The organism is Cohnella nanjingensis, assembly GCF_014212125.1.
Taxonomy (GTDB): Bacteria; Bacillota; Bacilli; order Paenibacillales; family Paenibacillaceae; genus Cohnella; species Cohnella nanjingensis.
On sequence record NZ_JACJVP010000050.1, the window covers coordinates 1 to 57,671 of the forward strand.

Annotated in this window: 45 protein-coding genes; 39 read left to right on the forward strand and 6 right to left on the reverse strand. The window is 54.5% G+C overall.

The window, feature by feature from the left end:
• Window positions 1-17: 17 nt before the first annotated feature.
• The 10 genes from H7C19_RS35805 (at window position 18) to H7C19_RS28470 (ending at window position 17,287) form a co-directional block, all read left to right on the forward strand.
• On the forward strand, window positions 18-155 hold the full coding sequence (locus H7C19_RS35805; protein ID WP_376775454.1) for a glycosyl hydrolase-related protein: 138 nt from the start codon (window positions 18-20) through the stop codon (window positions 153-155).
• 346 nt (window positions 156-501) lie between these two features.
• Complete coding sequence (locus H7C19_RS28430; RefSeq protein ID WP_185672479.1) at window positions 502-1,434, forward strand: AraC family transcriptional regulator; 933 nt, start codon at window positions 502-504, stop codon at window positions 1,432-1,434.
• Between the two features lie 105 nt (window positions 1,435-1,539).
• Window positions 1,540-2,820 (forward strand): DUF455 family protein, encoded by a 1,281-nt coding sequence (locus tag H7C19_RS35565; RefSeq protein WP_185672480.1) that lies wholly within the window; start codon window positions 1,540-1,542, stop codon window positions 2,818-2,820.
• A 137-nt stretch (window positions 2,821-2,957) separates the two neighbouring features.
• Window positions 2,958-4,151 (forward strand): GntR family transcriptional regulator, encoded by a 1,194-nt coding sequence (locus tag H7C19_RS28440; RefSeq protein ID WP_185672481.1) that lies wholly within the window; start codon window positions 2,958-2,960, stop codon window positions 4,149-4,151.
• A gap of 171 nt (window positions 4,152-4,322) precedes the next feature.
• Window positions 4,323-5,225: a carbohydrate ABC transporter permease gene (locus tag H7C19_RS28445; protein ID WP_185672482.1), complete on the forward strand. Its 903-nt coding sequence runs from the start codon at window positions 4,323-4,325 to the stop codon at window positions 5,223-5,225.
• A gap of 11 nt (window positions 5,226-5,236) precedes the next feature.
• Window positions 5,237-6,136 (forward strand): carbohydrate ABC transporter permease, encoded by a 900-nt coding sequence (locus H7C19_RS28450; RefSeq protein WP_185672483.1) that lies wholly within the window; start codon window positions 5,237-5,239, stop codon window positions 6,134-6,136.
• Between the two features lie 128 nt (window positions 6,137-6,264).
• Window positions 6,265-7,656 carry an extracellular solute-binding protein gene (locus H7C19_RS28455; protein ID WP_185672484.1) on the forward strand — a complete coding sequence of 464 codons (1,392 nt, stop codon included), beginning with the start codon at window positions 6,265-6,267 and terminating at the stop codon, window positions 7,654-7,656.
• A gap of 131 nt (window positions 7,657-7,787) precedes the next feature.
• The gene (locus H7C19_RS28460; RefSeq protein ID WP_185672485.1) at window positions 7,788-11,720 is read left to right on the forward strand and encodes a malectin domain-containing carbohydrate-binding protein; all 3,933 of its coding nucleotides are present in this window, start codon (window positions 7,788-7,790) and stop codon (window positions 11,718-11,720) included.
• A 45-nt stretch (window positions 11,721-11,765) separates the two neighbouring features.
• On the forward strand, window positions 11,766-14,429 hold the full coding sequence (locus tag H7C19_RS28465; protein ID WP_185672486.1) for an alpha-mannosidase: 2,664 nt from the start codon (window positions 11,766-11,768) through the stop codon (window positions 14,427-14,429).
• Between the two features lie 68 nt (window positions 14,430-14,497).
• Complete coding sequence (locus H7C19_RS28470; RefSeq protein ID WP_221469533.1) at window positions 14,498-17,287, forward strand: alpha-mannosidase; 2,790 nt, start codon at window positions 14,498-14,500, stop codon at window positions 17,285-17,287.
• Window positions 17,288-17,990: 703 nt separating this feature from the next.
• Here H7C19_RS28470 and H7C19_RS28475 read toward each other — a convergent pair.
• Entirely contained in the window at window positions 17,991-19,118 is a 1,128-nt protein-coding gene (locus H7C19_RS28475) for a cytochrome P450 (RefSeq protein WP_185672488.1), read from the reverse strand.
• Between the two features lie 200 nt (window positions 19,119-19,318).
• On the opposite strand from H7C19_RS28475, the gene H7C19_RS28480 reads away from it, so the two are divergent.
• A complete protein-coding gene (locus H7C19_RS28480) occupies window positions 19,319-19,807 on the forward strand; it encodes a hypothetical protein (RefSeq protein ID WP_185672489.1) in 489 nt (162 codons plus the stop codon).
• Window positions 19,808-20,541: 734 nt separating this feature from the next.
• Here the strand turns inward: H7C19_RS28480 and H7C19_RS28485 are convergent.
• The 3 genes from H7C19_RS28485 to H7C19_RS28495 form a co-directional block, all read right to left on the reverse strand.
• Window positions 20,542-21,576 (reverse strand): Cfr family 23S rRNA (adenine(2503)-C(8))-methyltransferase, encoded by a 1,035-nt coding sequence (locus H7C19_RS28485; protein ID WP_185672490.1) that lies wholly within the window; start codon window positions 21,574-21,576, stop codon window positions 20,542-20,544.
• Window positions 21,577-22,120: 544 nt separating this feature from the next.
• Window positions 22,121-23,347: an epoxide hydrolase family protein gene (locus H7C19_RS28490; protein ID WP_185672491.1), complete on the reverse strand. Its 1,227-nt coding sequence runs from the start codon at window positions 23,345-23,347 to the stop codon at window positions 22,121-22,123.
• 135 nt (window positions 23,348-23,482) lie between these two features.
• Window positions 23,483-23,953, reverse strand: a complete 471-nt coding sequence (locus H7C19_RS28495) for a MarR family winged helix-turn-helix transcriptional regulator (RefSeq protein WP_185672492.1) — start codon at window positions 23,951-23,953, stop codon at window positions 23,483-23,485.
• 281 nt (window positions 23,954-24,234) lie between these two features.
• Here H7C19_RS28495 and H7C19_RS28500 point away from each other — a divergent pair, with 281 nt between their 5' ends.
• The 9 genes from H7C19_RS28500 (at window position 24,235) to H7C19_RS28540 (ending at window position 33,795) form a co-directional block, all read left to right on the forward strand.
• Complete coding sequence (locus H7C19_RS28500; RefSeq protein ID WP_185672493.1) at window positions 24,235-25,068, forward strand: alpha/beta fold hydrolase; 834 nt, start codon at window positions 24,235-24,237, stop codon at window positions 25,066-25,068.
• The gene (locus H7C19_RS28505) at window positions 25,065-25,514 is read left to right on the forward strand and encodes a YdeI/OmpD-associated family protein (protein WP_185672494.1); all 450 of its coding nucleotides are present in this window, start codon (window positions 25,065-25,067) and stop codon (window positions 25,512-25,514) included. The genes H7C19_RS28500 and H7C19_RS28505 overlap by 4 nt, the downstream gene beginning before the upstream one ends.
• A gap of 201 nt (window positions 25,515-25,715) precedes the next feature.
• A complete protein-coding gene (locus tag H7C19_RS28510; protein ID WP_185672495.1) occupies window positions 25,716-27,551 on the forward strand; it encodes a cache domain-containing sensor histidine kinase in 1,836 nt (611 codons plus the stop codon).
• Window positions 27,544-28,332: a response regulator transcription factor gene (locus H7C19_RS28515; protein WP_185672496.1), complete on the forward strand. Its 789-nt coding sequence runs from the start codon at window positions 27,544-27,546 to the stop codon at window positions 28,330-28,332. The genes H7C19_RS28510 and H7C19_RS28515 overlap by 8 nt, the downstream gene beginning before the upstream one ends.
• Window positions 28,333-28,443: 111 nt before the next feature.
• A complete protein-coding gene (locus H7C19_RS28520; RefSeq protein WP_185672497.1) occupies window positions 28,444-29,754 on the forward strand; it encodes an ABC transporter substrate-binding protein in 1,311 nt (436 codons plus the stop codon).
• 219 nt (window positions 29,755-29,973) lie between these two features.
• Complete coding sequence (locus tag H7C19_RS28525) at window positions 29,974-30,666, forward strand: hypothetical protein (RefSeq protein ID WP_185672498.1); 693 nt, start codon at window positions 29,974-29,976, stop codon at window positions 30,664-30,666.
• A gap of 17 nt (window positions 30,667-30,683) precedes the next feature.
• Complete coding sequence (locus H7C19_RS28530) at window positions 30,684-31,595, forward strand: carbohydrate ABC transporter permease (protein ID WP_185672499.1); 912 nt, start codon at window positions 30,684-30,686, stop codon at window positions 31,593-31,595.
• Window positions 31,582-32,436: a carbohydrate ABC transporter permease gene (locus H7C19_RS28535; protein WP_185672500.1), complete on the forward strand. Its 855-nt coding sequence runs from the start codon at window positions 31,582-31,584 to the stop codon at window positions 32,434-32,436. Before H7C19_RS28530 ends, H7C19_RS28535 begins: the two co-directional genes overlap by 14 nt.
• Before the next feature lie 21 nt (window positions 32,437-32,457).
• Window positions 32,458-33,795, forward strand: a complete 1,338-nt coding sequence (locus H7C19_RS28540; protein ID WP_185672501.1) for an FAD-dependent oxidoreductase — start codon at window positions 32,458-32,460, stop codon at window positions 33,793-33,795.
• A 204-nt stretch (window positions 33,796-33,999) separates the two neighbouring features.
• Here the strand turns inward: H7C19_RS28540 and H7C19_RS28545 are convergent, their stop codons facing one another.
• Window positions 34,000-34,593: a GbsR/MarR family transcriptional regulator gene (locus H7C19_RS28545; RefSeq protein WP_185672502.1), complete on the reverse strand. Its 594-nt coding sequence runs from the start codon at window positions 34,591-34,593 to the stop codon at window positions 34,000-34,002.
• A gap of 251 nt (window positions 34,594-34,844) precedes the next feature.
• Between H7C19_RS28545 and H7C19_RS28550 the strand changes: the two genes are divergently transcribed.
• From H7C19_RS28550 to H7C19_RS28640, 19 genes are all read left to right on the forward strand, one after another.
• Window positions 34,845-35,726 (forward strand): carbohydrate ABC transporter permease, encoded by an 882-nt coding sequence (locus H7C19_RS28550; RefSeq protein ID WP_185672503.1) that lies wholly within the window; start codon window positions 34,845-34,847, stop codon window positions 35,724-35,726.
• A 37-nt stretch (window positions 35,727-35,763) separates the two neighbouring features.
• Entirely contained in the window at window positions 35,764-36,606 is an 843-nt protein-coding gene (locus H7C19_RS28555; protein ID WP_185672504.1) for a carbohydrate ABC transporter permease, read from the forward strand.
• 43 nt (window positions 36,607-36,649) lie between these two features.
• Entirely contained in the window at window positions 36,650-38,017 is a 1,368-nt protein-coding gene (locus H7C19_RS28560) for an extracellular solute-binding protein (RefSeq protein WP_376775452.1), read from the forward strand.
• A gap of 17 nt (window positions 38,018-38,034) precedes the next feature.
• The gene (locus tag H7C19_RS28565) at window positions 38,035-38,814 is read left to right on the forward strand and encodes an HAD family hydrolase (protein ID WP_185672506.1); all 780 of its coding nucleotides are present in this window, start codon (window positions 38,035-38,037) and stop codon (window positions 38,812-38,814) included.
• Between the two features lie 17 nt (window positions 38,815-38,831).
• On the forward strand, window positions 38,832-39,155 hold the full coding sequence (locus H7C19_RS28570; protein WP_313732038.1) for a DMT family transporter: 324 nt from the start codon (window positions 38,832-38,834) through the stop codon (window positions 39,153-39,155).
• A 22-nt stretch (window positions 39,156-39,177) separates the two neighbouring features.
• The gene (locus tag H7C19_RS28575; RefSeq protein WP_185672508.1) at window positions 39,178-40,062 is read left to right on the forward strand and encodes a metallophosphoesterase family protein; all 885 of its coding nucleotides are present in this window, start codon (window positions 39,178-39,180) and stop codon (window positions 40,060-40,062) included.
• 414 nt (window positions 40,063-40,476) lie between these two features.
• The gene (locus H7C19_RS28580) at window positions 40,477-43,473 is read left to right on the forward strand and encodes an ATP-binding protein (protein ID WP_185672509.1); all 2,997 of its coding nucleotides are present in this window, start codon (window positions 40,477-40,479) and stop codon (window positions 43,471-43,473) included.
• A complete protein-coding gene (locus tag H7C19_RS28585) occupies window positions 43,470-44,606 on the forward strand; it encodes a response regulator (RefSeq protein ID WP_185672510.1) in 1,137 nt (378 codons plus the stop codon). Before H7C19_RS28580 ends, H7C19_RS28585 begins: the two co-directional genes overlap by 4 nt.
• 185 nt (window positions 44,607-44,791) lie before the next feature.
• Window positions 44,792-45,223: a DUF1259 domain-containing protein gene (locus tag H7C19_RS28590; protein ID WP_185672511.1), complete on the forward strand. Its 432-nt coding sequence runs from the start codon at window positions 44,792-44,794 to the stop codon at window positions 45,221-45,223.
• 141 nt (window positions 45,224-45,364) lie between these two features.
• Window positions 45,365-45,925: an NADPH-dependent FMN reductase gene (locus tag H7C19_RS28595; RefSeq protein WP_185672512.1), complete on the forward strand. Its 561-nt coding sequence runs from the start codon at window positions 45,365-45,367 to the stop codon at window positions 45,923-45,925.
• A gap of 35 nt (window positions 45,926-45,960) precedes the next feature.
• Complete coding sequence (locus tag H7C19_RS28600; protein WP_185672513.1) at window positions 45,961-46,962, forward strand: type I glyceraldehyde-3-phosphate dehydrogenase; 1,002 nt, start codon at window positions 45,961-45,963, stop codon at window positions 46,960-46,962.
• A 419-nt stretch (window positions 46,963-47,381) separates the two neighbouring features.
• Window positions 47,382-49,235: a methyl-accepting chemotaxis protein gene (locus H7C19_RS28605; protein ID WP_512698980.1), complete on the forward strand. Its 1,854-nt coding sequence runs from the start codon at window positions 47,382-47,384 to the stop codon at window positions 49,233-49,235.
• A 264-nt stretch (window positions 49,236-49,499) separates the two neighbouring features.
• Window positions 49,500-50,213, forward strand: coding sequence for a GntR family transcriptional regulator (locus tag H7C19_RS28610; RefSeq protein WP_185672515.1), 714 nt, complete (start codon window positions 49,500-49,502; stop codon window positions 50,211-50,213).
• Window positions 50,214-50,255: 42 nt separating this feature from the next.
• Window positions 50,256-51,341, forward strand: coding sequence for an ABC transporter substrate-binding protein (locus tag H7C19_RS28615; protein ID WP_185672516.1), 1,086 nt, complete (start codon window positions 50,256-50,258; stop codon window positions 51,339-51,341).
• 24 nt (window positions 51,342-51,365) lie between these two features.
• A complete protein-coding gene (locus tag H7C19_RS28620; RefSeq protein WP_185672517.1) occupies window positions 51,366-52,187 on the forward strand; it encodes an ABC transporter permease in 822 nt (273 codons plus the stop codon).
• A gap of 2 nt (window positions 52,188-52,189) precedes the next feature.
• Complete coding sequence (locus tag H7C19_RS28625; RefSeq protein WP_185672518.1) at window positions 52,190-52,975, forward strand: ABC transporter permease; 786 nt, start codon at window positions 52,190-52,192, stop codon at window positions 52,973-52,975.
• 9 nt (window positions 52,976-52,984) lie between these two features.
• A complete protein-coding gene (locus H7C19_RS28630) occupies window positions 52,985-54,061 on the forward strand; it encodes an ABC transporter ATP-binding protein (protein ID WP_185672519.1) in 1,077 nt (358 codons plus the stop codon).
• A gap of 5 nt (window positions 54,062-54,066) precedes the next feature.
• The gene (locus tag H7C19_RS28635; RefSeq protein ID WP_185672520.1) at window positions 54,067-55,005 is read left to right on the forward strand and encodes a carbohydrate kinase family protein; all 939 of its coding nucleotides are present in this window, start codon (window positions 54,067-54,069) and stop codon (window positions 55,003-55,005) included.
• Window positions 55,006-55,013: 8 nt separating this feature from the next.
• A complete protein-coding gene (locus tag H7C19_RS28640) occupies window positions 55,014-56,045 on the forward strand; it encodes an ADP-ribosylglycohydrolase family protein (RefSeq protein WP_246469872.1) in 1,032 nt (343 codons plus the stop codon).
• A 115-nt stretch (window positions 56,046-56,160) separates the two neighbouring features.
• On the opposite strand, the gene H7C19_RS28645 is transcribed toward H7C19_RS28640, so the two are convergent.
• Window positions 56,161-57,375 carry an oxalate decarboxylase family bicupin gene (locus tag H7C19_RS28645; protein WP_185672521.1) on the reverse strand — a complete coding sequence of 405 codons (1,215 nt, stop codon included), beginning with the start codon at window positions 57,373-57,375 and terminating at the stop codon, window positions 56,161-56,163.
• Between the last annotated feature and the right edge of the window lie 296 nt (window positions 57,376-57,671).

A 57,671-nucleotide genomic window follows, 5' to 3' on the forward strand; every position in this document is an offset into this window, starting at 1 on the left:
TCCGATTCGATGCCCATCTGGAGCTTCAATCCGTCGAGGAAGTGAATCTGATGGAGCGGGAAGCGATGAAGATCGTACACGAACGCAATACGTTTGAGGTTCCTATCAAACCTTATGAAATCAAATCGTTTCGCATTCGGTTTGACTCCATTTAACTTTACTGCATGGCATGAATCCCTAACCAATCGGTTTGGGGATTCATGATTGTGTGTGCCTAGCCAAGTTGTTGATGACCTTAAAGTATCGGATGTCAACCCGCAACCTACGCCGTCGTTCCGGCGCCGAATCAAGCAGGAGCAGCGAGGATGACGATGAACATAACGCCGGCAACGCGTTCGTGAACGCGTGAAGCAGAAGGAACGACATCTTCGCAAAACCCCCATGAGGGGGTTTTTACGATTTTGCGTGTCGTTTCAGCTGTTCTTATACGTGTTTCCGATTGTAAAATGAAAGTGCTGAACGTGAACGACAGGGCAGATCTCCTTGGGAAGGAGCAAACTCATGAAGTCGAAATATGATAAGCACGATGTAATCAAGCTTGAAGGCCCGAGGAACAAAACAGCCTGTTACTGGCCTGAGGAGATACGTTTTGAACTCCCTTTTCCAGTTTATTATGATAGATTTTTGTATATAAGCAAATTTTGGTATGAAAAGTGGTATACCCCAACTCAATTTCACGATCATTTCGAGTTATGTTATGTCTGTGAGGGGGAAGGTTGGTTTATCCTCGAAGGTATGATGTTTCCGGTAAAAAAAGGAGACATATTTGTTACCAAGCCTGGCGAGATACATTGCGGAGGTGCTGTGGTCAATGTGCCATTTCTTGTTTATGCGGTTGGTTTTCGGTTCGAACAGATGGCGGAGTTGGAAAAAGAATATTATAAGCTGAGTATTCAACGGATTTCCAACGATTCGGATGAAGTTGTAAGACCGTATCTGGATAATATTATGAATGAAATAGAAGCGGGCTCAGCGTATGCACACCTTATGGTTCGATCCTATATGAGTGCGATGCTGACGATCATTTTTCGAATTTATGAAAGACATCATGGATTAACTAAAGAGAAGACGAAGTCGTTGACACCAGAGATGATGCACGTTCTAAATTTAGTTCATATGGACATGAATTTTATGGGGAAGATTGATCAGATCGCAAATAGGGTGAACATGAGCAGGTCGAATCTCGACAGAGAGTTTAAAAGTCAAATGGGAGTTGCACTTGGAGAGTATGTCCGGGGTGTGTGGGTGGAAAGAGCAAAACAGTTGCTAAGACAGTCCAGTGAATCCATTACATCGATCGCTGAAAAGTTGCATTTTGACTCCGTCCAAGCTTTTTCTATGTTTTTTAAACGTCAACTTGGATTGTCGCCACAAGCGTTTAAGCGGCGAATCAATGTTGATGAAATGCAAGTCTCAGACAAGTTGAAATCCTGATGAAAAACGTGAAATACTGTATGAAATTCAGTAAAGCTCCTTTACATTCTTGACCTTATACTAAAGGTGAAATTCATATCTCATGTGGTAAAGGAGTTTGATCCAGTGATTGCTTATTTTAGCTCTGAAGAAGCATTAAAAAAATTGAAGTTGTTTTTTTCTTTGGAATTCGATTTGATCCGTCATACGATTGGTTATTGTCCTCGCATCCCGCGATATCTCGACAAATGTCAATTCGTTCGGCATGTCTATGAGGATTTAAAGCGAAGCCGCATGCTCCGAGAAAGAATTCAGGATTTCGGACTCGCACAACCAGAGAAGCAATTAAACGAAGCATGGACGAACTTGGTTCGCCATCTGATGAGCGCGGCGGATGTCGACTTGTTTATCGCAGCATTTTACCGCGTTGTAAAGGTAGAGCAAGTTGCGGCTTACAGAAGTTATATTCAGAATGCGCTTCGTTTGAATGACGCTCCGTCGGTGGAAGTTTTCGAAGATCATCTCCCGGCGATGGAGAGGCAGCTTGCTTGGGGAAAACAGTTCGTGGAAGCGGGAAGCATTTCGGCTGACAAAGAACGCGAAGTTATCAAGTTCGAAATTGAAATTCGTGAACATATTGCAAGGTTGGGGAATTTATATGGAGGCAGCTCACAGGAAAACGTCAACATAGAAACGGAATACCCGGATTATGCGGTGCCTGCCGAGATGGAACTGGAGCCCAGGTTTATATGGAGAAGCGCTGAACGAATTTACGATTCTGTGAATCAAAGTGAGGAGCATCCGACGCACCACTCCTACACTCATTTTACAGAGTTGCCAATTATCGATTTAGTAGCAAACATCGTTTATGACGGTAAACATATGCCGTTTGAATATCTTGCAGATTTTATTCGCCAAGCCTGGGATGAAGCACGACACTCGCAAATGGGGTTTTCACGTCTGCGATCCATGGGAGTTGACCCGTATCAAGTTCCAATTCCTGTTGGACATTACAAAGCGTATACTTCAGTACCGCTACTTGAAAGAATTGCAGCCTTGACGCAGGTTGGAGAGGCTTGTTCGTTCGTACCTAAAAAACAATGGACGAAAATGGCTATTGAGCACAACGATCTGCTTACCGCACTCGAACATGACTATGATATCGTTGATGAGAAAAACCACGTTAAATTTGGTGTTAAATGGATTAATGAGTTGATCAAGAAAAATAATGAAACCCGTAATTTTAAGCAGATTGTTCAAGATGCTGAATGGAAGGTCAGAACGGGAGTAAACGAACTAAAGAAGGAGAAAGGAGAGAAATGGCAAGCTGATCTTGGACCACGCTTTGAGGGTTGCCATGTCAGCAATTCTCCGTTAAATCTCGCACCGAATATTATTATTGCATAAGCTTGCACAAAGGAGTCCCGAATAGCATTGGTGCAGAACCGTTGGAGAACGTACTGTTCTCCGACGGTTCTTTCAATTTGCAATCTTAAAATTTAAGTATATAATGATCTTAATATATTAGGATGGAGAGGCTTGATATGCCAGGAAAGAAACCTTTATACCAAAGTATTGTCGATCATTTTATACAGCAAATTGAGGGAGGGCAATTGGTTCCAGGCAGCAAGCTGCCATCCGAAAAAGAACTGATGGATTTTTTTGGCGTGAGCAGAATAACGGTGATCAAGGCTCTGGATGAATTGTCTCATTCCAGCCATATATACCGGGTGAAGGGAAAGGGAAGCTTCGTCTCCGAAAACAGCAAGAACGATGTTCGAATCGACGGCTCTTCGGCAAATGGCGCGCTTGAAGACGCTTCGATGAAGATTTTCTCGGTCGTGCTTCCGTATAGCGAGCAAATCGGATATGAAATATTGCGTGGCGCGGAAAAAGAATTTGAAAAAATCGGCGGCTATGTTACGACTCACAACTCCGAGTACAAGCCTGATCGTGAACGGGAAATCATTCAAAAATTAAGGGCGGACAAGGTTAGAGGCATCATTATCTATCCGTGCTCCAGTGAACATAATATTGATTTATTCGGCGATATGCTGATTGATGGATTTCCTTTTGTCATGATCGACCGCGATATCAAGGAACTCCACACCCCTCACGTTTATTCTAATAACTTTCAGGGGAGCTATGATATTGTCTCTTATTTGATCGGATTGGGGCATCGCCATATTGCTTTTGTCTGTTCCAGATTACGGGAGGTTACTTCGATTTTCATGCGATACAGAGGGTATTGCATGGCCCAAATTGATGCCGGCATTACGCTCCAACCCGAATTGCTGATCAGCGACTTGATTTCCTCTGACGATCCAGCCGAAAATAATCCATCGGAATACCCGGAACCGCACTTTTTGGCGGCATCACGGGTGATAGAGCGTTTAATGTCGCTGAAGCAACCGCCTACCGCTATTGTGGCCGATAACGATTACTCGGCTATGTTTCTCATGAAAGCAGCGATGAAAATGGGCATCAGCATTCCGTCCCAGTTGTCGATTACCGGCTTCGACAACCTTCCCTTTAGCAATCATATGGATGTACCTTTAACGACAGTGGAACAATCATTCACCAAGATGGGCGAGATGGCCGCACGGATGTTGATTGAGCGGGAGGGGGGCCTTCAGACCGAATCCAATGAAGTGATACTAAAAACGAGTATCGTCATTCGAGAATCAACCGCAGCACCAAGGTCCGAAAAAATATATTGGCCCGCCCACAGCGAATGACATAATATATTATGTTTGATCGATTTTATTTTTTTTTTTTTGATTTTTTAAGTGACAGCGCATACATTTTGCCCTATAATGAGTAAATGTAGATACATGATATGTCATGTGAGATGTGATGAGGCCTTTTACTCAAACATAATATGTTAAATAAACATCTTGGGGGGAATTATGAAATCAATCGTGCAAAAGTCCAAATATGGAGCATCTCAACGTCGAATTCGAAATATCGAGGCATGGGCCTCGGTAGGACCCGTTATGGTCTACATGTTCATATTTTCTTTATTACCGGTGATGTTTGTTATCTATCTTAGCTTTACGGAATGGAATGGAATCATTGGCTTACCGCAGTGGGTTGGACTTAAAAATTTCGTAAACTTCTTTTCATCCAGCCAATATTTAAAGGTTTTGTGGCAAACGGTTTATATCGGCGGCATCGGGCTGATTCTTGGGATGACGCTCCCCTTCCTGCTGGCGCTGCTGTTAAACCTGAAAATTCGGGGACAAAGCGCGTATCGGACGGTTTGGTATATTCCCGTAGTGACTTCGTTTGCCGTCATGTCGCAAATTGTCATCGTTTTCCTTAATCCGATGGATGGTTCACTAAACAATTTTCTGTTGAGTATCGGTTTGCAGCGGGTCGATTGGCAACTTAGCACGTTCTGGATGGTCTTTTGGATTACGATTTTCGGCCAATGGAAAGGAATAGGGGGCGGTGCGCTGCTGTTCCTGGCGGGGCTTCAATCCGTCGATCCGTCCGTGTACGAAGCAGCCAAGATAGACGGAGCGGGGAGATGGCGGCGCATGGTGTCGATCACCGTACCGCTGATGAAGCCAATGTGGGCATTCGTATTTGTAATGGGGATCAACGGAATGTTTCAGGTTTTCGAGCCCATTTATTTTATTACGCAAGGTGGACCGAAAGGTACGACGACTGTTATCGTTTACCAATTGTGGAAGGACGCCTTCGTGAACTTTCAGATGGGAATGGCGAGCGTTGGATCTGTCGTTATTTTATTGATTGTAATGGCTTGTACAATGGTCAGCTTGAAGTTATCCAAATCGATTTATTAGGTGGTGATCGTATGCACAAGAGCGCTTTGATCAGGGGAACCGCGCATGTGATCTTATTTGCAGGCGGGCTTATGATGCTGTATCCGCTGCTGTATGCTTTATTTGGCGCCATGATGGATCCCTTCGAGTATTTAAGATCCTCAAGCTTGATACCAATTCCATCTCACTTGAATTTTTACAAATTTGCAGAGATGTTAACCTATAAAGATTTCCCCTATTGGATTCGCAATACGTTGTTCAGGATTACCTGGTATCTGGTCTTCATGGTCGTGACATCGGTCGTGCTCGGCTATTTTTTCGCCAAAGGAACGTTTGTCGGCAGAAAAGTGTGTTTCTACTTCATCTTGTCCACGATGATGATTCCATCCATTACAGCCATGATCCCTTCCTACGTGATGTATGCAAGATGGCCTTGGACTGGCGGTAATGATGTTTTTTTCGGTGGACACGGCCTGTTGAATTCATGGGGGGTCTTGCTCCTGCCCGGTCTCGTTTCCGTCATGTCGTTGTTCCTGACCAAGCAAATGTATGACACGCTTCCCGGCGAATATGAAGAATCGGCTCGTATGGACGGAGCAAGCACGTACCGCATCATTTTTCAAATCTACGCGCCTATGTTGAAGCCGGTACTTGCCGTGATTCTGATTACCGATTTCAATGGCATTTGGAACGATTTCATGACGAATTTGATCTATACCGACAATCCAGGCCGCAATTTAACGACGATTTCTTACGGCATGACGAAATTGCCGAAACTGCTGAGCAATATTAAACTGCAAGAAAATTTCGTAAGCGATTACCCGGGGATATTTGCTGCTGCATTTATGATTGTATTACCGACAATCGCGGTCTATCTGTTGGTTCAGCGCCATATTGTCCAAGGGCTGGCGATGTCGGGGCTGAAAGGATAAGGATAGAGACTACCGATTGGGGAGGTGAGGCTAGGAGAGGGAAGGTTAGAAGCGGAATCATCGGACAGGATATGCACAGGGCATGAGGGGATCATTACAGCTTGTATAATAGGGAGGTTTCATTTGACATGAAGAGATTGAAAAAAACGATGATTTTTTTTATGCTCGCCGGGTTGTTGTTGACTGCGTGCAATAATTCGTCCTCATCCTCTAATGAATCAGATGCACCGAGCGCTTCATCCGGTGCGACTGACAAAACTGCCGAAAGCGGGAAAGAACAGAAGGATGTTACGCTTGTCGTATGGGTCGGCGGCATGAACTCGAGTGAAGAGATTGAGGCGGATAAAGAAAAGAAAGAAAAGGAAGGCAAAAAGATAGAAGGTCAAGTGGCGGCTACATATAATTTGATTGCCGCGTTTGAGAAAGAACATCCCGGCGTGAAGCTGAAATTCGAAAATCATGGATGGGGCGAAGAATTGACCCAGAACGTTCAGAGGGCGGTTCTGGGCGGCACAGCTCCCGATGTTGTCGCGGGAGAGTCACAGGTGTCTGAGTTTACAAAACTAGGCGCATATAAGGCCCTTAACATTGACGATATGAAGGATGACATTATTCCGGGTACGATCAAAGCGGCGACTAAGAATGGCAAAGTGTATGGCTTGCCTTTGAAGTCGGGAACATTCGCGCTTCAATACAATCGGGATGTGCTGAGAAAAGCGGGCTACGACCCGGATAAGGATATTCCGACGACTTGGGATGAATTGCTGAAGATGTCCGAGGAGATCACCAAGAAGGGCAATGGAGAATACTACGGCTTTATGATTGAACCCTCTGCAGGAACGGGAAGCATGTTCCGCTTCCATCCTTGGCTCCAGCAATTGGGCAGCGATTTCGGGACGTCTGAAGGAGATGTGTTATTTAATACGCCGGAAGCGTTGAAGGTATACGAGTTTCAACGCAACCTGTCGCTGACATCGCCGCCGGGAGCCGCAGCGATGACGGATGAAGGGCAAATCCTATCGGCATTGCATAGCGGAAAAGTAGCGTTCCAGATCGACGGTCCGTGGCAAATCGATTGGGCCAAGGGCGATAAGTGCGATTGCGGCTACGCCAGAATGCCTGTGCCGGAGGCTGGGAAAACCGGGAATTCGATTATCGGCAACCCGATCTACTCGGTGCTTCGGGATAGCAAGAATCCCGATCTAGCGGAAGCGTTCGTCAAATTTATTGCGTCTCCGGAAGGTCAAGCGATCCAAATGAGGGAAATGGCCATTTTGCCGGTTAACAAAAAAGCGGTAGACCTGGTGCCGGATTATTTTACGCGGTATCCCGAGATGAAGGCGTTCTACGACGAACTCGAGCAATCAGTCAACTTGTCGCCGCTTCCAGAGTTCAAGAAAAATTCTTCCCAGATCATCGACATCTGGACGATATTGAAGACACTTGTGTTCGACCCGAAACAGGATATCAAGAAAGCTGCGGATCAGTCTCAGAAAAATGCTGAGGATCAATTGAAATAAGGAAAGGCATTCGGCGTGAGAAAAAAGGGGGGATGTTAACGTACTAACAATATCCCCCAATTAGGGGATCAGGAGATCAAGTGCCAGTTTGAAAAGTGTTCAATGGTTATTAGAACAGGGAGGCTAATCTGATGACTAGAAAGCTTTTCCGGTTTCTTATGGCTTTGATCTTGATCTTGGCGTTGATAGCCCCCGCCATGGACTCCGCGTCGGAAGCGGAGGCGGCAAGTCTCGGATCGACGATTTATGTGTTTGATCTCGATCAATACCGCGATACGGCGGACCGTACCGATTGGTACGACATGGAGTTGTTTGTCAGTACATTGCAAGGTATCGTCAACCAACAAGGCCCGAGGCTGTATATTCGCAACCATAAGTTTGGCGCTCCTTTCGGAGATGTGGCCACCTCTGAGTACAATAGCATCAATACTTATTGGTTGGACAAGTTTACACAGCGGGGGCAATGGTTGAGCGAAGCGACGGTTACGACGCTTTCAACGATTGAAGACCTTGTCTCTACATTCAATAGCACCATCAACGGTTTAATCCTATGGGATCCGAAAGTGGATGCAACCGTTAACGTGGCCACGACGATGGCCGGTTACGAAGGCGCTCCCATTGTAATGGCCGGCGGTAGTTTGTATAACCGATTGACAAGCTCGCCGAACAATTTGGCTGTGAAAACCGGCTGCTCCTGCAACCTGACGACAGCCAACGGAGGGGGACCTTTTACAGGGGCCAATGCGAAGACGGACGCTTATATGTGGGCGAAAACCAATTATTTAGATACGGGCAAAGTAAATGCTGGCTTGCTTGGCTTTATTGAGGACGGGTTTGTCCGTCAACCGGGATCGATCAATCCGCAAAGTTTCGCCGTGGAGCGCGATTACCTCGTGAAAAATAAAGGGTTTGCCTTCGACTTGTCTCCCTGGGGGATTCAAACGGTCGATGGCAATGAGAGACCGAGCGACGCGCCTGACCAAGGAACAGGTACGACCAATACGACGATTTCAAGAGACAGGGAAGTATTGTTATCCATTCTGCAATCCTCCTATTCGATTTGGGGTCAATATTGGCCGATCGAAATGACCGGCTTCATTCCCTGGTGGGATAAATATTCTTCTGTCGGCAACAGGGGTTCGCACGATCCGGTGTCCGGTGAATGGAAGAGTGTCGAGGAATTTTCCAAATACAACGTCCACATTTCCAGCGCGATCGACACGCTTGGGTATGGGAACGCTTCTTTCCATTCCTGGGCGCCGATCGGCACCGGGTTGAAAAATCCGCCGCAATCGCCTGCTAGACCCGCGCTCGGCACGAATAAGACATATGTGCTGTTTTACATGGGCGATTATGATGGGGGGATGCTCCATCAATCATTTCCCTATATATGGGAAGATAAGGGGAGGGGCAAATATCCGTTAGCGTGGGGCGTCGTGCCGAACATGATCCGCGACTATCCGGACATCGCCCAGTACATGTACGATACGGCGACGCCTAACGATTACTTCTATGCCGGCTCTTCCGGAGCGGGATACGCGAATCCGGGCCTGCTTCCGAGTCTGGACAATTGGACACCCTGGAGCGAACTGCTCTATAAGCGGGCCGGAATGACGATGTCGGGATTCATCAATAATGGAAACGGAGGGGTACTAAGCAATGCCGCTGAGCAATCCTATTCCAGGTACAGCGCGGATGGCATTACGGTTTATTCGACGACGGGCACTCCTGCCGTTCGCAACGGCAACATGGCAGTGATTACGAATACTGTGGGAGTGGACAGATATGACTTGAACGCGGCGGCAACGACCGTTTACAACGCAACTTCAGCATTAACGAATCCGGGGGGACAGAATAACTTTCTTACGATTCGTTCATCTTTTGCAAGTCCGTCCTTCATCAATGACTTATATGAAAAAATGCGGGCAGATCACCCGTCGTGGAATTATGAAGCGGTGGATCCTTACAGCTTCTATAGCTTGATCAGGCAAGCTACCACTTCCAATGCCAATGACGGTATCGTCCTGTCTGTCGATATGCCCGATCAAATGGTCGCAGGTAATGACTATGATGTCAGTGTAACACTTCGAAATGTTGGAAGTACAACCTGGACGATGGGCTCTAACGATCGGTTCGGCGCCAGTACGAGCAATCAATTCATCTGGAAAAACTTGAACGGCGGCTATTCCATCGACGCAAAGAATCAACGAGTATTTCTATCCCCAGGAGAAAGCATCGCACCGCAAGGCACGAAGAAGTTTACGTTTACGATAACGGCTCCGGCGACAACGGGAACGTATACGTTCAGCGGGCAGATGGTACGCGACGGGGCTGCCTGGATGGGAACTCCATATACGAGATCTATTCCGGTCGTGGCGGCGTCAGGAGATCAGGCTATCGTCACTTCCGTCTCCGTGCCAATCGAATTGGCCGAGGGTACAACCGGAGCGGTAAGCGTAACTGTAAAAAATGTCGGTAGCACTACTTGGACAGCAGCAGGCAATTACCGATTGGGATCAATTCCGGCATACGATTTAGATTTTAAAAAAACGATTGTAAACAGCATCATATGGACCGGATCTTCCGGCTGGGGATTCAGCAATTCCGAAACGAATCAACGGGCTTATTTGGCCGCTGGAGATTCCATTGCTCCCGGTTCCAGCAAGACGTTCGTCTTCAGCGTGCAAGCGCCGGCCAAACGAGGAAAATATGTATTTTCCGGACGCATGGTAAAGGATGGGACGGCCTGGTTCGGTCCGACGTTCGAGAGAGAGATTACAGTCGTACCTTCCGTTCGCGCCGGATTGGATGCGGCTCTGGTAAACAGTGCTGCAGTACCCGTCTATATGCCTGCCGGCTCGACCCGACGGGTGACACTCTCTTTCAAAAATGTCGGAACGGAAACTTGGACACGTACGGGGAATTACAGGCTGGGCGCAGCGGCGACCAATGAATTTACATTCAGCAATTTCAAAGACGGCGGCAGCAGCGCCTCATCCACCAATCAGCGCGTTTATTTGAATGCAGGGGACTCCATTGTTCCTGAAGGGGTAAAGTCCTTTACTTTCGATATAACGGCTCCGGCTGCAGCGGGGCTACACACTTTCTCGGTCGATCTGATTCACGAAGGAGCAGGTTGGGCAAATCAAACCGTTTTCTTCAACGTGAACGTCACAAATGTTGTGAACGATGCGGTATTCACAAGCAATAATATTCCGATGCAAATGGCCGTGGGTTCCCAGCATGCCGTGGAAGTCGAACTTATGAATACAGGTTCGGGGGTATGGACTTCTTCGGCGAATTACCGACTCGGCACACAAACGGACAATGATTTTGACATCGTGAAATTCAATGACGGCGGATATAGCTCCGGTGTTGCAGATCAGCGCATCTACTTGAACAACAACGACTCTGTTAAGCAAGGCGTCAAAAAAATGTTCAAGTTTACCGTCCAGGCTCCGACGGTGCCGGGAACCTATAATCTGGTGCTGCGTATGGTGCAGGATGGCGTAACCTGGTTTGGCAACACGAAAACCGTTTCGATCCAAGTGGTGAGCCCGAAAGTATACAGGGTGAATGCGGGAGGCAGCGGATTCACCGATGCCGGCGGGCGAGCATGGGCGGCGGATCAGGCATATTCATCCGTGCAAGGTTACGGATATACCGGAACGACTGCGGCAGGCTCCACGGCAAATACAGTTACGGTTGTCGATAGTGACAATGACGAGTTCCCTACGACACTGTTTCAAAGCGAAAGACATGGCGGTTCGTTCGGTTACCAGTTTGACGTGCCGAACGGCACGTACCGGGTTCGGCTTGCGTTCGCAGAGCTTGCCAAGACGCAATCCTATCAACGCCAGTTTTCTTTGCAGGCCGAAGGGAACGACATCTTGTCCGGTTACGACATCTACAAGATGGTGTACGACCGCATCGCCGGCGGACAATATCGGGGTCAGCGCTTTGAATTTACGGTCGATGTGGCGGACGGGCAGTTAAATCTGGATTTTAGCGGGCAAACAGGCGACGCGCAGGTGAACGGTATTGAGGTAGAACGTCTCTATTAACAAAGAGAAAAGAGATAAGATCAAATCGATAGGAGCGAGTCGCGGTTGGAGAACAAGACGGTTCACATTATTTCTCATTCCCATTGGGATCGCGAGTGGTACATGCCATTCGAAAAGTTTCGCATGAGGCTGGTTCAGCTGATGGACCGGGTGTTGGAGCTGCTGGAAACCGAGGGCAACGGGTTCGAGTTTTTCCATATGGATGGACACGTGATCCCGATTGACGATTATTTGGAAATTCGGCCCGATCAGGAATCCAGGATCCGTAAGCTGGTGGAAGCCGGCAAATTGTTCGTCGGTCCGTGGTATGTGTTGCAAGATGCCTTTCTGACGAGCGGCGAGGCGCAAGTTCGCAACTTGCAAATCGGCTTGCGGCGGGCTGAACAGCTCGGAGGGGCTGCGAAAATCGGTTACTACCCGGATACGTTCGGCAATATCTCGCAGACCGCGCAGCTGCTGCGCGGGTTTGCGATCGATACGGCGGTATTCGGGCGGGGGATCAACGCCATCGCGGAAAACAATACGGTCGATGCCGATTCGATCGACCGTTATCCGTCCGAATTATGGTGGGAATCGCCGGACGGCTCCAAAGTTTTATCCGTGTTTCTAGCGAACTGGTATCATAACGGAATGGAATTGCCGACGGACCCCGATGCGGCAAGGGAACGGGCCAAAGTGGTGCTGGAGAACGTCGAGCGGGCGGCAACGACGCAACACCTATTATTGATGAATGGCTGTGATCACGAGCCGGTACAGGCGGATATCGGTCAAGCCATCGACGTCCTCAATCGCATCCTGCCCGACTATACGTTTGTTCACAGCCATTTTCCGAATTATTTCGCCTCGCTTCGGAATGATCCGGCGAATTGGCCGACGGTTTCAGGCGAGTTGATTGGCGAATATACGACGGGTTTGGGAACGCTCGTCAATACCGCGTCCGCGAGGATGTATCTGAAGCAATGGAACGTCCGACTTCAGACGGAATTGGAACGGTGGGTTGAACCGTATACGGCCATCGCTCATTTACTCGGCGATCCCTATCCTGAAGCTTTCATCCGTCACGCATGGAAGCTGCTGCTGCAAAATCATCCGCACGATTCCATCTGCGGATGCAGCATTGACGAAGTGCATGAGGAAATGGTTACCCGTTACCGTAAGGCCAGGCAAATCGCCGAAACGCTAAGCAGTAAAGCTTTGGAGTCGATTGCAACGGCTGTTGACACCGCGTCACTGCTTACTTCTGCCGAATCGGAAGGCGTGGAAGGCCATGCGGTTCCGGTTGTCGTGTTTAATCCGCTCGGTTGGGAACGAAGCGAATGGGTCACGGTGGAGGTGGATGCCGGAGAGGAATTTCAAACCGACCGTTGGGTGCTGCTCGACTGCAAAGGGGAATCCGTTCCGTATGACTGCGAGGATCACGGCTGGGTGCACGGTTTTACGCTGCCCGACGACAAGTTCCGCGTTAAATGGAAAAAACGGCGGTACATCCTGCGCTTCTTCGCCAGGAACGTACCCGCGGTAGGCCATCAGTCGTTTATCTGGATGGAAAAGGCGGCTATGCCGGCTCCCGAATTCCCGCTACTAAAGCTGCCAATCTGCACGGTCTCCGACAGTTCGGCCTTGATGGAAAATGCCTATTTACGAGTCGAAGTAGAAGGAGACGGCCAAGTTCGGCTAACGGACAAAGAGACAGGCAGGGTGTTCAAGGATTTGCTCATCCTCGAGGATACGGGAGACATTGGAGACGAATATATGTATACCGCCGCACAAGGAGCGGAGCCGATCACAACGGCCGGTCGCCCGGCGAGGCTGGAAAATGTATCGACCAACTTTGCCGCATCCGTTCGCCTGGAGCATATCCTCGAGCTTCCTGTGGCGCGCGAAGCGTCGACGCGGTCAAGTCAGAAGAAAAAGCAGAAAATCGAAATCCTATTAAGCCTGGGAACGGAAGCGCGCAGCGTTGACGTGGAGGTTAGCCTAGATAATCAAATTAAGGATCACAGGCTGCGGGTATTGTTCTCGAGCGATCTCCGTACGGACAGCGTCTATGCGGACGCACCGTTCGACGTGGTGAAGCGGAGAATCGAACCGTGGAGCGGATGGACGAACCCGGCGCGCAACGAACGGATGCAATCCTTCTTCGATTTAAGCGACGGATCGGGCGGGCTCGCGATTGCTACGGAAGGCTTGCCGGAATACGAAGTGCTGCGGGACGGCCGAAACACGATGGCGCTGACGCTGCTGCGCTGCGTCGGCGAACTGGGCGACTGGAATTACTTCCCGACTCCCGGCGCGCAATGCATCGGGCCTTTCTCCGCCCGTTTCGCCATTGTGCCTCACCGGGGAGACTATCGTTACGCGGTGCGTGAAGCTAGTCAGTTCAATGCGCCTATGCGCGCGGTGACGACTTCGGTTCATGGAGGAAGCTTGGCGACCGAGCTGTCGTGGGCGGCCATCGAAGGCGATCCTTCCGTTCAACTCACCGCGCTGAAAAAAGCCGATTCCGGCAATGGTGTGACACTTCGGCTCGTAAACTTGGGTATGGAGGAGCAGGTTGTTCGCATGAGCGGAGAACTCTTCAGACGAAGCCGCGAAACGCATGAGACAAGCCTAGACGAACAAATTATCGGACCTATGGAGCAGGAAGAAGCAGCGGTTTGCCTGACGCTGACTCCTAAAAAAATCGCCACCCTGATGACGGAGCAATAATTCTTTAGCTGGAGTAGCCCGGATTCTCGAGTATTCGCATAAAAGGAGAGAACGACATGCATTCGCTTGTGCCCAAATTACAGCAACTGAACAAACATAAAGCTTCCGGCTATTGGCCGGAAAGGATCCTGACCCAGCTCGAATATGGTTACCGGTTGTCCAAAGTTAACGAAGGGCGCTTCAATTCACTGCTGGAAGAGGCCGTCGATTATTTGACCGACCGGGCTTCCGAAGAGGGCGTCATTACGCGAAGCGCCGCCGTTCAGGCGGAAGCCATGATTTCCAGTCTCTCGCCGGAGGCCAAGAAGTTTAGGATGCTGTGCGTGGGCCATGCCCACATCGATATGAACTGGATGTGGGGATGGGATGAGACCGTTCAAATTACGCTTGATACGTTCCGGACGGTGCTGGAGTTACTGAAAGAATATCCGGCTTTCAAGTTCTCTCAGTCACAGGCGGCGATTTACCTCATTGTCGAGGAATATGCACCCGAGATGCTGCAGGAGATCAAAGAAAGAGTCAAGGAAGGGCGATGGGAAGTTACGGCGTCGCACTGGGTGGAAGCCGACAAAAACATGCCGAACGGCGAAAGCTTGTCGCGCCATCTGCTCTATACGCGCCGTTATTTATCCAAGCTGCTAGATATCGAGCCGGAATCGTTGAATATCGATTTCGAGCCGGATACTTTCGGACATAGCGCGAACGTTCCGGAAATATTGGCGGATGGCGGAGTCCGGTACTATTACCATTGCCGCGGCTATGAAGGCCACAATATCTATCGCTGGGTTGCGCCTTCGGGCAAGTCCGTGATCGCGTACCGCGAGCCGACCTGGTACAACAACTATATCGAGTACGGGTCGGGGCTGTACGTGCCCGAGTTCTGCGCGAAACACAACATGACGACCATGCTCAGGGTGTATGGAGTCGGAGATCACGGCGGCGGTCCGACGCGACGCGATATCGAACGTCTGCTCGATATGGCGACGTGGCCGGTCTATCCGACCGTCGAATTCGGCACGTATGCGCAATTTTTTGCCCTTGTCGAACAAATCGCCGATGAGCTTCCGGTTGTGGATAATGAGCTGAACTTCGTGTTCAGCGGCTGCTACACCTCGCAAAGCAGAATCAAGCTGGCCAACCGGACTTCGGAGGCGGCGCTTTACGAAGCCGAAGCGCTCGGAGCGATTGCCCATTTCCAAACCAACGCGGCTTATCCGGTCAATCGATTCGGGGAAGCTTGGCGGAACGTGCTGTTTAATCAATTTCACGACATTTTGCCGGGTTCCGGCGTGATCGAGACGCGAGAGCATGCGCTGGGGCAGTTTCAAAACACGATGGCGACGGCCAATTCAGCGCGTCATCGGGCGCTTCGGGCGATATCCGCCGAAATTGACACGTCGCGGTACATCAGCGACGAGCCGATTGCCGACTCGATTTCGGATGGCGCCGGCGTCGGCTACGGCAGCAAGGATTTCAAGGTCACTCAAGTTGGCCGAGGCAGCGGTGACATGCGTATTTTCCATGTTTATAACACGACGTCGACTGAACGGGAGGAGGTTGTCGAATTCGTGCTGTGGGACTGGAACGGCAATATCTCGCAAGTTGTATTCGAAGATGATAAAGGCTGCGTGACAGACCATCAGATTATCGATCAAGGGTTCCATCAATACTGGTCCCACCATTTCATGCGAGCACTCGTCAAGGTGCGAGTTCCAGCCTTCGGCTACAGTACCTATGTCATGAAAACGAAAGTACAGGAAGAACCGCTTCATTTCCAAATCGAGCCCCGAGTAGAGAAGGTGGAAGAGTTCTTTCTTGAAAATGAGCGGATCCGGGTGGCGTTCGATCCTGTCAATGCTTCGATTCGATCGTTCATTAACAAAGAGAGCGGTGAGGAATTGATCGACCCTAACCGTCCTTCCGGGATTTTCCGGTTCGTACAGGAAGACTACAACAAAGGGATGACGTCCTGGATCGTCGGCCGTTACATGGATATTCAATGCGCGCACCAACAGGTCAAGCTGACGAAGCGGTATGACGGTTCCGGCGTGCGCCAGGCGATTCGTTACGAAATGTTGTTCGGCGCATCGAAGCTTGCGGCCGAAGTATCGCTCGATGCGGGCAGCAGTATGCTGGGTTTCGAAGTCGAATGCGACTGGCAGGAAATCGGCAAGATGGGGCAGGGTATTCCGCAGCTTCATTTCCATCTGCCGTTCGCTTACGATTGCGATGAATACGTCTATGATATTCCGTTTGGCACCGTTGTTCGGAAGGCAAGGGGGCAGGATGTCCCCGCGAACGGCTGGGCGTTGGGGCGGCGCAAGACGGGAAGCGGCCGATCGTTCATGCTGCTTGTCGGCGCCAAGCACGGCTTCCGCGGCACGGACAACTCGCTTAACGTCACGTTGCTCCGCAGCTCGTACGATCCGGATCCGCACCCGGAGCTGGGCATTCATCGCTTCCGGTTCGCAGTCGCGCTGGTCGGCTCCGAATCGAACAGCGAGCTCATTGATTTAGGCCAGAAGTTTCTTCATCCGCTGCATGTCGTAGCGGACAAAGCCCACGAGGGCAGATTGCCTACAACGTACAGCATGGCTGGACCGATATCCGGCGGAGTCGCTGTCTCCGCGATCAAGCTGGCGGAAGACGGAAGCGGGGATTGGATCATACGGTTTTATGAGACAGAAGGGAAGAAGACGGAGGCAGGTATGCGGCTTCCTGGTGCTCCGCGGCAAGCGCGGCTCGTCGATTTGCATGAGGAAGCGCTTCCGGATGCGCCTGCCGTCCGTATCGACGGCGATCAGGTGACCGTCTCGATGGCCGCGAACACGATTGCAAACATCAGGCTGACTTTTTAATATTGCAGCTTATTCTAGCAAGGGGGTACATTGGTGCTTCACGATAACATGTGACGGCACGCAAAATGGAGGCGCGAATCCGGAGCTAGAGCGCTTCCGCTACAACACCATGCGATATTTCTCCGCCGATACGAAAGTGATCCCCGAGGCGAACGAAGGCTTTAAGATTTGGTTGGCCTGAGGAAAGGACGTGGCAGGAAACTTTTACGTCAATGTTCCATGACTCTCATTCCCGTTTCGAGCAATACCAACAACATGGCATGATCTCGAACCGAGATTTGGTAGTTTTACGCAATTGTTGATGCCTTCAATGACAGGTTCCTGATCTGCTTCTTCTGGCAGAGCAGGAACCTTTTTTGTGATCTAAAATATTTAGACTGCTGCCCTTTACGAAACTAGTTATATTGCAGTGTCTGAGCTCTTCATTACCCCGTTGAGACGTTTGTGAAAATTAAAAATTCAACTTATATAGATATTGAAATTTTCGAGTCAAGCCGCGTTTTCCTCACTGTTGGGTAGTCAAAAGGCAAATGATGATCGCATAGAAGAGGACTGGGCATGAAAAGATCAGTTAATTAAACAGATTTCAAATGGCCCCTGCATCGGGAACGCATTTTTAGGTACTGCCGCGTTGTACGGCATTGCATTCGAATATAGTCGTTATCAAAGAGAGTATTTCCGTACGCTTTGTGGCCAAAAACAATTATGTCAAAACAATCGGCAGTTCCTTTAGCGCAAACATCATTGTGCTGTCCATCCGCGCAAGCTCCTTGACACGGTCGCGGCGGTATTTGGGAAAACGGTCCAGCAGCGTTTCGATCGCGATTTTGGACTCAAGGCGGGCGAGCTGGGAGCCCAGGCAGTAATGAATGCCGCTGCCCAATCCCAGGTGCGGGTTCGGGTTGCGGTGGATATTAAACTCCTCCGGACGGTCGAACACCTTTTCGTCATGATTGGCCGACGCCATCCAGATATGGACGAATTGACCTTGCTTCAGTTCTTGCCCGCCAAGGACCGTATCCTGCTTCACGCGGCGGAACATCAGCTGCACCGGGGAGAAATAGCGGAACGCTTCCTCCAGCGCGCCCGGAATGAGGCTGCGGTCAGAGAGCAGCTGCGCTCGGACGTCCGGCAGGCTGTCGAAGCCGAGCATCGCCGAGGCGATCAGGTTGGTCGTCGTCTCGTTGCCGGCCACAAGGAGCAGGATACAGAAGCCGATGATCTCGAGGTCCGTCAGATGCTCATTGTCGATGCGTGCCTCCACCAGCTTAGTGACCAGATCGTCCTGCGGATGGCGTTTGCGGTCTTCGGCAATTTCGGCGAAATATTCGCTCATTTCGCGCTGGCATTGGTTGAAAGCTTCGCCGCTGTTCCCCACCAGGGCATCGGACCAGGCTTTGAATTGTTCGCGGTGATCGCGCGACACGCCGAGCATTTCGGCAATGACGACAATCGGCAGCGGGCTGGCAAAATCAGCGATGGCGTCCATCCTGCCCTTTTTCTCCGCTTCGTCCAGAAGCGAGGTCGTGATCGACTGGATTTTGGGAGCCAGCGACTCGACGACGCGCGGCGTGAACGCCTGGGTCACCAGCCGGCGCAGCTGCCGGTGCTTGGGCGGATCCTGCCGCAGAATGCTGTGCTCGAGCGGGTCTTCGGAGTCAGGGAAGGGGGATGAGGAATAAATGTCGTGATTCGTGAATACCGCCTTTACATCGTCATAGTCGAAGACCTCCCAAACTTGATCATCGTTGCCGGACAGGACCACGGGGGACTCTCGCCGCATCTTTTTAAACCATTCCAAAGGCAGCAGTCCGTTTTCATTCCATTCCATGAAGCAACACCTTCGCTTTCTTTTCAGATGATAGAACCTAAATTTCCGGTAAGCCGGTTTATCGATCATTGCGCTGGCGATCTTTCGATCAATGAGGTCTGTCACTGGTAAATATGCTCTGTCTGCTGGATCCGATATAAGAGGCACCATGCAGATTAATCTCGATTTTGAACGACTCCAAAGTGTCGCCGTCCGAGTTCATGAAACACGCTTCAGTTACTGCTATAGCCGGGCATGGGTTGCCGTGGAACAGCCAGTGGGTAAGAATTTCAAACGAGAACCGGAGAAACAGACTTAGTCCCATTTCCATCTTCCAAGAACAGATTACTGGAATACCGATGCGCTTTCCAGCCTCCGAGGAGACTGGAAATGGGCCTAAAAAGCTTTTCGAAAGATACTATACGAGGAGGATATTGAATGAAAAAGGCGTTAGCATTCATACTTTCTTCGATGCTTTTCCTTGTGGCATGTTCGAATTCAAGCCAAAACAATTTGAAATTGGCACTATAAACAAATACGCTACGAATGAAAGTAGTAATCTACCGAATCTATTTTCAAATAAGTACAAAAAGGGAACAAAATTATTAAAAATAATGAATGTCGAAACCAGTGATTTTATTGCTGTTCAGGATGATGGCAAATTCTATAAAGCAGAAAAAATGGAAGGAATGAAAACAGAAGCCAATTAGGCTGCTGTCAGACTGAAGAGAAAAGCACTTTCTTAGGCTTCGCACGATGTGAAGTGCACCTCTTGAAGTAGACCGGAAAAACCCCCCCTGGCTAAAGGTAAAACGAGGCCGCTGAAAAAGTCCTGCCAACAGAATTAACTCCAAAAAGGTACAGCTACTCAAGATTAATGAGGGAGCAGTGCCTTTTTTTCTGTATGCGCGACTTGCCAAGTTAGACACAATTAGCCGGTGCAAGTCCGGTCTAGGTAACAGCCAAGTCACCTCATAGCTGATGGGCAATTGGTGGAGAGATTCTAAGGTTGAAGCCCGTGACAAAGTAACTCCGACTAGAGTGTGAGCAAATCAGCAGGCCGTAACATGAAGTGAATCCTGCCGCATGGCGGAGCATACGCTTCCTAGACCGACCGAGGTGCTGACGGTCCTGATCGATACGCTCCGCAGCGGGGAGTTAGGACGCAATCCGGAATCAGTACGGCCAGAGCCCAGATCGGCTTCGTCATCGGCGGCGGAATGGGCTTCGCGCTCGGACTGCTGAACGGGTTCTCGCGAACCGCCGAGGACGTGTCCAACACGACGGTCCTCCGTCGTCCGGCTCGCGGCGAACGAGAAAATGTGACTATTCAATTCTTTGTTGGCGTTAAGCTTACATTTCCGTAATCATAATGACAGCTTCTTTAGCGATGATTCATTTATCACAATTCAGAACATTGTATACATGAAGCGAATCCGCAACGTTACATGTTGTGCCCGTATAGCTGACCGCATGCTGCATCGATGTCCGTTCCGAATTGCGTTCGCACGGTTACTTTGATTCCCTTTGACTGTAAGATGCCGACAAACTTATGAACCCGATCTTTGTCTGATTGACGATAGCTTTCAGGCGTCACGTCGGTTGAATTGTAGGGGATCAAATTGACGTGATATAAATGTTCCCAAGGACCTCTTTGCTTGAGCAAAGCAGCAATGGCTTCCGCATGCTCATTTGAATCGTTTTCTCCTCGAAGTAATATATACGCTATATAAACTTTTCTACCTGTATGACGAATGTGCTGATCCAACGTGTTCAACACATCATGCAGCGGAAACCGATTGTTAATGGGCATTAGCGCGCTCCGCTGATCGTCGAACGGAGAGTGCAGCGAAAAGGTCAGGTTAACCTGTGGAAATTCTTTGGTCAGACGATCGATGCCCGGCAAAATTCCGATGGTGGAAACCGTAATTCTTCGATGTCCCAAACCGAAGATTCGCGGATCTGTTAGAATCATAAGCGTGTCGAAGATATTAGGATTGGCAAGCGCCTCTCCCATGCCCATAAACGAAACACTATCCAAATCTTGACCATTTAAATGAAAGTACAACAGTTGATCGGTAATTTCATCAGCGGTTAGATTCCGTTTCAGTCCGATTGTACCCGTAGCACAGAAGCGACAACCATATCCGCATCCGCACTGACTAGAAATACAATAGGATTTCCAGCCGCGCTCATAGCTTAGTTGGACTGCTTCGATGCGTTCACCGCCATGAATGGAAAAAAGCACTTTATTCACTTGGCTGGATGTCTTTTGCATGACAGGAGTTAAGTTCAAAACGCGTTCGCCAAGGTTCTTTATTAATTCGTTTCTTATACTTTTGGGGAGCATGGTCATTCTGTCATATTCGTCAATTCTTTGCTTGAAGATCGCATCCGTGATTTGTTGAAACCGATAGGCGGGTTGTTTCAATTCGGTCAATATATGTTGAATCATTTCGTATTTCGAAGTTGATTTCATGTTTTTCTCCTCTTGAGCCGGAGAAAATACCTTAAGCACCAATAAAGGGTGCTTAACATCTACATTAACCAACTACAATGAAAACCCAAGATGCTTGCAGCTCCAGCCGCTACGTGCATCTATCGATAGATGGATAATGCTCCGGCATCCGTTTATTTTGATCGTGAACCATACCAACGGACAATGAACGGTTCACATGAACATTTACAATCTCAAACATGTATTTCAACCTCCTCATGGAAAATTACTCCATAAAAAATAAAGAGCTACAAGAAAGTTATCCTTCTTGTAGCTCAAATAAACAAATACGAAATTCTAACCCAATTGATAGATTAGAGATTGTTATTTGATTTGAGTGAAGAGAGAATAAGTAACTTTCTTGCTTAACAAAGAATAAAACAGTTTTTGTTTTATCATTCGTTAATGAAGCAAGAAATATTACATTATTCTTTTCACTCCCTTAGATTAATTACTGGCATTGTAGCACAACCAATTATATATTTCAATTTTCCGATTATGACGATCGGCGCCGCTCACGCCCCGCCTACCTGCGTCCGCGGAACGTCCGGCGCAGATCCGACACCCACGCGTCCGGGATTTCCCACGGGATGAAGTGGCCTCCCGCTTCATGGGCGGCGACGTTCACGTGGTTGTACCAGGGGGCTCGGTCGCTGGCCAGAAAGTGCGGGACGCGCTGTTCGGTCGAAATGCCCGGCGGATTTTCGTACCCGACGAAGGTGATGCCGGTCGGGGCTTCGACGACGGGCCATCGATCGTGCGAGGGCGTCCACGGATAGCGGTTCGCGTTGGCATACATGCGCATCGACGTTTCGATCGTATTATTCGTCCAGAAGATCGTGGCATGGGTGAGGAGGTCGTCCTTGGAAAACACTTGCTCCAAATTGCCGTCATGATGGCTCCAGCTAGCCCAGCGCTTCAGGATCCAGGCGAGCATGCCGACCGGAGAGTCGCTCAGTCCGTAAGCGAGCGTGCCGGGGTCGAGGACGTGAACGGCGAGATGCGAGGCGAAGCGGCGATCGAGTTGCAGGATGGCGGAGCGGATCGGTACGGGCAGATCGTCCGGGATCGGGCGTCCCGCGGCATAATCCCAGGCGCGCTCCCCGGTGAAAAAGCTCAGCTTTAGGGCGGAGCCGATATGGATGCCGTAGAGCTCGCCGCTGTATTTGTGTCCCAGCTGTCCGGTCACGAGCGCCCCGACATCGCACCCGGCCGCCGCGTATTTCTCGTAGCCGAGAACATCCGTCATCAGCTCGTGCCAGAGGTCGGCGATTTTCCAAAAATTCATGTCCGGGTGGCGGGGCAGCGGAGCGGAAAAGCCAAAGCCCGGCAGCGAAGGGACGATGACGTCGAAAGCGTCGGCCGGATCGCCCCCGTAGGCGGCCGGGTCCGCCAGCGGATCGACGACTTTGGACCAGTGCCAAAACGTCCAAGGCCACCCGTGGGAAAGGATGAGCGGAATCGGACGGGGCCCTTTGCCCGGCCGGCGCATAAAGTGGACAGGGACGCCGTTCACTTCGACCCGGTAGTGCTCGTAGGCATTGATCGCCCGTTCGGACTTGCGCCAGTCAAACCCGTGGATCCAATAGTCGACGAGCTTCTCCAGATCGTCCCGCCGAACGCCGTAATACCCATCCTCATTGCCGGCGTCGATCGGCCACCTGGTAGCTTGGAGCCTGCGCGCCAGATCGGCGAGCGTTTCTTCGGGAATATGAATGGGGTAGGGGGTCAAGGCGAAGGAAGCTTCGGACATCGGTGATCCTCCTTGACGATCTCGCGAGACAAAGCGCGAAGACCGGATAAGATGAGGAAATTATATCAATAATTTATATAAGTGTCTAATATAAAAGAGAGAAGGAATCCCCCGCTCCTTCGAAATCGTCAACGATCACGTCGAGGAGGGGGGCGCTTCGTTCCCGATTTCGGCCAAGCGCTTCAGGGCGGGGACGGCGGCGGCGACGGATTGCCGTTCCGCCGGCGTCAGCCCGTCCGCGAACTTCTCGAGTCCGTCCGCGCGCGCCAAGCGGCGGGAACGGATCAAGTCCGCGCCTTGCTCGGTAATATGCACGAGGACGACGCGTCCGTCGTTCGGATCGGACCGGCGCTCCACCAGCCCGTCCCGCTCAAGCCGGGTGACCAGCTGGGTGATGGCCGACTGCGTGACCTGCTCGGTGGCGGTCAGCTCGGTGAGTCGCATCGGGCTTTTCAGCGTGAGGGTATGCAGCACCGACAACGTCGTGAAGCTGAACTTCCCCACGGCAGGCAGCCGGATCAAGATTCTCGTCAGCGCTTCGAGCGCGAAGGTCAATTCGGCGACGTTCAAGTCGCCGGGGGTTGGTTCGAATGGAGGCGGTCTCATGGGTCCATTATAGCATATTCCTTTCATTTATTTAGGGAATCGGTTGACATGCAGGAAAGGATTGCCTATCATTTTGGGCGAGAGTCGACATTTTTGTTCGAATTTACCAGAATCATTTGAATAACGGTAGAATGATTATTGTTCATTTTTATTGATTATTTTTAAAAGCCGCGAAAATAAATTCGTCCGTCTGTCGATTGGGGCTCATGCCGTTCGTCGTATAGATAAGTCAGCCGATAATCGCGAAAGCCGACTAACCTTGCCTAAGGGGGTTCTTGGGGATGAAACGCGTCATCTCGGAAGACGGCACGACCATCGCTTATGAATCGGCGGGAAGCGGTCCGCCGCTCATCTTGATCGACGGCGCGCTATGCAGCCGTTCGAACGGACCGAACGGACCGCTCGCCGAGGTGCTTCGGCCGCACTACACCGTATTCACTTACGATCGGAGGGGGCGCGGAGATAGCGGTGACCAATCCGCGTACGAAGTGGAGCGGGAAGTCGAAGACCTCTCCGCGCTGATCCGGGAAGCCGGCGGATCGGCGTTCGTTTACAGCATTTCGTCGGGAGCGGCGCTGGCTCTCGAGGCGGCCATGAGGCTTCCCTGCATTCGCAAGCTGGCGCTATACGAGGCGCCGTTCGTCGTCGACCGCAGCCGGGCGCCTGTGCCGGAGCATTACGCGGCGCAAATGGAGGCGCACGTCCGGGCGGAGCGTAGAGGCGCCGCAATCAAGCACTTCATGCGCCGCGGCGTGGGACTTCCCGCCCCCGTGGTGGCGCTGATGCCGCTCATGCCGGCCTGGTCGAAGCTCAAAGCCGTCGCCCATACGCTGCCTTACGATACGCGCCTGACGATCGAGCATCAACGGGGCGACGGGAGCAGCTTGCGCCGATGGGCCGAGGTCCGCGTCCCTACGCTCGTCGTCGCAGGAGGCAAAAGTCCGGTCTGGATGCAAAACGGGATGCGGGCGCTAGCCGAGGCGCTGCCGAACGCGCGCCTCGACAGCCTCCCCGGACAAACGCACATCGTCAAGCCTGCCGCACTGGCGCCGGCGCTTCGGCAGTTTTTCCAAGATGAAGAACACACAGACGCAGATCAAGGAGGTCCACGATGAAATTCGAAGCCGAACTTCTGGCGAGCGGAAAGACAGCCACCGGCATCGAGGTCCCGGAAGCGATCATCGAGGCGCTCGGGCAAGGCAAGCGCCCGGCCATCCGCGTCACGCTCCGCGACCATACGTACCGTACGACCATCGGCGTGATGGGCGGTCGCTATTTGATCCCCGTCAGCGCCGAGCATCGGGCGAAAGCCGGCGCCGCGGCCGGGGACAAGCTGGAGGTCGAGATCGAGCCCGATACCGAAGCCCGCGTATTGGCGCTGCCGGCCGACTTCCAGGAAACGTTGGCCCGAGAGCCGGGCGCCCAGGCGTTCTTCGAGGGTTTGTCCTACAGCAACAAACGCAGGTTCGTCATGCCGATCGAGGAAGCGAAAACCGACGAAACGAGGCAAAAACGTATCGACAAAGCGATCGGGCTGCTGCGCGAAGGGCGCTTGCCGTAAGCAGGATAAACGCGACAAAGATAGAGGAAACGCTTAGGCCGCCGGCTCCCGGCGGCTTTTTCGCTGCCCTCGTCTTCTTTTCTTCAGAATCCATACCAAACCGAAACGACAGGGGATAGCTTTTCCCGGGGCGCCCGGTATAATAGAATAACTTGTTGCGCTTACATCCAGAGCTGTCGGGCGGAAGGGGAAATCTCGCAGATGCTGCAAAGATGGACGAGGTTAACGGGACGGCATTTCAACTTGCGGACCAAGCTCCTGCTGCTCTTCGTCGCGTTGTGCCTGTTTCCGCTATGTCTGCAGGGCCTCGTGACGTTTCGCCACTTTTCTTCCACGGTCAGCGAGAAGACGGAGCACTTCACGGTCGACATCGTCCGGCAGATCAACGCGAACCTGGACCGGCTGCTGAAGGATCTCGAGCAGCTGTCCTTCATGCCGCTCTACGACCAGAGCGTGCTCGACATCCTGGCCAAATACGACGGACCGATGGGCTCGGCGACCTGGGCGAAGTCCGACGACTATATGAAGCTGAAGCTGTTCTCCTCCGCCCAGGCTTACAACAAACCGGAAATTCACGGCATCCACCTGATCAGCGCGAGCGGCATCCTGTTCTCCAGCGTCGACGCCATGGCAATCGACTCGGTCTGGGACGCCCGCCAGGACGATTGGTTCGGGGAGCTGTACGGCTCCGACGGAGAATGGGTGCTGATCCCTCCGCATTCGCCTTCCTACTACACCGCCCGTACGTTCGAGCCGTTCGTCGCCTTCGGCCGGGTCATCCGCGAGCCGAAGACGCTGAAGCGGGTCGGCTACATGATCATCGACATCAAGCTCGACGCTTTCCGCAGCATCCTCTCCAATCTGAACTTCGAGAAAGACGCGAACCTAATCGTCGTGGACGATCGCAAACGGCTGCTGTTCGAGCGGAATTCGGCCGACGGCCGTTCGGTCTACGGCGAGCTGCTGCGGCACGAGCGTCTGTGGCAGCTCGGGAGCAACGAGCGCCTCGCGCTGGACGGCAAGCAGTATTTGTACGTGCAAAACAGCTCGGCCTACTCCGGATTGACGGTCATCAGCCTGACGCCGATCGAAGTCATTCAGAAGGAGTCCCGGCAAATCTGGACGTTCACGCTCTGGTTCGCGGTGGCGTGCCTCGCGGTCGTCGCGGCGCTGGCGGTTTTCCTGTCGTATCGGATCACGCGGCCCTTGATCGATCTGAAGAAGAAGATGATCTCGGTCGAGCAGGGGGAGTTCGGCATGCGGGTGGCCGCCTTCGGCAATGACGAATTCGGTCTGCTCGGCCGCGGCTTCAACCGCATGATGGAAGAGATCAACCGCCTGTTCAACGAGGTGTTCGTGCTCGGCATGCGGGAGAAGGAGGCGGAGCTGGCCGCGCTGCAAAGCCAGATCAACCCGCACTTCATCTACAACACGCTGGAGTCCATCAACATGATGGCGATTTCGCGCAAGCACGAGGAAGTATCCGATATGGTCTCGGCGCTCGGCAAGCTGCTGCGGTATTCGATCGACAAGGTCGACCGGCTTGTTCCCCTGAAGGAAGAGATCGCCTTTCTCGCGTCGTACGTGCGCATCCAGCAGCTTCGCTACGGCGACCGGCTGCGGGTCGTCTACGAGATCGACGAGGCAGCCCGGGAGCTGCTGATCCCGAAGCTGATCCTGCAGCCGCTCGTCGAGAACGCGCTGTACCACGGCATCGGCGACCGGGAGCAGGGCGGAACCGTCTGGATCGGCGCCGTCCTCCTGGCCGGCGAGCTGATCTTGGCCGTCAGGGACGACGGCAAAGGGTTGAACGAGGAGGAGGTCGAGGCGCTGAACCGTGCGATCGCGGCCGAGCCTTCCTACCGGACATGGCAGCGCACCGACCGGGATGCGCTCGGCCTGGGCAACATCTATCAGCGCATCAAGCTCATTTACGGCGAACGCGGCGATCTATCGGTCGACAGCAGCATCGGGCAAGGGCTGGCCGTCACGATATCCATCCGGATCCGCGAGAAGGAGGGCGAAGACGATGTATAAAACGCTGCTGGTCGAAGACGAGGTCGTCATCCGCGAGGGCTTGCGCGAGCTGATCCGCCAGTCGACCTATCAGTTCCGGGTGTGCGGCGAGGCGAGCAACGGCAAGGAGGCGCTGGCGTTTTTGCGCACCGAGGTGCCGGATTTGCTGATCACCGACATCCGGATGCGGGAGATGGACGGGCTGACGATGGTCCGCAAAGCCAAGGAGATGTACCCGGACCTGCCGATCATCATCATCAGCGGCTACGGGGAGTTCGAGTACGCGCAGAAGGCGATCGAGTTCGGCGTGTCCAGCTACCTGCTGAAGCCGATCGAGCGCCATGAATTCGTCGCCGCGATGCGAAAGGTCCAGTGGGCGATGGATCAAAAGCGGGGGGTACTCGCGCCGGAGCCGGCGAATGCGGAAGACGTGGACCGCCAGACCGGCGGCGACGCACGGAAGCTTATCCGCGACGTCAAACGGATTGTCGTGCGCCAGGTGGACGGGGATTTGCGCCTGCAGACGGTGGCGGAGCTGGTGAACTTGAGCCCCGCCTATTTGAGCCAGCTGTTCAAGGCGGAGACGGGGACGAACTACTCCGAATACGTCGCCGAAGCGCGGATGGAGCGGGCCAAGTGGCTGCTCGTCCATACGCGGCTCAAGATTTACGACGTCGCCCGGCTGTCCGGCCATCAAAGCCCCAAGCACTTCATGCTGGCGTTCAAGCAGCAGGTCGGCGTGACGGCCGGCGACTACCGGGACCGCCACGGCCGGTCCGCGGACGAGGCCATGCCCGAATGAAGCAAACGGAGTAAAATATCGTACCTTTTCTAAAACTGGCGTGATTTCGGGAGTCCGTTCCCTCTCGATATACTGAATGCAGACTTCAATCAGCCTCAGAGGGGGATACACATGAAAAAGGCAAGCGCTTTAGCGGCCTTGGCGCTGCTGACCGCAGTGACCGCGGCTTGCGGCGGCAACAAAGACAACAACGCCGCGGGAGCGTCCGGCTCGCCGGACGGAGCGAAGGCGGGCAACGTCGAGCTCAAGTTCATGATGTGGGGCAACCAGGGCCACATGGACGTGTACAACAAGCTGATCGCGAACTTCGAGTCCCAAAATCCGGGCATCAAGGTGACGATGGAGTCCGTGCCGTTCGCCGATTATCAACAGAAGGTATCCGTACTGGCCGCAGGCAAGTCGCTGCCCGACATCGCATGGGTGTCCGAGCGCATGGTGCCGCAGTTCAAGGCCAACGGCATTCTGGGCGACGTGTCGGAGTTCAAGGACGACGCGGCCTTCAAGCTGGACGATTACATTCCGAGCACGCTGGATCTGTTCCGCGACGGCGACAAGCTGCTGGGCTTGCCGTTCTCCACGCCTCCGGTCGTCATGTTCTACAACAAGACCCTGTTCGACAAAGCCGGTCTGACCGATCCGAACACGTTGGCCAAAGACGGCAAATGGACGTGGGCCGAGTTCGAGAAGTCGGCGAAAGCGCTGACCGACAAGTCGGCCTCCAACCGGGTATACGGGGCGAACTTCTTCCGCGATTGGAAAACGTGGGTCATCCTGTCCTCCTACTCCTGGTCCAATGGAAGCGGTCCCTTCGACAAGGACATGACGAAGTTCACTTGGGACGATCAATATGGCGTCGAGACGTTCGAGATGCTGGAGCGCATGATGTTCACGGACGAGTCGCATCCGAAAGCCGGGGAACAAGTCAGCTTCGACGCGGGCAACGTGGGCATGTTCTTCGATTCGTACAGCTACGTGTCTACCGCAAGGGCCATCAAGGACTTCCAATGGGATATCGCGCCGACGCCGTCCGGCTCCCAGGGCAGCGCGCCGATGCTCGGACAGGCGGGCTATACGCTGTTCAAGGACAGCAAGCATCCGGAAGAAGCGAAGAAGCTGCTGAAGTACTTCGCCAGCCAAGAAGGCATCCAAGCGACTTCGACGTTCTTCGTTCCGCCGCGTACGACCGTGCTGAACTCGGACGAATTCCTCAATCAGCCGAACAATCCGAGCAAAGAGCACATCGTGCAAGCGGTCATCGACGAAATGCCGAAAGCGCGCATCCTGCCCGGCCACGTGCAATGGCAAAATATCGATAACGCCATCCTGCAAGGCTTCGATCGGCTGTTCGGCAAGGTCGAGCCCGCGGAGAGCAACTTAAAGAACATCGCCGAGAAGGTCAACGCCATACTGGCATCTAAATAACGTTTGTTGCAAGGGATCCTATAAATCGAAGGCAAACGGTTCGGATTCGAGCCGTTTCCTTTTTTATCAGTCATACGGAATATATAAGTTTTACGTCTCCATTTCTGTATGACCTCCGATAAAAACGTATTGCCATCTTCCGAGAAGACGGCAAAGCCGTTTTTGCTTGACCGGTACGGATCCATCTCTCGCTACATCACTTGAAAGGGAGGAAGCGGCTTGACCAGATTGCAGCAATGCCTGAAGCAGAACAAGCTGTCGCTCATCGTCAGTCTCCCCGCCAACGACATCGGGCTGGCCCGGGCGGCGCTGGAAGCGGGCGCCGACGGATTAAAGGTTCATTTTAACGTCGGGCACCGGGCCAGCGGAACGCATTTCGGATCGCTGGAGAGCTACAGAGGGGTATTTGAGCGCATCCGGGGGATGTTCGACGGGCCGCTGGGCGTCGTTCCCGCAGGCAGCCTCGAAGACGCGGACGCCGCGTCGATCCGGCAGTTGGCCCCGCTCGGCTTTGATTTCTATTCCATCTACGCGCATCATCTGCCTTCTCACATGCTGTACGGATCGGGCTTGGAGAAGACGTTCGCGATCAACCACGAATACGATCTCTCCTTGGCCGCGTCGGCGCGCCACTTCGGCTTCGCCGCGCTGGAAGCCTCGATCGTCCCCGGCGACGAATACGGCACTCCGCTCAGCTTCGCCGATGTGTTGAAGTATCGCCGACTCGTCGAGCAGGCGCAGATTCCCGTCTTGGTGCCCTCGCAGCGCAAGCTCGTGCCCGACGACATCCGGGCGTTAAGCGACGCGGGCGTCCAGGCGGTGCTGCTGGGCGCGATCGTCACGGGACGGGCAGGGGAACAAATGCTGCAGCAAGTAGCGGCGTTCCGCGATGCCATCGACAGATTGACTTAAGAGGCGGTGAGACGGAGATGAAGGGCGATAAGAAGCGGCGGAACAAAGGACCGCTGGCGCGCGAAGCGCAGATTACGGGCTGGTTGTTTATTTCGCCGATGGTATTGGGCTTCACGCTGCTGCTCCTGTTCCCGATGGGGCTGGCGCTCTACATGAGCTTGACCGATTGGCCGCTGCTGGGAGAGCACCATTTTACGGGCTTGGACAACTACCGCGGCATTTTGGCGGATGATCTTTTTTGGAAGGTATTCGGGAACACGGCTTATTTCACAGTCGGCTTGGTGCCGCTGAACATCATTCTGGCGCTGCTCCTGGCGCTGCTGCTGTCCAAGAAGCTGCCGGGCATCGGACTGTTCCGCACCGCGATATTCGTGCCGGTGATGACCTCGCTGATCGTCTGGGCGATCGTCTGGAAGTACATGTTCGCGACCGATTCGGGGCTGATCAATCAGATGCTTCAGCTGATCGGGATCAAAGGACCGGCCTGGCTGTACGATACGAAGCTGGCGATGCCGGCCGTCATCGTGACGAGCGTGCTGAAGAACGTCGGCCTCAACATGGTGCTGTTCATCGCGGCGCTGCAGCAGGTGCCCCGCTCCCTGTACGAGGCAGCCGAGCTGGACGGCGCGGGCAAGACGAGAACCTTCTTCAACGTCACGCTGCCGATGATTACGCCTACCGTGTTCTTGACCGTCGTCATGACGGTCATCGGGTCGCTCAAAGTATTCGGCCAGATCTACGTCATGACGCAAGGCGGACCCAGCGAGAGCACGAAGGTGCTCGTGTATTACATCTGGGAGAAAGCCTTCAAGCTGTATGACCTCGGCTATGCCTCGTCGGCGGCATTCGTGCTGTTCTTCGTCGTGCTCGCGCTGACGCTGGTGCAATGGCAGCTTAGAAAGAGGTGGGTATTCAATGAAAGCGACTAGTCCGCCGTCCCTGCGCAAATCGCTGGGCAACATCGGAACGTATGCGGCGCTCGTTCTCGTTTCCCTGGTGATGCTGGTGCCGTTTCTATGGATGATCTCGACCTCCTTCAAGGAGCCGCAAGATATATTCAAGTATCCGCCGCGGTTCATTCCCAAGAGCTTTAACTTCCACAACTACGTCGAAGTGTTCGATCGCATTCCGTTCGGCTCGTTTTACGTCAACAGCGTGTATATCGCTTTTGTCGTCGTGATCGGAACGGCGTTCTTCGCCTCGTTGGCCGGTTATTCGTTCGCGCGCATCCCGTTCGCCGGGCGCAATATCGTGTTCCTCATCCTGCTCAGCGCGATGATGATCCCGCACGAGGTCACCGCCATTCCGATGTTCCTGTTCATGCGCGAGCTGGGCTGGATCGATACGCACTGGCCGCTGGTCCTGCTGCCGATCTTCGGGGCGGGCGGCGTGTTCGGGATCTTCGTCATGCGGCAGTTTTTCATCAGCATCCCGAAGGAGCTGGAAGAAGCCGCGATGATCGACGGCTGCAGCCGATTCCGCATCTACGGGCAGATCATGCTGCCGATCGCCAAGCCGGGCATCGCGACGCTCACGATCTTCACGTTCGTGACGAATTGGAACGAATTTTTCGACCCGTTGATCTTCATCAACACCCGGTCCCTGATGACGCTGCCCCTGGGACTCTCGCTGTTCACCGACGAGGTCGGCACGGCATGGCATTATCTGATGAGCGCGACGGTCATGGCGACGGTGCCCTTGCTTATCGTGTTCTTCTTCGCGCAGCGGCAGTTTATCGAGGGCGTGGCCATGACGGGATTGAAGGAATAGCAGAAGGAGAGGAGTTTGCGGATGAAAACGATAGAAGCGGACGTCGTCGTCGTCGGCGGAGGGCCGGCCGGCATTGCGGCGGCCGTCGCCGCCGGACGCCTGGGCGCGAGGACGGTATTGGTGGAACGGTACGGGTTCGTCGGCGGCATGTCCACGGCCGCGATGGTCTACCCGTGGATGACCTTCCATGCCGACAGCGGCGAGCAGGTCATTCAAGGCATCGCGCAAGAGATCGTCGACCGGCTGATCGAGCGAGGCGGCTCGCCCGGCCATCTCCGGGATACGGTCGGGTTCGTCCATACGCTTACGCCGTATAGCGCGGAGATCTTCCAGATCGTCGCCATGGACATGTTCCGGGAGGCCGGCGTGAAGCTGCTCCTGCACAGCTTCGTCGACGGGGTGGAGACCGTAGACGACCGCATCGCCGCGGTGCGCATCGCCACCAAGTCCGGGCCCATCGCGATCCGGGGCAGCACGTTCGTCGACGCGAGCGGAGACGCGGACGTCGCCTACCTGTCCGGGGCGCGGACGCTCCAAGGCCGGGACGGGGACCGTCAATCCCAGCCGATGACGATGAAGTTCCGGATGAGAGGCGTCGATCTGGACAAGGTGAAGGCGTACATGATCGCGCATCCCGAAGACTTCTACAAGAAGACGCCGTTCGCCGAGCTGCCGCACATTCCGTTAACGGGCGTCAGCGGTTTCTATTCGCACTGGCGGGCGGCCAACGTGCCGATCAACCGGGACCAGGTGCTGTTCTTCACGGGCCCGGCCGAAGACGAAGTGCTGATCAATTGCACGCGGGTGCAGGGATTGGACGGGACGGACGTCGAGGCGCTGACCCAGGCGGAGGAAGAAGGGCGGAGGCAGGTCCTCCTGATGTCGGAATTCCTGAAGCGGGACGTTCCCGGCTTCGAGCGGGCTTCGGTCTCCTCGGTCGGCACGCAGATCGGCATTCGGGAGACGAGACGCATCGTCGGTCATTACGCGCTGGCCAAAGAGGACGTGACCGAAGGGCGCAAATGCGCGGACGTCATCGCCCGGAGCGGGTATCCGATCGACATTCACGACCCGTCGGGCAAAGGCGTGACCGCGGCCTGGATCGCGGGAGACGGCGCGTACGATATCCCGTACCGCTGCCTCGTCTCGGCCGACAAACGCAATCTGCTCGCGGCGGGCCGATGCATCTCCACGACGCACGAAGCGCTCGCGACGACGAGGCTGACGCCGAGCTGCATGGCCACCGGCCAAGCGGCCGGCACGGCCGCGGCGCTCGCCGCGCTGTCCGGTGCGGACGCGATCGACGTCGATATCGCGGCGCTGCAGGCCGCGCTGCGCAAGGAGCGGGCCGCGATCTAAGCGGGGCGAAAGGCCATGCGATTCTTTCGGCGCGTCCCATCGCGGACACGCCGGCTACAGGTTCCGGAGGCGGCAATGCCGTGAGGCTCGCGTCCTTTCGACTGTGCCGCACCATCTAAGCCCATGGTGAAGATTCAACCCCATTGCCCCCTCATACCGAAAACAAGGCGAGAAACAGGTGCGATCCTGTTTCTCGCCTTGTTTTTAGTTGCCCGATTCCCCGGACGTCTCCGCGTCGCCAACGCTTTCGCGCCTCTCCTCGAAAAACGTTCCCGTCTTCAGCCCCTCGACGAAGCGCTGCAGCCAATCGTAATAACCGGCGGCGTGCTTCAGCTTGTGCAGGTCGGCAAGGCCCAGATCCCGCTCCTCCTCCGGCGTGTTCACGGCGAGGATGGTCTCCGACAGCTCGGGGATGGCGGCATCGATGGCGCCCCGCATGACGTCGATCTCCCGCTGCAGCTTCGCCGCGAAGAACGCTTGGAAGGCTTTGAAGAAGTCGGTCTCGGCGACGTACAGATCCTTGCGCTCGTCCTTCTCCCTCAGCTTGGTCACCATCTGCGATTCGATCAGCGCCCGAACCGCGTAGCTCATGTTGCTCTTGCTCATGTTCATGCTCGTCTGCATCTCTTCGAGCGTCATCGGACGGTCTTCGAAGAACATGATGCCGTACAGCTGGCCGAAGGAGTAGTTCACGCCATAGAGGTCCATCGTCTGCGCGATCGCATCGATGACCTTCAGCCGGACTTCCTCGCGGACCGTCGTGGGTTCTTTCATTTTCCCCGAAGTCGCCTTCTTCATCCCGGAATGCCTCCCATCCGAACTCCGCCTCGCGAACGCCGCGAGATTTTACACAAAATTCATCTTCGCTTGATGCGGGCATAACCCTTTTTTTGCGAATGAACGTACAATAAATATTGAACATAAGTGGTTTTCAGACTCATATGGCTCTATTATATCAAAAATACAATCGTTATTGAACGATACAAATAAAAACGGATTCGCCTTCCTCTGAAGAGAGCGAGACGTTTTTATCGTTAAAAGGAGGAAAAATGAAACGTTCCCACCTCGCCGGCGAATTCAAAGCGCTGCTGTTCACGCTACCCGCGCTGGTTCCGCTGACCTTGTTCTGGTTCATCCCGCTGGGATACGTCGCCTATCTCAGCTTGACGGAGTGGGACTTCATGAGCCCGGACAAGCTGTTCGTCGGCCTCGAGAACTACCGCAGCCTTTTCGGGGATCCGGCGTTCTATCAGTCTCTGCGCGTATCGCTCCTGTTCTGCCTGGGCAGCGTCCTCCCCGTCATCGCCATCGGCCTGTCGCTCGCCTTGCTCTTCAACCGCAAGATGAGAGGCGGGACCGTCTACCGGCTGCTGATGTTCTCGCCTTGGGTCACGCCTACCGTCGCCGTCTCCATCGTCTGGTCCTGGATCTACGAGCCGGAGGTGGGCCTAGCGAACAGCGCGCTGCGGGCGATCGGCCTGGACGGCATCCGTTGGCTCGAGGATCCGCAGTGGGCGCTTGTCGGCGTGCTGATCGTCACCGTCTGGAAATCCGCGGGCTGGTGCATGATCTTCTACCTGGTCGCCATCCGCAACATCCCTTCGGATCTGCTCGAGGCGGCGGAGCTGGACGGGGCCGGGAGCGTACAGACGTTCAAGAACGTAACGCTGCCGCTCATCTCTCCGACGACGTTTTTCCTGGTCATCGTGCAAGTGATCCAAGCCCTTCAAGCCTATGACCAGATCAACGTGCTGACGCAAGGGGGACCGGCCGGGTCGACGCGCACCTTGCTCTATCTCTACTATCAGTCGGCGTTCGACGCCTATCGGATCGGCGAAGCCTCTTCCGTGGCGATCACGCTCGTGATCGGCTGCGTCCTGCTGTCCCTCGTCTCGTTCTTCGTCGGGCGGCGCACCGTGCATTATTCCTAATTCTGCGAACTGGTTGATCACGAAAGGAGAGAAACCCATGCGAACCGGCAACAGGCTCGGTACCGTCATCCGGCATCTCCTGCTGGCCGCGGCGGCGGTCATCATGGCGTTCCCGTTCTACTGGATGGCGACGAGCGCGCTCAAGACCAACGACGAGATCTGGCAATTCCCGCCGACGTTCTGGCCGGAGACGGCGCTGTGGAGCAACTTCGCGGACGCCTGGCATGCCGCCCCCTTCGCGCGGTATCTGTTCAACAGCGTCTTCGTGGCCGGGACGATCGTCGTCCTGCAGATCCTCAACTCCGGCATGATGGCCTATGCCCTGACCCACATGAAGTTCCGCCTGAAGGGGGCGTTCACCGCGCTCGTGCTCGTGGGCTATATGGTGCCGAGCACGGCGGTCTACCTGCCCGGATACGTCATCCTGGGGAAAATGGGGCTGCTGAACACGTATACCGGCTTGATTATCTCGAACTGCGTCAGCGTCTTCTCGATTTTTCTGATCCGGCAAGCTTTCCTGCAGGTGTCCCATGAGCTGGTGGAGGCGGGCAAGATCGACGGGGCGTCGCATCTGCGCATTCTGTGGACGATTCTGGTCCCGTTGACGCGTTCTTCCTTCGCCGTGCTGGCTCTCATCACGTTCATCGAGCAATACAACAACTACTTCTGGCCGATGCTCATCACCAAAAACCCGGATCTGCAGCTGGTATCGGCCGGTCTTAGAAGCTTCTTCGTGGAGGGAGGTGCATACGGGCTGAAGTGGCCGCTCATCATGGCGGCCAGCGCATTCACGATCGCGCCGCTGCTCGCGCTCTTCGTCCTGACGCAGAAGACGATCATCAGCAGCGTCAATCTGTCCGCAGGTGCAAGCAAGGGTTAACAACGAACAGAGAAGAAAAGTGGAGGGAAAACCCATGTTCAAAATGACGAAACCCGCAATCTCCAGCGTCCTGTTATCCTCGTTCCTGATCCTGTCCGCCTGCGGTTCGAACGGCGGCACCGGCGAGTCGGCATCCAGCCCGAGCCCGGACGCAACATCGCCCGCAGCCAGCCCGAGTCCGTCCGCCAGCTCTTCCGAGTCGGCCGGAGCCAAGGCGCCGGTAACGATCGAATTCTGGTACGGCCTCGGCGGCAAGCTGGGCGAGAACATGCAGAAGCTGATCGAGAAATTTAACGCCTCGCAGCAGGAAGTCATCGTGAAGCCGGTCGTACAGGCGGATTATGCCGAGACGGGCAAGAAGCTCCAAGCGGCGATCGCTTCCGGCGACGTCCCGGCCGCCGTGCTGTCCTCCAACGTGGACTGGGCGCGCAAAGGCTATTACGCGCCGCTCGACGAGCTGATCGCCGGCCAGCCGGACTTCAACGCCGCCGACGTGATCCCGACGTTCCTGGAGCAAGGAAAAGTGGACGGCAAGCAATATTTCCTGCCCATGTACGGTACGACCCAAGTGATGTACTATAGCAAGGAAGCGCTTGAGAAGAACGGCATCAAGGCGGAGGATCTGACCACCTGGGAGGCGCTGGGCGCCGCGGCGGCCAAGATGGCCGTCAAATCCGGCGGCAAAACGTCGTTCTACGGCTGGGAGCCGATGTGGGGCGCGGACAACATGATCGACGCGACGCTCAGCAGAGGCGGATCGATCCTGAGCGAAGACGGCAAGACCGTCACGATCGACACCCCCGAGTGGATCGACACATGGGAGCAGTTCCGCAAGTGGATCCATGAAGATCAGACGATGCGCATCCATTCCGGCGGCCAAGGCTGGGAGTATTGGTACAAAACGATCGACGACGTCATGAAGGGCCAAGCGGCGGGCTACACCGGCTCGAGCGGCGACCAAGGCGATCTCGACTTCGCCAAGCTGGCGGCGATGGAGCAGCCGGGCTGGGAAGGCGTCGGCCCGGGCAAACCGGTCGCGAGCGCGATTCAAGCGGGCATTCCGGCGAAGGCGAGCCCGGAGCAGCAGCAAGCCGCGTTCAAATGGTTCAGCTTCTTCATGAGTCCGGAGAATACCGCCTTCTGGTCGATGAATACCGGCTACATCGCGGTTCGGCAGTCGGCGCTGGACGACCCGGCGTTCGTCGCGTACAGCAAGAGCAACCCGCAAAGCGCGATCCCGCTGAAGCAGGCGTCGCACGCTTCGAAGCCGTTCCAAGACCCGACGGGCGGCAAGATCAACGACGCGCTGAAGATCGCGGCAGACAAGGTGCAGATCAGCAACATGCCGGCGGCCAAGGCGCTCAAGGAAGCGAAGGAGACGGCGCAGCGCGAGCTGGACAAGCTGAAATAATAGAAGGAGGCGAGGACATGCCCCGGTTGCGCGTGAACGGCGTCTATTATCCGATTCGGGCCATCCTGTTCGATAAAGACGGCACGCTGCTAGACTTCATCTATACGTGGGGGCGCTGGGGCGAGCGATTGCTCGCCCGGTTTTCCGCCGGGCTGCGGGCGCGGGGGCTGCCACCGCTGCCGGAGGATCTCTCAGCGCTGTGGGGCACGGTACACGCCGAAGACGGCGCGATCACGGACTACGACCGCAACGGTCCGCTCTCGATGGGGACGATCGGCGACTTGATGTCGATCTTGACGTGGCACGGCTATCGGAACGGCCTGTCCTGGGCGGAAGCGAAGCTGCTGGCCGAGGCTTGCCGGCAGGATGCCGACGACAGCTTGGCGCAATCCCGTGCGGCGAAGGCGCTGCCGCATGCGATCGAATTCCTGACGCAATGCCGCGACAGCGGCATCGCGCTGGCCATTGTGACGGCGGACGAGACGGCTCAGGCGGTTCAGCAGCTCGAGTGGCTCGGCATCCGCGGGCATTTCTCCGCCGTCGTCGGCACCGACCGGGTGGACAGGGGCAAGCCGTTCCCGGACATGGTCGCGCTGGCCTGCCGCGAGCTCGGGGTGGCGAGCGGCGAAGCGGCCGTGATCGGGGACACGAACGGAGACATGAGGATGGCGAAGTCGGCGGGAGCGGCCGTCGCGATCGGCATCGCCGGTCCGGACGCCGCCGAGGCGAGCAAGCTGTCCGAGGCGGACGCGGTCATCGCTTCGTATCTGGCGCTCGCGGCCGAAGCGGACGAATGAAGAAGGAGGTGAACGGCGTGGGATGGCTATTCCTCAGCATGGCAATCCTCCTTGAACTGTCCGGCACCGTGTCCATGAAGCTGTCGGAGAGCTTCACCCGGGTCGTCCCTTCCGTGCTGATGTTCGTCTTCTACGGCGCCAGCTTCACATCGTTGAATTACGCGCTCGGTTATCTGGAGGTCAGCGCCGTGTACGCGATCTGGTCGGGCGTCGGGATCGTGCTGATCGCGCTGGCGGGCTACTTCATCTTCCAGGAACGGTTGTCGCTCGCCTCCGTCTTGTGGATCGGGGTCATCGTCATCGGGGTGGCCGGCTTGAGCATCAGCAACAAAGGACATTAACCATTGAGGGGAGACTCGCGCCATGTTGAACGCAAAGGATGCCGAGGAGAAGCGGGAGCGCCCGCTGCTTGCCTTCCAAGTGATCACGGATACGCACGTCACCGCCGATCCGGACCATGCCTACAACCGGAATCTGGATCGGGCGCTGGCGGATATCGCCGCCCATGCGGAGGAGAGCCGAGGCATCATGCATGTCGGCGACGTGACCGATCACGGCTTGGCGGAGGAATACGATGCGTTCGCGCGCATCTGGCGGCGGTACGCGGACCGGCTGCCGGACATCCGGTTCGCGACGGGGAACCACGACGTCGGGCTCGGCGTCTGGGACGAACGGCTGCATCGGTTTCTGGCGGCGACCGGCATGCCGGGTCCGTATCACGATTATCGGATCGAAGGGTACCCGTTTCTTTTTCTCGGGACCGAGGAGGGGCTGGAGCTGTTCTGTTCGCTGTCGGAGCGGCAGCTCGCTTGGCTCGACGCCAAGCTGGGCGAGGTTTCGCGGGACAGGCCGGCGTTCGTCTTCCTGCACCAGCCGCTGAAGGATACGGTGGCCGGCTCCCTCGAAGCGCAGCGCTGGTACGGCGTGGAGCAAGACGAGACGCTGAAGGCGGTGCTTGCCAAGCATCCTCACGCGATCGTCTTTACGGGCCATACCCATTGGGAGATGGACGCGCCGCATACGTTCTACGACGGCGGGGGCACGCTCCCGCCGATGTTCAACGCGGCTTCGGTCGCTTACCTGTGGACGGACGAGGACGAGCGCAAGGAAGGCAGCCAAGGGTATTACGTCGAAGTGTACCGGGATCGCGTGCTGGTCAGAGGGCGGGATTTTACGCGGGGGACCTGGGTGGAGAATGCTCGGTTCGAGATCAAAAGCAGTTTGCAGCGTCAACTGACAGCTGAATAAATGAACGACAAAACCGGGATGAATGGCCATCGGCTTCATCCCGGTTTTTCATTTGCGCTCGGCTATGCCGGCAGCGGTAGACCGTTAAGCTCTTTGGTGATTTCGGCGATGGTTAAGTGATGTTGCGAAAGGACGGACATGTTCGAATCCGCCGACGGTATGACACAAAAGTTAAGACATCATTTAAACTCTCTGAAGGTAGAGAAATCTATGGAAACAACCTGCTATAATGGGAATCGCAGCAAAGCCCGTTAAAGGAGAATCGTTCCCATGAAAAGCGGCGGTAAAGAGCGGATGAGGCTACAAAACCAGCGAATCAGATTCACGGTGATGACGGTTATGGTTATCGCATTTGTCGCCGCATTGGTCCTGCCTTTTGCTGGATCTTTATTCGACAAGTCCGGAGGACCCCAGGTGAAGGACGGCATACTGGACTTGCGGGATTGGAGCTTGGACAAGGATGGAGCCGTTCGGCTAAACGGTTCTTGGTCGTTTCACTGGGGGGAATTGCTTGAAACGGCCGATTCCTTGGGAACAGATCATCCGCAGGCGGATACGTTGGCTAAAGTGCCGGGGGAATGGTCGCAATACGGGAAACCGGGACGCGGTTATGCGACCTATCGGCTGAAGGTCGTCAATGTTGGCGTTTCCGGTACTCTTGGATTGCGAATCCCCGCAATCGCGCCGGCCTATAAAATCATCGCGGACGGACAAGTGATCGCGCAGGCAGGGACGGTAGGGACCGACCGGTTCAGCACGGTTTCCGCCTATCGACCCCAAACGGTCGTTTTCAAGCCGCAGGGAGAATCATTCGATCTCCTTCTTCAGGTCGCAAATGAAATTTATCCCGCTGGCGGCATCTGGTTTAGCCTGACGCTCGGAACCGAACAACACATGCAGGATTCGAACATGCTGAAAACGATGGGCGACATGGCCATGTTCGGAGCCAGCGCGTTGATTGGTTTCTACCAAATCGCCGTCTACTTGCTGCGCCGAGAAGAACGATCGACGCTGTATTTCGGCATCTGTTGCCTGTTAGGGGCTTGCCGTATATGGGTGATCGACGGCATTTATGTGGTTAATATTTTCCCGCAAGTGGATATCCATACGATTATCAAGGTCGAGTATTTGACCTATTTCGGCGGAGTTACGGTGGCTTCATTGTTCGTGAAGGAACTGTACCCCAAGGAGTTCAACCGTACGGTTATCAATGCGATGGTTGGAATCGGCAGCGTATTCATCGGCGCAGTAATATTCCTTCCCGCCGAGATCTTTACATACTTAATCAACTATTTCAATCTCTTGTCGCTTGTCAGTTTGGCTTATTTCGTCTATGGATTCGGTCTGGCTTTACGGCGCGGACGCAGCGGAGCGCTGCTTCAGTTGTTCGGCTGGTTTTCATTCTTGGGCGCGGTCTGCCATGACGTCCTGTCCAGCAATGGCCGAATCATCTGGATCGATGCGCCGCTCGGTCTTTACGGCTTCATCTTTCTCGTCTTTATGGAGTCGCTTGAATTGGCCCGCCGGTTTACGAATGCTTACCGTGTTATTGGAGCGATGTCGGAAGAGCTGATCGATTTGAACCGTATGAAGGATGAGTTTCTCGCCAACACCTCGCATGAACTGAAGACGCCGCTCCACGGGATCCTGAATCTGTCCTTGGCGCTGAAGGAAGGGAAGTCCGGTCCTGTCAGCGGGGAACAACGCGAGCAGTTGGATGTCGTCGTAGGGGTCGCCCGCCGGATGTCCAATCTGATCAACGATATCCTGGATTTATCACGGCTGAAGAATAGCGGCATCCAACTTGAATTGAAGCCGGTCGATGTTCGGGCCGTCATCTCGTCGCAGCAGGAGATTTTCCTCAACTATATCGGAGATAAGCCTGTGGCGTTGCGACTAGAATGGCCGGAATCGCTTCCCGACGCACTGGCGGATGAAAGCCGGTTGCTCCAAATCGCGTACAACCTTATCGGCAACGCGATTAAATTCACGCCCGAAGGGGAGGTCAAGGTCACGGCGTGGGCTTCTGGAAATATACTGAGCATCTCGGTCTCCGATACCGGCATCGGCATTGAAGCGAACAAGCTGGACGCCATATTCCAATCGTTCGAGCAATTGGGCACGTCCGTTGCCAGGGAATACGGCGGCGCAGGGCTTGGTCTTGGAATTGCCCGGCGTCTGGTCGAATTGCACGGGGGCACGATTACGGTCGCTTCCGCGCCGGGTCAAGGCTCCGTATTCACGTTCACGCTGCCCGTTAGCGACAGCAAAGCGGCGGCTCGTCCCCCTTCCCCGTTAACCGCCGACCTTGTCTCGCCCGAAAGGCTCGGGATTCGGCGGGTCATGTTGGAAACAGCCGCAACGATTGCCCCCGATAGCGTCGTGAAGCGAGAGCACTCGATTCTGGCCGTAGATGACGATCCGATCAATCTCCAGGTTCTAAGAGCCATTTTCGCGGACGAACCGTATGAGATCGTCACGGCGTCGAGCGGCGCCGAAGCGTTGGAGCGTTTGGCCAAAGACGGAAATAAAATCGGTCTGGTTATTCTGGACGTCATGATGCCCGGTTTAACGGGTTACGAGACATGCAGGCGAATCCGCGGAGAGCATGCGCTGTCCGAATTGCCCATCCTGCTGACGACGGTAAGGAGCGGGCCGGACGACGTGATGCACGGATTCGAGGCAGGAGCGAACGATTATTTGAGCAAGCCGTTCCAAGCCTACGAGCTGCGGGCCCGAGCGCGCACCTTGCTGGAAATGAAGCGTTCAGCGGAGGAGGCGGTACGAACGGAGATGGCGTTCCTTCAAGCACAGATCAAACCGCATTTTCTGTATAACGCGCTCAATACGATCGTCTCCCTGACGCTGGACGAGCCGCAAACCGCCCATGATTTGTTGTTGTATCTCAGCCGGTATTTGCGCGGAAGCTTCGACTTCAAGAACAAAGAACGGCTCGTCCCGCTTCGCAAAGAGCTTGAGCTCGCCGAGGCTTACCTGAGAATCGAGCAAGCCCGGTTCGGCCGCCGTCTTAGAGTCCGTTATGAATTGGACGAGGTTTCCGATTGCCTGCTGCCGCCTCTGACATTGCAGCCCTTGGTGGAAAATGCTGTCAGGCACGGCTTGACGAAAAAGGAAGACGGAGGAATCGTCACGGTATCCGTACGCGCCGATGCCGAGAACATCGTGATCAGCGTCGAAGACGACGGAGTCGGAATGTCAGAGCCGGCGGAACGCATCCTTTCGAGAGATGGAGACGGGAACGGAGGCGGCGTCGGGCTAAGGAATATTCATCAGCGGATGCTTCGCCAATTCGGTAGAGGGCTTGAGATGGAGAGCGCGGACGGCAAGGGCACCAAGGCCACGCTGCGCATTCCCCGTGCGGCAAAAGCGGTAAAGGAGGGCCGCGCATGATTCGAGTCATCGCCGTGGACGACGAGCTTCCCGCGCTTAAGCGGGTGGGACAGCTATTGGAGTCCTTCGAGAACATCCGGGTGTGCGGATTGTTCGAGAAGCCCCAATCGTTGCTCGAGCATACGTTAACAACGACGGAGCCAATCGACTTGGCGCTGCTGGACATGGAAATGCCGGGTTTTCACGGAATGGAATTGGCGCGCCGGCTGCGCGCCGTCCGTCCGGAAATACAGATCGCTTTCCTGACCGCCTACGAAGAGTTCGCGCGCGACGCTTTCGAGGTGGAGGCGCTGGATTATTTGCTCAAGCCGATCATGAAGGAAGACCTGGAGAGAACGGTCGGCAGGTACGAAAAACGAATCCGTCTCCGCGGAAAGGCGGATCACGTTCCCGAATCCGAGCCGGGAGTGAGGATCCGCAGTTTCGGCCCGTTCTACGTGACGGCGGAGAACGGCCAGCCAATCCGGTTTCGCAATTCCAAAGGCCGGGAACTGTTGGCGTATTTGCATACGCATCGCGGCAGGTTCGTCAGCAAGGTGCAGCTTATGGATGCGCTATGGTACGGCCGGGACTGGGAACGGACGCAGGCTAACCTGCATTCGACGGTGTATCAGCTGCGCAAGGATCTCGAGGCATGCGGGCTGGAAGACGTGATCGAGCAGTCGAAGACCGCCGGCACCAGCTACGGATTGCGCTGGTCGGTAGCATTCGACGATGTGAACGCGTATGAGGAAGAACGGCGAAAGTATAAGACGACCGTTTCCCTAACGCATTTGATCCAAGCGGTTCAGCTCTACGGCGAAGGGTACTTAGCCGGAAGCGGATACGAATGGGCCGCTCCGCGCCAAGCCGAGCTCGAACTCGGCTTTATCGAGCTGCTGGAAGCAATGGTCGATACATACGTGAAGCAGCAGCGTTATGAGATTGCGTTGAGCCCCATGCAGAGATGGTCGCAGCTGCTGCCGTTAAGCGGTCGCCTTCACGCGAAGATGATTGCCCTCTTGTTGTTCATGAACCGGGAAGAGGACGCACGAGACTATCACGAGCTTGCACTGGAGATGCTCGATCAGGCAGAAGAATTGGCTATGTTGGATTATGGACGAATATTCGCCAATCCCTCCGCATTATTCTAGATCGTGGAATCACGAAATATTCACCCATTGAAGCGGCTTACCGGAAACGGAAAGGCGTTTTTTTGTGCGCCTCACAGTCGCACTCTAAGTGGTTCAAATTCTGCACTTATCCGGGAATAGTCGACAAACCGGCTCAATCCTGCTCCCACGCTCATATCATAAATGAATACAGGGGAGGGATGAAGATGTCTAGTACCGGTTCGCTTTGCGAGCAGTTCTCAAGGATTATCGGAGGTGTGCCCGGCTTTGCCGGCGGGAAATGCGTCTCGACAATCAACCGAAACGAAATCAAAGCCACGATATTGGGGAAAAGATTCAGAGTAACATCCTCGTTTTCGTTCGAATCCTTAAATAAAAAAACAGGCAGAGCGCTTTGTTTAGGCAGAGCGGCGTTTTTAGAGAAAGAAGTCAATAAATTCATAAAGGTCATTCGAAATCAAAATATTAAAGTTTCGTCCGTCCATAACGAATGGCTATTCGATCGACCCCGCTTGATTTATATCAATATTGAAGCGGTGGATAGACCTCTTGATTTCGCAAGAAAAGTCAGGAAAGCGTTAGTCGCTGCTTCCGTAGGAGAGGGCGAATCTACCCCGAAGGGCGGCAAAAGCCGTTGATGGACAGAGAGATGTTCCCAAACGCAATCGGGAGCGGAGATTCAGTTTGCCGTGGAAAAGGTCCCCTTCTATAAAAGCGAAGGAATCTATTATATGATGGAGTGAGAATGACTTCTTAATATTTTGAGGAGGTTGGCTGATGTGAAAAGAATAGGAATTATTGTCGGTAGTTTAAGGGGAAATTCGTTTAATCAAATGATTGCGAATACGATCCCTGAACTCGTAGATTCCGCAAAATATGAATACATATCGATTGGGAATCTTCCCTTGTATAACGCGGATTTGGATCGCGGAGAAGGGCTAGACCCAGTAAGGCATTATCGCGAGGCGATTCAAAAGACAGATGGCATTCTCATCGTTAGCCCGGAGTATAACTCAGGAATACCGGGTGTGCTGAAAAATGCACTGGACTGGGCTTCGACACCAACCAAAACAGCCGTCCTCATCCATAAGCCTGCAGGTGTGATAGGTGCAACGCCTGGCGTAAAAGGAACGATTCTGTCGCAGCAGCAAATTAGGCAAACGTTGGATGCCACCCAATCCTATGTTTTGCCGTCTCAAAAAATGTATATCTCTCAAGTTATGGAAAAGATTGATTCGGAAACTCGCAAGCTAACCGATGAAACGACCCGCAAATATCTGCAGCGTTATGTACAGTCGTTTATTCAATGGATCGACCAGGTACAACGGTTGAGTGAGTAATTAGGATAACCTATTAAAAATATATGGAGGCTATTATGGGTAAAATTGCGGTTTTTGGCTTTGGACGTATCGGAAGACAGCTTCTTCGGTCGGCGCTGCAACAAAATTTGTTTGTCCCCTTTTCCATCTCGGATATTAAAGATGAAGCTACGCTTGCCGCGCTTTTTGAAGTGGACACCAATTACAAACGTTGGCATGAGCGCGTATCGGGCCAAGAAGGCGCAATCGTGATAGGCGACCGGGAGATTCGGTATTTAAATTCTGCCAGCGAATTGCCCAATTGGGGCGAGTTAGGCGTTGACCTGGTTATCGATTGTACCGGTCGTGCCGTTACGCGATCGGTAGCTGAGCTACACTTGGAGCGAGGCGCCAAACGGGTGCTTGTAAGCGGTCCGAGCAAAACGCTGGAAGACTGCGACGCCGTATTGCTTAAAGGAATCAATCTGGACACCTTCGATCCCGATAAGCATAAAATCATTAGCATGGCGAGCTGCACGACCAACGCGCTTGCGCCGGTAGTCAAATTGGTCCGAGAAAACTATGGTATTCAATACGGCTTATTCTCCACCGTCCACTCGTATACGAACACGCAATCGTTAACGGATCAGCCGATGAAGGACCGCCGGGATTCATGGGCCGCCGCCGAGAATATTATTCCGTCGTCTTCAGGCGCAGCCAAAGCGCTCAAATTCATTTGGAGCGACCTGCAAATCACAGGCAAAGCCTACCGTATACCGACCCGTACCGGAAGCATTGCCGAACTTAACCTGATTACAGAAAAACGGTGCACCGTTCAAGAGATTAACGATATGTTCCGCGAAGCCTCGAAAGAAGGCGAGTTGAAGGGCGTTCTTGATGTTTTGGAAGGAGAATGGGCTTCGTCCCGAATTGTAGCCGATCCGCATTCTTCGATTATTGACCTGCCTCTAACCCAGGTACAAGGTGAACTGTTATCCGTCGCTACCTGGTACGATAACGAATGGGGTTATGCTTCGCGGTTGGCCGAGGTAGCCGCCTATCTTGCGGCAAAATCATAATATTGTTCTTATCCTTATCCGAGTATCCATTACGCCTGCGGAATTCCGTAGGCGTTTTTTTTGCATTTTGCCGCTAAAGTCGAATTTACGGCGTTTTCATGATATTTATAGTCAATACAGTCAAAACCGACTATGAAAATGTTTTGAAAATGGCCGATAAATGGGGAATAACCCATACTAATATGGCTACTAAGGAGAGTCCACCATTGCCCTCTTCATCGACTGCTAAAAAGTTACCCTCGCTGAATCTCTCATCTCTGAAGGTCAAACTGCCTACCCTCATTTGCTTGCTCGTTATCCTCTCGCTGGCAATAACAAGCCTCATCTCGTATTCGCTCTCTTCCAAAATCGTATTAGGCAAGAGCATGGAGGAGATGACCGCTCAATCGGATCGAATAGGCGAAAGCCTGCTTGCCGCCATGCAATTGGAATGGCAATCCGTTTATTTGCTCTCCGTTCAAAGTTCGTTCAAGGATCTGCTAAAGCTTAGCAATAACGGGACGATGACGGAGAGCGAGTTCTTCTCGGAAAGCAACGCGTCGCTCGTAAATGCGAACAAGCGGCTGACTGATAGTCTGGAAGGGATGCCGGGCATCGACAGTTTGGTCATCCTCAACAACAAGGGCAAAGTCATCGCCAGCAGCAATCCGCAGTCGCTAAAGCTCGATCTGAAAGACCGCTCCTACTTTACCGAAGGCATGAAGGACCATGCGTACATCAGCGAAGCGCTGCGAGCCAAGTCGACGGGCAACCTGATAACGGCGTTTGCCCAGCCCATCATTGACGAGAGCGGCCATGTGATCGGCATCGCCAACGCGTCGGTCAACACCTCGTTCTTCGTCGACAAGCTCAAGAACTTCCAGCTAAACAAGCAAGGGAAGCTCTTTATCATCGATAGGCTCGGCACGGTAGTCTATCATTCGAGCAATTCCGAGTTGGCCGGCAAGCCGCTCGAAGCCTCGATTTACGAGCCGTTCTGGAAGAAGGCCTCGACTGCTACGATCGAGACGGGGAAGGTCGATACTGACGAAGCGTACGCCCGGTATTCCAAAATCCCGAATTCCGACTGGACGGTCGTCGTCGAGGATTCTTACGATGATTTGCGCAAGCCGCTTCAAATGATGATGGTCCGGATGGTTCTGGTCACTGTGGTCGCGACGATCGTCGCCGCGGCCGTCGGCTTCTTCATCTCCCGGACAATCACGAACCCGATCGTGAAGCTGAACAGCCTCTTCAAGCAGCTCTCCTCCGGAGACCTGACCGTCGTATCGAACAAGCGGTACGGCGGCGAATTTGGCGACCTGGCCCTCAGCTTTAACGCGATGGCTGAGAATAATCGCCGACTTATCGCCGGGATGAACCATTCGATCGAGATTCTAGACAGAAGCACGAACGAATTGGAGCAATCGTCCAAACGTACGGCGAAGTCGATCGACGAGACGTCCGCGACGACGGCCGAGATCGCCAAGGCAATGGAGACGCAGTCGAACGAGACCGAGAGCATGGTCGACAAATTCTCCGAGCTCGGCGGGAAGATCGGCGTCGTGACCGGGAAATCGCGCATTGTCAAGGAGAAGGCGGACGAGATCACGGGCGAATTCCATGCCAACAAGGAAGTCATCGAAGGGTTGATAGAGAGCAACAGGAGGAATGAAACCGAAGTCGGGAAAATATCGGAGCTCACCGAACGCCTCACGGAAAGCTCCACCAGCATTGGCCAGATCTCGGAGACAATCGCGGAGATCGCAAACCAGACGAAGCTTCTCGCGCTGAACGCCTCCATCGAGGCCGCGCGGGCGGGCGAGCAGGGACGCGGCTTCGCCGTCGTCGCCGCCGAGATCCGCAAGCTGGCGGACCAGACGTTCCAGCAATCGAACGGGATCAGCGGAATCATCGGCCTCGTGGTCAAGCAGGTCGAGGACAGCTACGAGAGCGTGCGGGAGATCTCGGCGCTATCCGAGCTGCAGAATGACTACGTCGCAAGAACGGAGCAATCGTTCGAGGCGGTCTTCGACAACGTAAGCGCGATTCTCGAGGAGATTCGCACGATGGCGGACGAGCTCGCAAGCATCGACCGCTACAAGGACGACGTGCTCGAGTCCGCTCAGATGCTGTCCGCGACGGGTGAAGAGGTGTCGGCGTCCGTGGAGGAAGTGACCGCCACCGCGCAAGAGCAATCGGGCATGGTTCAGCAGCTCGCGGCCATGGTGACGACGATAGACGGGTTGACGAAGGAGCTCGCCGCTTCCGCCTCCAAGTTCAAAACCAAATAATTCGCCTTAAGAGTCGCTTCGCGGGAGACAAGTCACCCGCCGGGCGGCTTTTTCTTTTACATCATTTGAACATCCGCGCCAACGGTTTCACATCCGCAATACCTGCCTCGTAGGCGCTCTTTTTCCGTTTGCGGCGATTAAATTCTTGAAGATGGCGGATCAAAATGAGTCTTGCCAGCTTAGGAAATTCCTGCTAACATCAACTTGTACACATAAGTGTACATCCAATCGTTCGTAAGTCATCGGCTTAAGGGGGTGATTTCCATGTTGGACAAGAACGATTTCGCGCCTCTCTACATTCAGCTTCACCGAATTCTGAGAGGGAAGATTTTGAGCGGAGAATACAAGCAAGGGGAGGCCATCCCCTCCGAGTCGGAAATGATGAAGATTTTCCAGACGACCCGGGGAACGATCCGTAACGCGATCAGTCTGCTGGTCTCCGAAGGGTTGGTCGAGCAGATTCGGGGGAAGGGAACCTTCGTTCGCCTCAATCTGCTGAATTACAGCATTTTGAATTTCGGAGGCTTCACGGATTATTTGAAGAGTCGCAACGAAGTGGCGGTATCGCAGATCCTGGAACAGAAAACGGTAAATTTGGATGGCAAGGACTATTTCAAGCTCGTGCGGGCCAGGGGAGTCAAGAAAGAGGAAGCCGTTCTGTATTTGACCATCGACACCTCCTATCTGCCCGTTTCCTTGTTTTCCGGCCTGGACAGCCACAATTTTGAGGAAGAATCGCTCTACCACGTCCTAAGGAACTCGTACCGCGTGTATCCGAGCCGCACCGAGATTTCGCTGTCGCCGATCCTTATCCATGACAAGGTAAGGGAAATCCTGCAGGTCGATAAGAAGGAGTCGGCCCTGCTGAAGGCGGAAGGGGTCGTGTTCGACCAGAATGGCGTCGAAATCGAGAAAGTATCGGTGATCTATGGCTCGAACGTCGAATTTAAAATCATGACGAATATGAATCAGGCTTAGGCGGCCTGAGCAATCGATGGACCCAAAGGGGAGGGCTATTGAATGAAAAAGAGAATTGCGGGCTTGCTTGTCATTACTTCAATGCTTTTGGTAAGCGCTTGCGGCAACAAGTCGAACAATGAAGGGGCGTCGTCGTCTCCTGCGAAAGGCGAGACGAAAACGCTGAACGTCGTAAACTGGAAAAGCTACGGATCCGACGATCCAGAGGTCGTCAAAGAATTCGAGGAGAAATATAACGTCAAGGTCGTCCATCAATACATGGCTTCCGAAGAAGAGCTGTTGACTAGACTGAGAACCAGCAAGGAGGGGGATATCGACGTTATCCTGCCCAACGCGTCCATCCTGCCCGTCGCCATCGGCGAAGGATTGCTGCAACCGATCGACACTGCTAAGCTAGCCAACTACTCGTCGATCTATGAGCCGTTCAAGAACATCCCCGAAAACGCGAAGGACGGCAAGGTATATGCCGTACCGTGGGTATGGGGTTCCACGGCCATCGCCTACAATCCGGAGACGGTCAAAGCGCCGATCGACTCGGTCCAGGTGTTCTGGGACGAACAATATAAAGGCAAAATCGCATTCCGGGACGATTTCAACGATGCGATCATGACGGCTGCCCTGGCCTTGGGGCAAGATCCGAACCATCCTTCCGATCTGGATGCCATCAAGAAGAAGCTAATCGAACAGAAGCCGCTCAACCGGACCTACTGGAAAACCGGAGACGAATTTTCCAAGCTCTACGCCGGAAAGATGGCAGACATCGGTTTGATGTGGAGCGGCCAGACGGCGTCCATGAAGAAGGAAGGACAGAATATCAAATACGTGATCCCCAAAGAGGGAGCGATCGGTTGGATCGACAACTGGGCGATCGTCAAAGGCTCCAAGAATAGCGACCTTGCCAATCAATTCATCGATTTCATGATCGACCGCAAATTCCAAGAATCGTGGGTGAACAAAGGCGGCCCCGCGCCGGTCAACAAAGAAGTCGGCAAGAACCTGGACCCGGCGTTCGTGGAAGAAATGGGATTGGACGAGAAGACAATCGGCAAACTGAAATTCATTGCCTACCACACGGACGAGGAGAAGCGGAAATGGAACGAGCTGTGGCTGGAAGTCAAATCCCACTAAGGCAAGACTGGGGAGTGAGCTCGTTTGGATAGAAAGATTTGGTTAATGAGTCCGGCCGTTTTCCTGCTCCTGATCTTCTGCGTGGTTCCGCTCTTCATCATGGTGTACTACAGCTTCCTCAGCGACGGGACCGGCGGTCATTGGACGATACAGAACTATATGGATTTCTTCCAGAAGGACATTTATCTGAAGCTGACCTGGAAGACGGTCAAGATGAGCTTCTACGTCACGGTGATCAGCCTGCTCATTAGTTATCCGATGGCTTACGTGATGGTGAGCATCATTCAAGGCGGCAAAAACATCCTGCTCATGGCCATTATCGTCCCGTTCTGGACGAGTCAGCTCGTCCGGGCGTATTCCTGGCAGAACCTGCTTCGGGATGGAGGCTTATTGGAGATCGTGCTGCGGAAGCTCCATCTCATCGGTTCCGGTCCGCTTGGTTTGATGTTCACCTCCACCGCGGTGATCATCGCGATGGTCCATATTTTCTTTCCTTATATGGTCATCACGATCTACATGTCGCTCGAGAAGGTGGACGGCGCCCTGGTGGAGGCTTCCAAGAGCCTGAAGGCAGGACCGCTGACCACGTTCCGGCGCATCGTTCTGCCGCTTAGCAAACCCGGCATCATTTCCGGTTGCATCCTTGTGTTCGTGCCGAGTCTCGGGGTGTTCGTCGAACCCCGCGTGCTCGGAGGCACGCAGGGAACCGTCATCGGGACGGTTATCGAAGACCAATTTTTCGAGATTTACGGTTGGAACTTCGGGGCGGCTGTCTCCTTTATTCTACTGGCGATCATTCTTCTCTCCATGGCCGTACTATCCCGATTCGCCAAAGAGGAGGCATAGCGATGCTAAAGAAAGGAATCGGCTGGACGTACGTTTCTCTTGTCTTGCTGTTTCTCTACGCGCCTATCCTAGTCCTGATGGCAATGTCGTTCAACGCTTCCAAGTACAACGCGCTGCCGTTCGAATTCAGCATGCGGTGGTACCGGGAGCTCGCAGGCAACGATAAGCTGATCGACGCCTCCTTGACCAGCGTCTATATCGCGGCCGGCACAGCGGTCATCTGCGTCGTGCTGGCCACCATGCTGATGCTCTGGGCGGTGCAGACGAATTCGAAGCTCAAGAGATGGATCGATTCGCTCGTGGTTCTGCCGTTGACCATTCCTTGGCTGATCTTGGGCTTATCCTTGCTGCTCCTGGTTAGCGCGGCGGGGATAGACAAGAACTTCACGGTGTTGCTGATCGGGCACGTCGTCATTTCCTTGCCGTACGCGGTATTGGTCATCAAGGCCAGACTGCAGAGCATGGATTTGACGATCAACGAAGCGTCGGCGAGCTTGGGAGCCAACGAGTGGACGACTGTCTGGCGGATAACGCTGCCCTTGCTGTTTCCGGCCATGCTGGCGGGTGGCTTTCTGGCCTTCGTGATCTCGTTCGACAACTTCATTCTCTCGTATTTCCTGATTCCCGGCGGATCCAGCACATTGCCGATCGAGATCTACTCGTCCATCAAGTTTGGGTTTACGCCGGAGATCAATGCGGTATCGACCGTCATGCTGACCGCAACCACCTTATTGATCGTGCTAATTGCGACCATCATGAGATCTTCGCTCAAATTCTTTCTGAAGTAGGAGGCTGCGATGGCCCATCTAGAGATCAACCGGCTGACGAAGTCTTTTCACGGGAACCGGGTGCTGGACCGAATCGACATTGCGCTCGAGAAAGGCACATTCTTGTCCCTGCTCGGACCTTCCGGCTGCGGGAAAACGACGACCATGCGGATGGTGGCCGGTTTCGAAAGCCAAGACGAAGGGACGATCTCGATCGGAGGCCAATCGATCGATTCGTTCCCTCCCTATAAACGAAACATCGGCATGGTGTTCCAAAGCTATGCTCTGTTTCCCCACATGACCGTCGCCCAGAACGTCGCCTACGGATTGGAGCAGCAGCGGATGTCCCGCGGGGATATTCGCAAGGAAGTGGCGAATGCGCTCGAGATGGTCCAGTTGACCGGGTATGAGCAGCGAAAACCGAAACAGCTGTCCGGCGGACAGCAGCAGCGCGTCGCCCTGGCCAGAGCGCTCGTGACGAAGCCGTCGTTGCTGCTGCTGGACGAGAGCTTAAGCGCGCTGGACAAAAACTTGAGATCCGCCATGCAGATCGAGCTCCGCATGATCCAGAAGGAGATCGGGATCACGACAATCTTCGTTACGCACGATCAGGAAGAGGCCATGACGCTGTCCGACCGCATCGCGGTAATGAGAGCCGGCCGGATCGAACAAATCGGCTCGCCGCATGAGATCTACGAACAACCCGCGAATACGTTCGTAGCCGGCTTTGTCGGACAGTCCAACTTCCTCAAAGGGACCTTGGAGGAAGCTGGCGAGGGCAGAGCACGCTATGTCTTAGACAACGGGAATAGCCTGTTCGTGCCTATCCCGGCTTCCGGCCCTGCATACGCGCAAGGAACCGGAACGATTCTGTCCATCCGGCCGGAGAAGATACGTCTGACAAGGGACGTTTCCGCGCAGACCGGGATAAAAGGAACGATCAAATTCATCACCTATGTCGGCAGCACGTTCACTTACCTTGTCGAGGCGTTGGGACAAGAGCTGAAGGTTCAGCGGCAGAACGATTCGAACGATCACAGTTTTCGGCAGGGTGAGGATGTCTGGCTGGCATGGAACGCCGAGCACCAAACCCTGCTGACGGAGTGAACGCGATGGATGACAAACGGGAGATTCTCATTTTCGGCGGTATCATCGTAGATCAATACGTGCTGGTGAACGAAAGCCCGAAGAGGGGAGGAGACGCACTCATCTCCGATTCCTTCTTCCGGGTCGGCGGCTGCGCGATCAATGTCGGCAGCACGCTGCAGAACCTGGGCGTGCGTCCGCATATCGCCTCCATGGTCGGAGATGACGAATGGGGACGGAAGATCAAATTGTATTTGTCCCAAAAGGCGTTCTCCGAACGAGCCATCCGGTACTTGGAGAATCGAAGCTCCGGTTACTGTATCTCCATCGTGGAGCGGGACGGAGAGCGGACGTTCTTGACTCGCAAGGGATGCGAAGCGGACTTCGCGCCATCCATGCTCGAGGACGTGCCGTACGATCGGGTGTCCCATATCTACCTGACCGGATATTATCTGCTGGAGCCGGAATCGGCGAACCAAATCGTTCTTCAACTGAAGAAGTTGAAGAAAGCGGGGGCCTATCTGGTATTCGACCCCGGTCCGCTGGCGGGTTCAATCCTTCTCCATACGCTGTACGCCGTCATGGAGCTTACCGACCTGCTCATCCCGAACGAGAACGAATGGGAGATGCTTTCCGACCTCATGCGATGGGGCAAGTGCGGCGACTCGCGCTGCCGGGAGCTCGGAATCAAGTGCGTGATCTTGAAACGAGGAAGCCGGGGGGTAGAGGTCCGAATGGAAGGGAACTTTTTCAGCGTCCCCCCTTACCGGGTCGACAGTATCGATACGACCGGGGCCGGGGACAGTTTCGCCGGCGGTTTGCTGTACGGCTTGTCCCAAGGCCTCGGTATAGATGAAGCCGTTCGGATCGCAAGCGCCTGCGGCGCGCTCACCACGACCATCATGGGTCCGCACGGCGAATTTTCACTGAATGACATCACAGATATGATAGAGAAAGCAAGGTGAAGATAAGGATGGAGCAGGATAACGCTTTGTTGGACAGGGCATACGGAAGCCTGATCGCGACCGCGATCGGAGATGCGATGGGAATGCCCGCCTCGTTCATGTCGCCTTCCCAGATCAGGAGAATTTACGGCAGGATTACGGATTTCATGACGCCGGATCAGGAGCAGACAGCGCACCATTCGGTCGAAGCCGGGGGAATTACGGATGACACCCAGGAGAGCCTGATCGTATCTTCCGTCCTGATCGAGGCTGGCCGATTCGACCCGGAGCTGTTCGTTCGGAAAATGAGGCAGTGGGCAGAGGATTACAAGATGCTCGATTCGACGGTAATCGGACCTAGCACGCGCAAATTTCTAGAGACGATCCTCTCGGATGGAGACTACAAGGAATCGGGTAAAACCGGGGACACCAACGGGGCGGCCATGCGCGTCGGACCGATCGGGATCTACCGTCACGGCGATGTGGACCTGGCGATCGCGGAAGCCGAGGCATCCGCACTCCCCTCTCACGGGAGCCGGGCGGGTGTCTCATCGGCTAGTGCGATAGCGGCCGCCATCGCGACGGCGGTCGCGGGGAGCTGCACGCCGCGCGAAGTGGTGGGCGCCGCGATTCAAGGGGCGGAATGGGGCGAGCGGAGAGGATTCGACCAGCCGGCCCCGTCCATTGCGGCCCGAATCCGATTGGCTGTCGACTTGGTAGACCGGGAACGGGAACGGAACCGGCCGGTGAACGAAGTTTGCGAAGCGTTGTACGCATTTATCGGCGCCGGCATGAAAAGTTACGAATCCGTTCCGTTATCTCTCGGCGTGTTCTATGCCGTGGAAGGCGACGTGAAGGAAGGAATCCTCGGCGCCGTCAACATCGGCGACGATGCGGATACGAACGGGGCGATCGTCGGTTCGTTGTGCGGAGCGTACAGCGGAGCATCCTCTGTTCCGGCAGAATGGATCGCGAAGGTAGAGAGCACGAACGAAGTTCCGTTTAAGCGGATTGCTTCCGATTTGCTGGAGAGAAGAAGGAAAGCAGCCTCCGGTTCATAACGAAAAGCGTCGATTGTTTCCAGCCTAAGGGCTGCGAGCGATCGACGCTTTGCATTTTTCGTGCTTGCAGCGTTTTAGCCGGGCTTCGTATTTCGGATGCCCGTTCGGAGGACCCCTATTCCGAGGTCGATGAATCCGGGTTTACTCGTTTCGGGTATTTCACTACCGGCCATTTCTCCTTGCGCAGCGCGTCCAGCAGCTCGGAGGTGACGTGAAGGTTATCCTTCACGAGCTCCCGCGGGGTCAGCGCCATCCATTGGTTCAGGGAGATATCGACGAACCGGTCGCTCCGGAACATCTCCAGGAACCAGAGCGTCCGGCTGCCCGTGTTCTGAATATAGTGGCCGAAGGCGAACGGCACGTAACCGACGTCGCCCGCCCGGTAGTTGAACGTGCGCGCTTTGCCGTTGCCGCCGAACACGGTCATTCTGCCTTCTCCGGACAAGTAATACTGCCATTCGTCGTTGTTGGGATGCCAGTGGAGCTCCCGCATGGCGCCAGGCTGAATCTCGACCAACGCGGCTGCAACCGTCTTGGAGATCGGGAAGTTGGACGAATCGACGATCCGTACGCTCCCCCCGGGCGTCTGGAGCGGCGGCTGCGCGAGCAGCCGGTGCGTGAAGCTCTGAGGGACGGTCCCATAGGGCGACGTGACGCGGTCGTTCTCCAGCGGGCCGGGGATCCGGTCCTCGAAGATATAGACCTGCCCGTCAGGGATCGTGTCGAACGCGCGCTGCGGGACGCCGAAGTTGGCGGCCAGGACTTCCTTCGGCGTATGGGCGAACCAGTCCGTGATCGACAGCGTGTTCAGGTCGGAGAAGATGCCGTCGTCGAACACCAGCAGGAACTCGCAGCCTTCCGCGAGCGCCTGGATCGAGTGCGGGAGCCCGGCGGGGAAGTACCACAGATCCCCCTGGCCGACGTCCGCGATGAAGTTGCGTCCGTTCGCGTCGACGGACGTGATCCGGGCGCGCCCGCCGATCATATAAGACCATTCCGCCTGCTGATGCCAATGCATCTCGCGCACGCCGCCAGGCCTGAGGCTCATGTTGACCCCCGCGAGCGTCGTGGCGATCGGCAGCTCCCGCACGGTAATCTCCCGCGACCATCCGCCGTGACTCAACGTCATGTGCGTGTCGGAGAAAGACATGCGCAAGTTGGGCAGCAGCCCGGCGTCCGTCTCGGGCGGCACGAGCATGTCGGGATTCTCGATGTCTCTTAAGACGTCGCGGGGACCGTAGTCGGGTCCGCCCGCGCCATCGCTGCGAATCGGCTGCGGCACGGGGATAGGCTTGCCGTCGTTCGGGTTCGGGTCGATGGGATACGCCATGCGTCAGGATCCCCTCCAGTCAAACGCGAATCAATCGCTCTCACTCCTACTCAGCGTATGAGGGGCAGCCCGGCCATTATGACTGCATCCTCGTCGCGCCCGTCCATTCATGCGGTTTCCCCGCAAAAAACACGCATGATCTTACCAGGTCACAGGCTATAATGAAAATTGCGACAGGCTATAAAAGGATCGCACAACGGCGAATCCGGCCTTTACGAGCTGCAACGATAAAATCTACATGGCCTATCGGATTCTTATTTGGTGGTAAGCAGACATTCTGACATTCTAAGCACCTA

Excerpts from the sequence above, each read along its gene's own strand:
- H7C19_RS28445 (WP_185672482.1), top strand. The coding sequence starts at position 4,323 with ATGAAATCAATCGTGCAAAAGTCCAAATATGGAGCATCTCAACGTCGA.
- H7C19_RS28540 (WP_185672501.1), top strand. The coding sequence starts at position 32,458 with ATGAAAACGATAGAAGCGGACGTCGTCGTCGTCGGCGGAGGGCCGGCC.
- H7C19_RS28475 (WP_185672488.1), bottom strand. The coding sequence starts at position 19,118 with ATGGAATGGAATGAAAACGGACTGCTGCCTTTGGAATGGTTTAAAAAG.
- H7C19_RS28510 (WP_185672495.1), top strand. The coding sequence starts at position 25,716 with ATGCTGCAAAGATGGACGAGGTTAACGGGACGGCATTTCAACTTGCGG.
- H7C19_RS28615 (WP_185672516.1), top strand. The coding sequence starts at position 50,256 with ATGAAAAAGAGAATTGCGGGCTTGCTTGTCATTACTTCAATGCTTTTG.
- H7C19_RS28535 (WP_185672500.1), top strand. The coding sequence starts at position 31,582 with ATGAAAGCGACTAGTCCGCCGTCCCTGCGCAAATCGCTGGGCAACATC.
- H7C19_RS28645 (WP_185672521.1), bottom strand. The coding sequence starts at position 57,375 with ATGGCGTATCCCATCGACCCGAACCCGAACGACGGCAAGCCTATCCCC.
- H7C19_RS28430 (WP_185672479.1), top strand. The coding sequence starts at position 502 with ATGAAGTCGAAATATGATAAGCACGATGTAATCAAGCTTGAAGGCCCG.
- H7C19_RS28485 (WP_185672490.1), bottom strand. The coding sequence starts at position 21,576 with ATGAAATCAACTTCGAAATACGAAATGATTCAACATATATTGACCGAA.
- H7C19_RS28560 (WP_376775452.1), top strand. The coding sequence starts at position 36,650 with ATGACGAAACCCGCAATCTCCAGCGTCCTGTTATCCTCGTTCCTGATC.
- H7C19_RS28545 (WP_185672502.1), bottom strand. The coding sequence starts at position 34,593 with ATGAAGAAGGCGACTTCGGGGAAAATGAAAGAACCCACGACGGTCCGC.
- H7C19_RS28550 (WP_185672503.1), top strand. The coding sequence starts at position 34,845 with ATGAAACGTTCCCACCTCGCCGGCGAATTCAAAGCGCTGCTGTTCACG.
- H7C19_RS28495 (WP_185672492.1), bottom strand. The coding sequence starts at position 23,953 with ATGAGACCGCCTCCATTCGAACCAACCCCCGGCGACTTGAACGTCGCC.
- H7C19_RS28500 (WP_185672493.1), top strand. The coding sequence starts at position 24,235 with ATGAAACGCGTCATCTCGGAAGACGGCACGACCATCGCTTATGAATCG.
- H7C19_RS28490 (WP_185672491.1), bottom strand. The coding sequence starts at position 23,347 with ATGTCCGAAGCTTCCTTCGCCTTGACCCCCTACCCCATTCATATTCCC.
- H7C19_RS28520 (WP_185672497.1), top strand. The coding sequence starts at position 28,444 with ATGAAAAAGGCAAGCGCTTTAGCGGCCTTGGCGCTGCTGACCGCAGTG.
- H7C19_RS28450 (WP_185672483.1), top strand. The coding sequence starts at position 5,237 with ATGCACAAGAGCGCTTTGATCAGGGGAACCGCGCATGTGATCTTATTT.
- H7C19_RS28515 (WP_185672496.1), top strand. The coding sequence starts at position 27,544 with ATGTATAAAACGCTGCTGGTCGAAGACGAGGTCGTCATCCGCGAGGGC.
- H7C19_RS28630 (WP_185672519.1), top strand. The coding sequence starts at position 52,985 with ATGGCCCATCTAGAGATCAACCGGCTGACGAAGTCTTTTCACGGGAAC.
- H7C19_RS28530 (WP_185672499.1), top strand. The coding sequence starts at position 30,684 with ATGAAGGGCGATAAGAAGCGGCGGAACAAAGGACCGCTGGCGCGCGAA.
- H7C19_RS28625 (WP_185672518.1), top strand. The coding sequence starts at position 52,190 with ATGCTAAAGAAAGGAATCGGCTGGACGTACGTTTCTCTTGTCTTGCTG.
- H7C19_RS28555 (WP_185672504.1), top strand. The coding sequence starts at position 35,764 with ATGCGAACCGGCAACAGGCTCGGTACCGTCATCCGGCATCTCCTGCTG.
- H7C19_RS28610 (WP_185672515.1), top strand. The coding sequence starts at position 49,500 with ATGTTGGACAAGAACGATTTCGCGCCTCTCTACATTCAGCTTCACCGA.
- H7C19_RS28575 (WP_185672508.1), top strand. The coding sequence starts at position 39,178 with ATGTTGAACGCAAAGGATGCCGAGGAGAAGCGGGAGCGCCCGCTGCTT.
- H7C19_RS28605 (WP_512698980.1), top strand. The coding sequence starts at position 47,382 with ATGCAATTGGAATGGCAATCCGTTTATTTGCTCTCCGTTCAAAGTTCG.
- H7C19_RS28640 (WP_246469872.1), top strand. The coding sequence starts at position 55,014 with ATGGAGCAGGATAACGCTTTGTTGGACAGGGCATACGGAAGCCTGATC.
- H7C19_RS28505 (WP_185672494.1), top strand. The coding sequence starts at position 25,065 with ATGAAATTCGAAGCCGAACTTCTGGCGAGCGGAAAGACAGCCACCGGC.
- H7C19_RS28565 (WP_185672506.1), top strand. The coding sequence starts at position 38,035 with ATGCCCCGGTTGCGCGTGAACGGCGTCTATTATCCGATTCGGGCCATC.
- H7C19_RS28590 (WP_185672511.1), top strand. The coding sequence starts at position 44,792 with ATGTCTAGTACCGGTTCGCTTTGCGAGCAGTTCTCAAGGATTATCGGA.
- H7C19_RS28440 (WP_185672481.1), top strand. The coding sequence starts at position 2,958 with ATGCCAGGAAAGAAACCTTTATACCAAAGTATTGTCGATCATTTTATA.
- H7C19_RS28480 (WP_185672489.1), top strand. The coding sequence starts at position 19,319 with ATGAAACACGCTTCAGTTACTGCTATAGCCGGGCATGGGTTGCCGTGG.
- H7C19_RS28635 (WP_185672520.1), top strand. The coding sequence starts at position 54,067 with ATGGATGACAAACGGGAGATTCTCATTTTCGGCGGTATCATCGTAGAT.
- H7C19_RS28600 (WP_185672513.1), top strand. The coding sequence starts at position 45,961 with ATGGGTAAAATTGCGGTTTTTGGCTTTGGACGTATCGGAAGACAGCTT.
- H7C19_RS28455 (WP_185672484.1), top strand. The coding sequence starts at position 6,265 with ATGAAGAGATTGAAAAAAACGATGATTTTTTTTATGCTCGCCGGGTTG.
- H7C19_RS28585 (WP_185672510.1), top strand. The coding sequence starts at position 43,470 with ATGATTCGAGTCATCGCCGTGGACGACGAGCTTCCCGCGCTTAAGCGG.
- H7C19_RS28460 (WP_185672485.1), top strand. The coding sequence starts at position 7,788 with ATGACTAGAAAGCTTTTCCGGTTTCTTATGGCTTTGATCTTGATCTTG.